At 43.1% G+C, this 57,671-nt stretch carries 48 protein-coding genes and 2 rRNA genes (1 of these 50 running past the window's edge); 25 read left to right on the forward strand and 25 right to left on the reverse strand.

Features of this window, described 5'->3' with window-relative positions:
• Together SKC37_RS00005 and rrf are read left to right on the forward strand one after the other, a co-directional pair.
• Positions 1-2,530: ribosomal RNA gene (locus SKC37_RS00005) — 23S ribosomal RNA — on the forward strand; the annotation flags it as partial.
• Between the two features lie 67 nt (positions 2,531-2,597).
• Positions 2,598-2,709, forward strand: a 5S ribosomal RNA gene (rrf, locus tag SKC37_RS00010).
• A gap of 266 nt (positions 2,710-2,975) precedes the next feature.
• Here rrf and SKC37_RS00015 read toward each other — a convergent pair.
• From SKC37_RS00015 to SKC37_RS00030, 4 genes are read right to left on the reverse strand one after another with little or no spacing between them, the layout of a single operon-like run.
• Entirely contained in the window at positions 2,976-3,395 is a 420-nt protein-coding gene (locus tag SKC37_RS00015) for a Fur family transcriptional regulator (protein ID WP_377979477.1), read from the reverse strand.
• The gene (locus SKC37_RS00020; protein ID WP_377979478.1) at positions 3,396-5,204 is read right to left on the reverse strand and encodes an ABC transporter ATP-binding protein; all 1,809 of its coding nucleotides are present in this window, start codon (positions 5,202-5,204) and stop codon (positions 3,396-3,398) included. It lies immediately after the preceding gene.
• 1 nt (position 5,205) lies between these two features.
• Positions 5,206-6,219, reverse strand: a complete 1,014-nt coding sequence (locus SKC37_RS00025; protein WP_377979479.1) for a gliding motility protein GldB-related protein — start codon at positions 6,217-6,219, stop codon at positions 5,206-5,208.
• Positions 6,219-8,843 (reverse strand): valine--tRNA ligase, encoded by a 2,625-nt coding sequence (locus tag SKC37_RS00030; RefSeq protein ID WP_377979481.1) that lies wholly within the window; start codon positions 8,841-8,843, stop codon positions 6,219-6,221. The genes SKC37_RS00025 and SKC37_RS00030 overlap by 1 nt, the downstream gene beginning before the upstream one ends.
• 98 nt (positions 8,844-8,941) lie before the next feature.
• Between SKC37_RS00030 and SKC37_RS00035 the strand changes: the two genes are divergently transcribed.
• The gene (locus tag SKC37_RS00035; protein WP_377980491.1) at positions 8,942-9,379 is read left to right on the forward strand and encodes a sterol desaturase family protein; all 438 of its coding nucleotides are present in this window, start codon (positions 8,942-8,944) and stop codon (positions 9,377-9,379) included.
• Between the two features lie 2 nt (positions 9,380-9,381).
• Here the strand turns inward: SKC37_RS00035 and SKC37_RS00040 are convergent, their stop codons facing one another.
• Genes SKC37_RS00040 through SKC37_RS00050 form a run of 3 tightly spaced genes read right to left on the reverse strand, consistent with a single transcriptional unit; the run spans position 9,382 to position 12,264 of the window.
• On the reverse strand, positions 9,382-10,632 hold the full coding sequence (locus SKC37_RS00040) for a sulfate adenylyltransferase subunit 1 (protein WP_377979484.1): 1,251 nt from the start codon (positions 10,630-10,632) through the stop codon (positions 9,382-9,384).
• A 21-nt stretch (positions 10,633-10,653) separates the two neighbouring features.
• Positions 10,654-11,568 (reverse strand): sulfate adenylyltransferase subunit CysD, encoded by a 915-nt coding sequence (cysD, locus tag SKC37_RS00045; RefSeq protein WP_377979485.1) that lies wholly within the window; start codon positions 11,566-11,568, stop codon positions 10,654-10,656.
• Positions 11,569-11,571: 3 nt separating this feature from the next.
• Positions 11,572-12,264 carry a phosphoadenylyl-sulfate reductase gene (locus tag SKC37_RS00050; RefSeq protein WP_377977473.1) on the reverse strand — a complete coding sequence of 231 codons (693 nt, stop codon included), beginning with the start codon at positions 12,262-12,264 and terminating at the stop codon, positions 11,572-11,574.
• Between the two features lie 86 nt (positions 12,265-12,350).
• Between SKC37_RS00050 and SKC37_RS00055 the strand changes: the two genes are divergently transcribed.
• The 3 genes from SKC37_RS00055 (at position 12,351) to SKC37_RS00065 (ending at position 15,571) form a co-directional block, all read left to right on the forward strand.
• Positions 12,351-13,046 carry an AlbA family DNA-binding domain-containing protein gene (locus tag SKC37_RS00055; protein WP_377979486.1) on the forward strand — a complete coding sequence of 232 codons (696 nt, stop codon included), beginning with the start codon at positions 12,351-12,353 and terminating at the stop codon, positions 13,044-13,046.
• A gap of 166 nt (positions 13,047-13,212) precedes the next feature.
• A complete protein-coding gene (locus SKC37_RS00060; RefSeq protein ID WP_377979487.1) occupies positions 13,213-15,174 on the forward strand; it encodes a KUP/HAK/KT family potassium transporter in 1,962 nt (653 codons plus the stop codon).
• Between the two features lies 1 nt (position 15,175).
• Entirely contained in the window at positions 15,176-15,571 is a 396-nt protein-coding gene (locus tag SKC37_RS00065) for an HIT family protein (protein WP_377979488.1), read from the forward strand.
• Here SKC37_RS00065 and SKC37_RS00070 read toward each other — a convergent pair.
• Positions 15,563-16,588 carry an NAD(P)H-dependent glycerol-3-phosphate dehydrogenase gene (locus tag SKC37_RS00070; protein ID WP_130895896.1) on the reverse strand — a complete coding sequence of 342 codons (1,026 nt, stop codon included), beginning with the start codon at positions 16,586-16,588 and terminating at the stop codon, positions 15,563-15,565. The genes SKC37_RS00065 and SKC37_RS00070 overlap by 9 nt on opposite strands.
• Before the next feature lie 86 nt (positions 16,589-16,674).
• On the opposite strand from SKC37_RS00070, the gene SKC37_RS00075 reads away from it, so the two are divergent.
• The gene (locus SKC37_RS00075; protein WP_377979489.1) at positions 16,675-19,365 is read left to right on the forward strand and encodes a glycoside hydrolase family 2 protein; all 2,691 of its coding nucleotides are present in this window, start codon (positions 16,675-16,677) and stop codon (positions 19,363-19,365) included.
• Here SKC37_RS00075 and SKC37_RS00080 read toward each other — a convergent pair.
• From SKC37_RS00080 to ettA, 3 genes are read right to left on the reverse strand one after another with little or no spacing between them, the layout of a single operon-like run.
• The gene (locus SKC37_RS00080; protein WP_377979490.1) at positions 19,352-21,535 is read right to left on the reverse strand and encodes a glycosyl hydrolase family 28 protein; all 2,184 of its coding nucleotides are present in this window, start codon (positions 21,533-21,535) and stop codon (positions 19,352-19,354) included. The genes SKC37_RS00075 and SKC37_RS00080 overlap by 14 nt on opposite strands.
• A 50-nt stretch (positions 21,536-21,585) precedes the next feature.
• Positions 21,586-22,545, reverse strand: coding sequence for an AAA family ATPase (locus SKC37_RS00085; RefSeq protein WP_130923778.1), 960 nt, complete (start codon positions 22,543-22,545; stop codon positions 21,586-21,588).
• Position 22,546: 1 nt separating this feature from the next.
• Positions 22,547-24,211, reverse strand: a complete 1,665-nt coding sequence (gene ettA, locus SKC37_RS00090) for an energy-dependent translational throttle protein EttA (RefSeq protein WP_377979491.1) — start codon at positions 24,209-24,211, stop codon at positions 22,547-22,549.
• Between the two features lie 121 nt (positions 24,212-24,332).
• Between ettA and SKC37_RS00095 the strand changes: the two genes are divergently transcribed.
• Positions 24,333-25,607: a DUF349 domain-containing protein gene (locus SKC37_RS00095; protein ID WP_377979492.1), complete on the forward strand. Its 1,275-nt coding sequence runs from the start codon at positions 24,333-24,335 to the stop codon at positions 25,605-25,607.
• Here the strand turns inward: SKC37_RS00095 and SKC37_RS00100 are convergent.
• Complete coding sequence (locus SKC37_RS00100) at positions 25,593-26,963, reverse strand: UDP-N-acetylmuramate--L-alanine ligase (RefSeq protein ID WP_377979493.1); 1,371 nt, start codon at positions 26,961-26,963, stop codon at positions 25,593-25,595. The genes SKC37_RS00095 and SKC37_RS00100 overlap by 15 nt on opposite strands.
• Before the next feature lie 103 nt (positions 26,964-27,066).
• On the opposite strand from SKC37_RS00100, the gene SKC37_RS00105 reads away from it, so the two are divergent.
• The gene (locus SKC37_RS00105) at positions 27,067-28,527 is read left to right on the forward strand and encodes a type III PLP-dependent enzyme domain-containing protein (RefSeq protein ID WP_377979494.1); all 1,461 of its coding nucleotides are present in this window, start codon (positions 27,067-27,069) and stop codon (positions 28,525-28,527) included.
• 98 nt (positions 28,528-28,625) lie between these two features.
• Here the strand turns inward: SKC37_RS00105 and glpK are convergent, their stop codons facing one another.
• Together glpK and SKC37_RS00115 are read right to left on the reverse strand one after the other, a co-directional pair.
• Complete coding sequence (glpK, locus tag SKC37_RS00110) at positions 28,626-30,116, reverse strand: glycerol kinase GlpK (RefSeq protein WP_377979495.1); 1,491 nt, start codon at positions 30,114-30,116, stop codon at positions 28,626-28,628.
• A 6-nt stretch (positions 30,117-30,122) separates the two neighbouring features.
• Positions 30,123-30,824 (reverse strand): MIP/aquaporin family protein, encoded by a 702-nt coding sequence (locus tag SKC37_RS00115; protein WP_377979496.1) that lies wholly within the window; start codon positions 30,822-30,824, stop codon positions 30,123-30,125.
• A gap of 87 nt (positions 30,825-30,911) precedes the next feature.
• On the opposite strand from SKC37_RS00115, the gene ruvB reads away from it, so the two are divergent.
• Positions 30,912-31,937: a Holliday junction branch migration DNA helicase RuvB gene (gene ruvB, locus SKC37_RS00120; RefSeq protein WP_377977487.1), complete on the forward strand. Its 1,026-nt coding sequence runs from the start codon at positions 30,912-30,914 to the stop codon at positions 31,935-31,937.
• 9 nt (positions 31,938-31,946) lie between these two features.
• Positions 31,947-34,049, forward strand: a complete 2,103-nt coding sequence (locus SKC37_RS00125) for a prolyl oligopeptidase family serine peptidase (RefSeq protein ID WP_377979497.1) — start codon at positions 31,947-31,949, stop codon at positions 34,047-34,049.
• A 56-nt stretch (positions 34,050-34,105) separates the two neighbouring features.
• Here the strand turns inward: SKC37_RS00125 and SKC37_RS00130 are convergent, their stop codons facing one another.
• A complete protein-coding gene (locus tag SKC37_RS00130) occupies positions 34,106-34,903 on the reverse strand; it encodes a T9SS type A sorting domain-containing protein (RefSeq protein WP_377979499.1) in 798 nt (265 codons plus the stop codon).
• Between the two features lie 122 nt (positions 34,904-35,025).
• Between SKC37_RS00130 and SKC37_RS00135 the strand changes: the two genes are divergently transcribed.
• Together SKC37_RS00135 and SKC37_RS00140 are read left to right on the forward strand one after the other, a co-directional pair.
• Positions 35,026-36,717, forward strand: a complete 1,692-nt coding sequence (locus SKC37_RS00135) for a sensor histidine kinase (protein WP_377979501.1) — start codon at positions 35,026-35,028, stop codon at positions 36,715-36,717.
• Complete coding sequence (locus SKC37_RS00140) at positions 36,701-37,402, forward strand: response regulator transcription factor (RefSeq protein ID WP_377979502.1); 702 nt, start codon at positions 36,701-36,703, stop codon at positions 37,400-37,402. The genes SKC37_RS00135 and SKC37_RS00140 overlap by 17 nt, the downstream gene beginning before the upstream one ends.
• Here SKC37_RS00140 and serS read toward each other — a convergent pair.
• The 4 genes from serS to SKC37_RS00160 form a co-directional block, all read right to left on the reverse strand.
• Positions 37,399-38,670: a serine--tRNA ligase gene (gene serS / locus SKC37_RS00145; protein WP_377979504.1), complete on the reverse strand. Its 1,272-nt coding sequence runs from the start codon at positions 38,668-38,670 to the stop codon at positions 37,399-37,401. The genes SKC37_RS00140 and serS overlap by 4 nt on opposite strands.
• 10 nt (positions 38,671-38,680) lie before the next feature.
• On the reverse strand, positions 38,681-40,000 hold the full coding sequence (locus SKC37_RS00150; protein ID WP_377979505.1) for an aspartate kinase: 1,320 nt from the start codon (positions 39,998-40,000) through the stop codon (positions 38,681-38,683).
• A gap of 11 nt (positions 40,001-40,011) precedes the next feature.
• Complete coding sequence (gene ribH, locus SKC37_RS00155; RefSeq protein ID WP_377979506.1) at positions 40,012-40,488, reverse strand: 6,7-dimethyl-8-ribityllumazine synthase; 477 nt, start codon at positions 40,486-40,488, stop codon at positions 40,012-40,014.
• A 71-nt stretch (positions 40,489-40,559) separates the two neighbouring features.
• A complete protein-coding gene (locus SKC37_RS00160; protein WP_377979508.1) occupies positions 40,560-41,237 on the reverse strand; it encodes a tol-pal system YbgF family protein in 678 nt (225 codons plus the stop codon).
• 134 nt (positions 41,238-41,371) lie between these two features.
• On the opposite strand from SKC37_RS00160, the gene SKC37_RS00165 reads away from it, so the two are divergent.
• Positions 41,372-42,898: a glycerol-3-phosphate dehydrogenase/oxidase gene (locus SKC37_RS00165; protein WP_377979509.1), complete on the forward strand. Its 1,527-nt coding sequence runs from the start codon at positions 41,372-41,374 to the stop codon at positions 42,896-42,898.
• 2 nt (positions 42,899-42,900) lie between these two features.
• Here the strand turns inward: SKC37_RS00165 and SKC37_RS00170 are convergent, their stop codons facing one another.
• Entirely contained in the window at positions 42,901-43,122 is a 222-nt protein-coding gene (locus tag SKC37_RS00170) for a DUF2795 domain-containing protein (protein ID WP_130895915.1), read from the reverse strand.
• A gap of 153 nt (positions 43,123-43,275) precedes the next feature.
• On the opposite strand from SKC37_RS00170, the gene SKC37_RS00175 reads away from it, so the two are divergent.
• Positions 43,276-44,040 (forward strand): copper homeostasis protein CutC, encoded by a 765-nt coding sequence (locus tag SKC37_RS00175; RefSeq protein ID WP_377979510.1) that lies wholly within the window; start codon positions 43,276-43,278, stop codon positions 44,038-44,040.
• On the opposite strand, the gene ftsZ is transcribed toward SKC37_RS00175, so the two are convergent.
• From ftsZ to SKC37_RS00195, 4 genes are read right to left on the reverse strand one after another with little or no spacing between them, the layout of a single operon-like run.
• The gene (gene ftsZ / locus SKC37_RS00180) at positions 44,026-45,303 is read right to left on the reverse strand and encodes a cell division protein FtsZ (protein ID WP_377979512.1); all 1,278 of its coding nucleotides are present in this window, start codon (positions 45,301-45,303) and stop codon (positions 44,026-44,028) included. The genes SKC37_RS00175 and ftsZ overlap by 15 nt on opposite strands.
• A 53-nt stretch (positions 45,304-45,356) precedes the next feature.
• On the reverse strand, positions 45,357-46,838 hold the full coding sequence (locus SKC37_RS00185; RefSeq protein WP_377979514.1) for a M20/M25/M40 family metallo-hydrolase: 1,482 nt from the start codon (positions 46,836-46,838) through the stop codon (positions 45,357-45,359).
• A 53-nt stretch (positions 46,839-46,891) separates the two neighbouring features.
• Positions 46,892-48,418 (reverse strand): YifB family Mg chelatase-like AAA ATPase, encoded by a 1,527-nt coding sequence (locus SKC37_RS00190; protein WP_377979516.1) that lies wholly within the window; start codon positions 48,416-48,418, stop codon positions 46,892-46,894.
• 41 nt (positions 48,419-48,459) lie between these two features.
• On the reverse strand, positions 48,460-49,365 hold the full coding sequence (locus tag SKC37_RS00195; RefSeq protein ID WP_377979518.1) for a S66 peptidase family protein: 906 nt from the start codon (positions 49,363-49,365) through the stop codon (positions 48,460-48,462).
• A 194-nt stretch (positions 49,366-49,559) separates the two neighbouring features.
• Here SKC37_RS00195 and SKC37_RS00200 point away from each other — a divergent pair, with 194 nt between their 5' ends.
• From SKC37_RS00200 to SKC37_RS00210, 3 genes are read left to right on the forward strand one after another with little or no spacing between them, the layout of a single operon-like run.
• Complete coding sequence (locus tag SKC37_RS00200; RefSeq protein ID WP_377979520.1) at positions 49,560-50,162, forward strand: glycosyltransferase; 603 nt, start codon at positions 49,560-49,562, stop codon at positions 50,160-50,162.
• Between the two features lie 26 nt (positions 50,163-50,188).
• Positions 50,189-50,959 carry a polysaccharide deacetylase family protein gene (locus tag SKC37_RS00205; RefSeq protein ID WP_377979522.1) on the forward strand — a complete coding sequence of 257 codons (771 nt, stop codon included), beginning with the start codon at positions 50,189-50,191 and terminating at the stop codon, positions 50,957-50,959.
• On the forward strand, positions 50,952-52,091 hold the full coding sequence (locus tag SKC37_RS00210) for a glycosyltransferase family 87 protein (protein ID WP_377979523.1): 1,140 nt from the start codon (positions 50,952-50,954) through the stop codon (positions 52,089-52,091). The genes SKC37_RS00205 and SKC37_RS00210 overlap by 8 nt, the downstream gene beginning before the upstream one ends.
• Here SKC37_RS00210 and SKC37_RS00215 read toward each other — a convergent pair.
• A complete protein-coding gene (locus SKC37_RS00215; RefSeq protein ID WP_377979524.1) occupies positions 52,066-52,398 on the reverse strand; it encodes a DciA family protein in 333 nt (110 codons plus the stop codon). The two genes, SKC37_RS00210 and SKC37_RS00215, sit on opposite strands and share 26 nt — an antisense overlap.
• 346 nt (positions 52,399-52,744) lie before the next feature.
• On the opposite strand from SKC37_RS00215, the gene SKC37_RS00220 reads away from it, so the two are divergent.
• The 7 genes from SKC37_RS00220 to SKC37_RS00250 form a co-directional block, all read left to right on the forward strand.
• Positions 52,745-53,581: a MotA/TolQ/ExbB proton channel family protein gene (locus SKC37_RS00220; RefSeq protein WP_377979526.1), complete on the forward strand. Its 837-nt coding sequence runs from the start codon at positions 52,745-52,747 to the stop codon at positions 53,579-53,581.
• Positions 53,582-53,649: 68 nt separating this feature from the next.
• Positions 53,650-54,249, forward strand: a complete 600-nt coding sequence (locus SKC37_RS00225) for an ExbD/TolR family protein (RefSeq protein WP_377977505.1) — start codon at positions 53,650-53,652, stop codon at positions 54,247-54,249.
• A gap of 26 nt (positions 54,250-54,275) precedes the next feature.
• A complete protein-coding gene (locus SKC37_RS00230; protein WP_377979528.1) occupies positions 54,276-54,791 on the forward strand; it encodes an ExbD/TolR family protein in 516 nt (171 codons plus the stop codon).
• A 34-nt stretch (positions 54,792-54,825) separates the two neighbouring features.
• Positions 54,826-55,644: an energy transducer TonB gene (locus tag SKC37_RS00235; RefSeq protein ID WP_377979530.1), complete on the forward strand. Its 819-nt coding sequence runs from the start codon at positions 54,826-54,828 to the stop codon at positions 55,642-55,644.
• 68 nt (positions 55,645-55,712) lie between these two features.
• The gene (locus SKC37_RS00240; protein WP_377979532.1) at positions 55,713-55,955 is read left to right on the forward strand and encodes a hypothetical protein; all 243 of its coding nucleotides are present in this window, start codon (positions 55,713-55,715) and stop codon (positions 55,953-55,955) included.
• Positions 55,930-56,832: a PstS family phosphate ABC transporter substrate-binding protein gene (locus SKC37_RS00245; RefSeq protein WP_377979534.1), complete on the forward strand. Its 903-nt coding sequence runs from the start codon at positions 55,930-55,932 to the stop codon at positions 56,830-56,832. The genes SKC37_RS00240 and SKC37_RS00245 overlap by 26 nt, the downstream gene beginning before the upstream one ends.
• Positions 56,833-56,990: 158 nt before the next feature.
• A protein-coding gene (locus tag SKC37_RS00250; protein WP_377979536.1) for a tetratricopeptide repeat protein crosses the window boundary here: on the forward strand, positions 56,991-57,671 show its 5' end (the start). The gene runs 1,005 nt beyond the window's last position; 681 of the gene's 1,686 nt are visible here — the first part of the coding sequence; its start codon is at positions 56,991-56,993; its stop codon lies beyond the right edge, outside the window.

Below are 57,671 nucleotides of genomic sequence, written 5' to 3' on the forward strand. Positions count from 1 at the left end.
CATCGATTATATAAATCAACGAGAACTGTTTGGGAAAGCAGGCCATAGAAGGTGAGAGCCCTGTATTGGTAAGTTTATGTAATTGTAGTGGTATCCTGAGTAGGGGGGGACTGGAGAAATCCCCTTTGAATCTGCCGGCACCATCCGGTAAGGCTAAATACTACCAAGAGACCGATAGTGAACGAGTACTGTGAAGGAAAGGTGAAAAGTACCCTGAGTAAGGGGGTGAAAAGACCCTGAAACCATACGCTTACAAGCGGTCGGAGCCCTTTCGTGGGGTGACGGCGTGCCTTTTGCATAATGAGCCTACGAGTTACTTTCACTGGCGAGGTTAATCACGTTGACGTGAGCAGCCGGAGCGAAAGCGAGTCTGAATAGGGCGCTTAGTCAGTGGGAGTAGACGCGAAACTTTGTGATCTACCCATGAGCAGGTTGAAGCTCCGATAACACGGAGTGGAGGACCGAACCAGTTTACGTTGAAAAGTATTTGGATGACTTGTGGGTAGGGGTGAAAGGCCAATCAAACTGAGAAATAGCTCGTACTCCCCGAAATGTTTTTAGGAACAGCCTCGGGGTTAAGTTTTAAGCAGGTAAAGCTACCGATAGGACTAGGGGGAGTCAAATCCTACCAAATCCTGACGAACTCTGAATGGCTTAAAATATACCCGGGAGTGAGGGTTGGGGTGCTAAGGTCCCAATCCGAGAGGGAAAGAACCCAGACCAACAGCTAAGGTCCCAAAATCTTTACTAAGTTGAACTAAGGAAGTCTGATTGCAGTGACAGCCAGGATGTTAGCTTGGAAGCAGCTATTCATTTAAAGAGTGCGTAACAGCTCACTGGTCGAGCGAGGCGGGCATCGATAATAAACGGGCATCAAGTAAAGTACCGAAGCTTTGGATTATATTTATATACTGGTAGGGGAGCATTCTGATCTGCGGTGAAGGTGAAGCGACGAGCTTTGCTGGAGCGTTCAGAAAAGCAAATGTAGGCATGAGTAACGATAATGAGGGCGAGAAACCCTCACGCCGAAAGACTAAGGTTTCCTCAGCTATGCTAATCAACTGAGGGTTAGTCGGGGGCTAAGGGTCTAGCGAAGGCGACAACCTAATGCACAACAGGTTAATATTCCTGTACTTACTTATAGGGCAAATAGATGACGGAGATTACAGGTTACCAGATACTGACGGAATAGTGTCTTTGAGAGGCGGCAGCAATGCCAAAACGAGTGTAGTGAGTAAACTTCCAAGAAAAGTCTAGGCGTGTATAACTTATAAGTAACCCGTACCGTAAACCGACACAGGTGGTCGAGAAGAATATTCTAAGGCGCTCGAGTGAATCACGGCTAAGGAACTCGGCAAATTAACCCTGTAACTTCGGGATAAAGGGAGCCACGAGCAATCGTGGCCGCAGAGAAATGGCCCAGGCGACTGTTTAACAAAAACACATGGCTTTGCTAAATCGAAAGATGACGTATAAGGCCTGACACCTGCCCGGTGCTGGAAGGTTAAGGGGGGATGTTAGTGGCAACACGAAGCATTGAACTGAAGCCCCAGTAAACGGCGGCCGTAACTATAACGGTCCTAAGGTAGCGAAATTCCTTGTCGGGTAAGTTCCGACCTGCACGAATGGTGTAACGATCTGGGCACTGTCTCAGCCGTGAGCTCGGTGAAATTGTAGTAACGGTGAAGATGCCGTTTACCCGCAACGGGACGGAAAGACCCCATGAACCTTTACTATAGCTTAGCATTGAGTTTTGGTACTGGATGTGTAGGATAGGTGGGAGGCTGTGAGCCGGTGTCGCTAGGCATCGGGGAGCCAACGTTGAAATACCACCCTTCTTGTACTGGAATTCTAATCCCCAAAGGGGAGACATTGCTTGGTGGGTAGTTTGACTGGGGTGGTCGCCTCCAAAAGAGTAACGGAGGCTTTCAAAGGTTCCCTCAGCACGCTTGGTAACCGTGCGTAGAGTGCAATAGCAAAAGGGAGCTTGACTGTGAGACCGACAAGTCGATCAGGTACGAAAGTAGGATATAGTGATCCGGTGGTTTAGTATGGAACAGCCATCGCTCAAAGGATAAAAGGTACTCTGGGGATAACAGGCTGATCTCCCCCAAGAGCTCACATCGACGGGGAGGTTTGGCACCTCGATGTCGGCTCGTCACATCCTGGGGCTGGAGAAGGTCCCAAGGGTTCGGCTGTTCGCCGATTAAAGTGGCACGCGAGCTGGGTTCAGAACGTCGTGAGACAGTTCGGTCCCTATCTGTTGTGGGCGTAGGAATATTGACAGGTTCTGACTTTAGTACGAGAGGACCGAGTTGGACTGACCGCTGGTATATCAGTTGTTCTGCCAAGGGCATAGCTGAGTAGCCACGTCGGGACCAGATAAGCGCTGAAAGCATCTAAGTGCGAAACTGACCTGAAGATGAGTATTCCATGAAGGGTCCGTGTAGACGACACGGTCGATAGGCTACAGATGTAAAGACAGTAATGTCAAAGTCGAGTAGTACTAATTACCCGAAAGCTTACCTTTTATTAATTTACACACTGCTGTTTATTTTATCTCACAATATGGCTAAAGGCTAAAACCTTGCAAAAAGTATGGAGCCGATAGGACGGGTGTTCACCTCTTCCCATCTCGAACAGAGAAGTTAAGCCCCGCACCGCTGATGATACTGGGATCAAACCCGGGAAAGTAAGTAAGCTCCAAGTTATTACAAAAGACCTGCACGTAAGTGTGGGTCTTTTTTTATGCCCAAAAATGAGTCCGAAGTGAATGAGTCCGAAGGAAATAAGGAATAGAGTAGAGAGCAAAGAGTAGAGATAAGGCATAAAAAAGAGGCTGCCGCCTCGTTTTTATCCATTCATGAAATATAACCTTCGGACTAATTCCCTCCGGACTTTAGACTATCGCCTCCGGACTCCCTCCCTCCGGACTAGTGACCACCACTTTCCATCTCTTCGCTCTACTCTATCATCTATGCTCCACACACTGAGCACACCCCCTGAATCAACAAATTACTCTCTTGCTTTGTGAAGCCTGCTGGTAATTGAATACTTGGAATATGAACCGTTTCTAAACAGGTTGTTTGGCCACATAGATTGCACTTGAAATGTACGTGGTCGTGTTGATGAGTATGATCTCCTTGGTGGCAGAGTTCCTTACATAAAGCGTATTTTACGCCACCATTGTCATCTAAAACTTTGTGGAGTAGACCTTGCGTTAAAAAGGTCTTTAAGGTGCGGTATACAGTTACGCGATCGTATTGATCACTTAGTCTTTGTTCGATATCACCTTGGCTTAAGGCGTAATCAACTTTCTGGAATGTTGCTAGTACATCCGTTCTGCAGGGTGTGGAACGAAGCTCAAAGTCTTTTAGTGAGTATTTTGAATTCATTTAACCCAAATGTTCAGTTTGCAATTTGACCATATTTTGGTAAATCCCTGATTTTTTCTTCATCAATACTTCGTGTGAACCTGATTCAACGATCTTACCCTCTTCCATTACTATGATTAAATCTGCTGAACGAATGGTTGATAAACGGTGTGCGATGATTAAACTCGTTCGGTTTTTCATCAATTCTTCGAGAGCTGATTGTACCCATTTTTCTGATTCTGAATCGAGGGCACTGGTAGCTTCGTCTAGTAATAAGAACTTAGGGTTTTTTAGGATGGCGCGTGCGATGGCGATTCGTTGTCTTTGGCCACCTGATAATTTCACGCCGCGTTCGCCTACCATGGTATCCCATTTTTCTGGGAAGGATTCGACGAATTCTTTGGCGTAAGCTAATTCGGCAGCGGATTCAATTTCTGCTTGCGTTGCTCCTGGTTTTCCATAGGCGATATTCTCTCTGATGGTTCCTCCGAAAAGTAATACTTCTTGTGGGACAAGAGCCACCATTTTACGCCATTCGGTAATGTCAATGTCTGCGATGGAGCGATCTCCTAGCGAGATAGAGCCTGCATTGGGCTCGTAAAAACGCATAAATAATTGCGCTAAAGTTGATTTACCAGTACCGGAGGTACCTACGATAGCTACTTTTTGTCCGGGTTCAATGGTAAAGTTAATTCCTTTGATAATTTGTACGGATGGACGCGATGGATAGGAGAATTCAAGGTCTTGTACCTTGATTTGACCAAATGAGACTGCAGAAGCGGAGGAATCTCGGGTCAAATCAATCTCGGATGGATCGCCCAAGATTTCTAGGATACGATCTGAGGCACCAATGGTCTTTTGTAATTGGGCGTAGATGTCACCTAAGCCTCCTACGGAACCACCAATGAAAGCCGTGTAAAAAATAAAGGTTAATAAATCTGCCAGTATTAAATCGCCATTCGCAACTAAGGAAGCGCCATACCAAACCACGCCTACAATGCCACCAAACAATGCGAAAATGATAAAGCTGACGAATCCTCCGCGAAGGGTGGCAGCTTTCAAGGCTTCGCCTAGAACTTTGTTTAAGGAGGAGGTGTAACGATCCACTTCGTATTTCTCATTTGTAAATGCTTTAACTGCTTGGATAGACGTTAATGTTTCTTCTACAATGATGTTCGTGTTGGCGAGCTCGTCCTGTGCTTTTTTGGAGATCTTCCGAATGAATTTACCGAAAACGATGGCTGAAATAACTAATACCGGGAAAGTAGCTAACATAAATAAGGTCAGCTTCCAGGAGATATAAGTAATAAGGGCAACGCCGCCTACTAGGGTGAAAACCTGGCGAAAGAACTCTGCCAAAGTAATGGATAACACATCCTGTAGTTGTGTGATATCAGACGTGATGCGGCTCATCAATTCCCCTACGCGTCTTTTCTCAAAGTGGAAAATGGGCAGGGTAATGATTTTGGCGTATAATGTCTGGCGGACATCACGCATTGCTTTTTCTGATACTTGTGCAAACGTATAGATGCGGAAGAAAGAGAGCATAGCCTGCACTATCAGAACCCCGAAGAAAAAGAGGGTTACTTCATTGATCTTGTAGGTTGATTTACCCTCGATGACTTTGGTCATTTCCCCGATCAAAAGGGGAAAGCTGAGGGTTGTCAGGTTAGATAACAACAAGAAAGCCATCCCCACGATGAAGGTCCATTTGTAGGGAATGACGAATTGAAAAATTTTGATGGCCTTAGAAAGACCTTGTTTGCTGACTTTAACGGCATCTTTTGGATCTACTCCTCCGCCTATATCACCGTGTTGTTTTTTTGCCATCTTATTTTTTATCTGCTTCGCCGCGGTAGCCTGAATCGAGGAATAATCGATTCGCTTCTGGGTCCGTCAATATCTTTGCTAATGTTGTTTTAGGCTTTTGTTTCCAAAAGGAATCCACGATGCGCCAGCCTAGCCACCGTCCGATACTACCCGGACAAGCTGGACCAATTTCAGTAGTTTTGGGCCGATCGTCCAGGTATTTTGCCTTAACGTTTTTATCGCTACTGAATAACAATTTGCGATCTATGAAATGTTCCCAGACGTCCTTTTGAAAAGCATTCGTTTCCGCTATTTCTTGTTGGGTATAGCCAAAAATTAGACTATCAGGAACAGCGGGCAAAATGGTTTTCGTAAAAACGTAGCCTTTGCCATACCAAATCATATCACTTAATAAACTCGCATCATTCTCTGTTTGTTTGATCAAAAAGGCAGAATATTGCAGGATAATTTGAGCGACCATGGCTTTAGGTTCTAAGCGACGCATCTGATACTCATAAATATTCGGGGCTTTGTAAAGACCACGAGATCCCATAAAATAGTCAAGGCCGATAATAATTAAGGAGTCAGAAACAACTAGGTTTTGTGCGGTATATTCTCCGCCACCAATACCCCCAAACCCAGAGAATATGGTTCTGATTTTCGGTGTTTTTACGCCTGGAAATTCTTGTTGAATTTTGGTAAATGCCTCTTTTAATTCTTTTTCTATGGCATCCCCTCCAAAAAAATCGGGTTCTTGACTTTGATTATAGAATTTACGCAGGTCTGGATTCGCATAAAGTCGAAATAAGTCTTGTGCTAAATAGGGAGTGTTTTCGGGAGTTGCACTAAAATAACCTACACTAATTTCAGGGTGTTTTGCTAGTAAGGCACCCATTTCAACCTCTGATTTAGTTGCAGCCATCTCCCTTTCAATTCGCTGGAAATCCCATTGAATTTCAGGCATTTTCTTTTCTGCCTTTTCTTGCGAACAAGACCAAAGTAGCAAACCGAATGTAAGTGCGTAGAGAATTTTCATTATCCTAAACGAGCTAGCAATTCTTGTAGAGACTGAATTTTGGTTTCTGCATCCGCTAATTTTTGCCTTTCCCGCTCCACTAAATCCGCTTTCGCATTCGCTACGAATTTCTCGTTGGCTAATTTTGCTTCGACTGATTTTTTGAAACCTAACAGGTATGCCAATTCTTTTTCTGATTCTGCTTTCACGACTGCTGGATCTTCGTCATTCGCTAAAGGAACAAAGAATTGATCCGCTTTCACTACAAAGGTTTGAGCATCTGCTACGGCATCAGCTACAAACGTGATGGATTCTAAATTAGCCAATTTGATCATAATTGCCTCTAGCGGAGCATAGGCAGCTTTATTTTCTGCTTTAATATGTAGTGTTAACGCTAACTTAGGCGATAGCTGCTTCGAATTACGAATCTCGCGTACTTTAGTTACCACTTCAAAAATTACATCGAATTGAGCGATTAATGCCGAATTTACAGGGCCTGCTAGCGGGAATTCCGCTTTGCAGATGGACTCTCCCGCCTTCCGTTCATCGATCACCTGCCAAATCTCTTCCGTTATAAACGGCATGTACGGATGCATTAAACGCATTAACGAATCGAATAAACTTAGCGCCGCTTGTAGCGTGTCTACATGTATTGGGTTTTGGTAGGCTGGTTTAATGATCTCTAAATATTTACCGCAGAAATCATCCCAAACTAACTCATATATGCTTAATAGAGCATCCGAAATACGGAATTTGCTGAAGTGATCTTGAACGTCAATAATGGTTTGGTTTAATTTTGATTCAAACCAAGCCGTTGCTAATAAGTGTTCAGGTAATGAGGCGCCTGGAACCACTTCTAAACCGCGTAGCAATCTAAAGGCATTCCAAATCTTGTTCGAGAAGTTACGCCCTTGTTCACACAATTTGTCATCAAACAATAAGTCATTCCCAGCCGGAGCGGAGAACAATAAACCAGAACGAACACCATCCGCGCCGAAACGCTCAATCAGTTCCAAAGGATCAGGCGAGTTGCCTAATGATTTGGACATCTTACGACCTTGCTTATCGCGCACAATACCCGTTAAATAGACATTCTTGAATGGCAATTCATCTCTCCATTCGTAACCCGCCATGATCATACGCGCTACCCAGAAGAATAAAATATCTGGTCCAGTCACTAAGTCATTCGTAGGATAATAGTAGTTAATCTCTTCATTATCTGGGTTTTCGATACCATCAAAAACCGAGATAGGCCATAGCCAAGACGAGAACCAAGTATCCAAAACATCCGGATCCTGTGTCAAATCATCTTCCACTAAGGCATACAATTGGTATGTATCTCTTGCGATGCGCAGGGCTTCTTTTTTATCTTTCGCCACGATCACCGTGCCATCTTCTAAATAGAACGCCGGGATTTGCTGACCCCACCACAATTGACGAGAAATACACCAATCGCGTACATTTTCCATCCAAGAACGGTACGTATTTTTAAACTTCGCCGGGTGTAATTGAATGGTATCGTTCATGACGTTGTCCAAAGCGGGCTTTGCCATCTCCTCCATTTTCATGAACCATTGCAAGGATAGTTTGGGCTCGATAACCGCGCCTGTTCTCTCCGATGTTCCAACAGTCGATTTGTATTCTTCTGTTTTGGCCAAATACCCTTCTTCGGTTAATTGTTTCACGATGCGTTTGCGCGCCTCGAAACGGTCAACACCCACAAATAGGACAGCCTTTTCATTCAAGGTTCCATCGTCGTTTAATAGATCGATGACAGGCAACTTGTGTTTTAAACCTAACTCGTAGTCATTCAAATCGTGAGCAGGTGTCACTTTTAAACAACCCGTTCCAAACTCCGCAGTAACGTATTCGTCAGCAATAATCGGAATTTCGCGATCAATTAATGGGATACGAACCTTTTTGCCTTGCAAATGCAGGTAGCGCTCATCTGTCGGATTCACGCAAATGGCTGCATCCGCCATGATGGTTTCGGGGCGAGTCGTTGCAATGGTGACAAATCCAGATCCATCGCTAAGTGGATAATTGATATAATGCAATTTGGCCTGAACGTCTTTGTAGATAACTTCTTCGTCTGATAAAGCTGTTTTTCCTTGCGGATCCCAGTTCACCATCCGCACGCCGCGGTAGATCAAACCTTTGTTATATAAGCGCACAAACGTGTCAATAACCGCTTGGTATAATGAGGGTTCCATCGTGAAACGGGTACGATCCCAATCACAAGAAGCCCCTAACTTTTTCAATTGATCGAGGATGATTCCGCCGTATTTATCTTTCCATTCAAAGGCATATTTCAGGAATTCTTCGCGAGTAATGTCAGCCTTAGAGATGCCTTTTTCCTTTAACATGGCTACTACTTTTGCCTCCGTTGCAATGGATGCATGGTCCGTTCCCGGCACCCAACACGCCTCTTTGCCTTCCATACGCGCCTTGCGAATCAAGACATCTTGAATCGTATTGTTCAACATATGGCCCATATGAAGCACCCCAGTGACGTTAGGAGGAGGAATCACGATGGTGTATGCCTCTTTGTTCGGATTAGGTTTCGAAGCGAAAAGCTTGTTTTCTAACCAGTAGGCATACCATTTTTGTTCAATTTCCTGCGGGGCGTAATTCTTATCTATCATATGTGTTCTCTAAGCCTACAAAGATAATTGATTTAGGCCAAAGGTCGAGGGTGGATTTTAAAACAATTCGCCGTAATTTTGGTTGAAATAGCGTTATGATGTTAATGGGAATTTTACTTTGGTTAGGAACCTTTCTAGGAATGGAAGGGGTTGCTTGGTTCACGCACAAGTACATTATGCACGGCATTATGTGGAACTGGCACGAGTCGCATCACGTACACCACAAAGATAAATTAGAGAAAAACGATCTGTTTTCGGTTGTTTTCGGGATCTCCTCCACGTTAACCATTATCGTAGGTGCTGAAATTCCAGCCTATTGGCCACTATTTTACATCGGATTAGGGATTGCGACCTATGGAATCTTCTATTTCATTTTCCACGATATCATTGTTCACCGCCGCATTAAAATCAAGTACAAAGCGGGTTCTGCGTATATGAAGCGCATTATGAAAGCGCATTATGTGCACCATGAGGTGCATACAAAAAAAGGCGCAGAGGCTTTTGGCTTCCTCTACGCCCCTAAAAAATACCAATAAACTTATTTTACGAATCCTACTCCGACGGTTGAATTCGAGAATTCATCGATCAGGATAAAGGCTCCATTTGCTGGATTAGCTGCATATTGATCTGCGCTAATCGGTTGTGCCGTGCGCAACGCAATCGTTCCTATCTCATTTAACTTCAGCGTATCTACACCCTGAGTAGAAGTTTGAGTCGCTACGTCAAGGCGCTCCGTAATTTGAGAGATTTTGGCCTTCGTAATATTGATTCCGTGTTGCAATAAGTAGGTTTTACCCGGGCTTAAGGCCGTATGATCTAACCAGCATACTTGTGCTGAAAAATCTTTCAATGCCGGAGCATTTTCCTCTGAAGCTAACACAAGCGTGTTTCCACGCGATATATCCACATCCGTCGTCAACGTAATGGTCACGGAATCCCCTGCGATCGCTTGATCTAATTTTGATTCAAATTTTTCAATCGTCGCAATCGTGCTCTCCTGACCCGTAGGCAAAACGCGAATGGCATCACCCACTTTGAAAGTACCTGAGCTGATTTTCCCGGCATAGCCACGGAAATCGTGATAAGCTTCTGTCATCGGTCTTACGACAAATTGAACTGGGAAACGAGCCGGTGCATGCGCCAAAGTAGAAGCGTATTCAAAGGCTTCTAATTCACCTAACAGTGTATTGCCCTTGAACCAAGGCATTTCGCTGGCCTTTTGCGTGATGTTTTGGCCATACAAAGAGGAAATAGGCAAGAAGCTGATTTCCTGTCCGTCGAAAGTGGTCTGTGCGACTAATTCCGCCAAGCTGTCTTTTATCGCATTGAACGTGGACTCTTGGTATTGTACTAAGTCCATCTTGTTCACACAAATGATCACTTTCGGGATTCGCAGCATCGCGGCGATTGACAAGTGACGCGCTGTTTGTTCCACTACCCCTTGGCGGGCATCCACTAAAATCAAGGAAACCTTCGCGTTCGATGCTCCTGTGACCATGTTGCGGGTGTATTCCACGTGTCCTGGTGTATCCGCAATGATATATTTGCGGGTAGGTGTGGAGAAATAAATATTCGCCACATCGATGGTAATACCTTGCTCGCGTTCAGCGATGAGGCCATCGGTTAATAAGGAAAGGTCAAGAAAGTCTAGCCCTTTGCGTTTTGAAGCGCTTTCTAAGGCTTCTATTTTATCTTTGGTAATCGAATTTGTCTCGTATAACAGGCGACCGATTAAGGTACTTTTTCCATCATCAACGGAACCTGCAGTAGCTATGCGTAAAATATCCATGTGTTCTTGTCTCTGATTGAATTAAAAATACCCTTGTTGTTTTCTCTTTTCCATCGCCGCTTCTGAACGTTTGTCGTCAATGCGAGCGCCTCGTTCCGAAATTTCGGCAGAAAGAATCTCTTCTATAATCACATCGATATCCGTTGCATCAGAAGCCACAGCTGCGGTGCAGGTCATATCGCCCACCGTTCTGAAACGAACAGTCGCCTCGAATGGAATTTCACCTGCTTCTTTGTTCAAATACTCTGAATCTGCCCAAAGCATTCCATCTCGCTCGATTACTTGTCGTTGGTGCGAATAGTAAATACTAGGGATCTCCATCTTCTCTTCTTTGATGTAGTTCCAAACATCGAGCTCCGTCCAGTTCGAAATAGGAAACACGCGCACGTTTTCTCCCACTGCGATGCGGCCGTTGAGCATATCGAATAATTCGGGTCTTTGACGCTTCGCATCCCATTGTCCAAAATCATCGCGCACCGAAAAAATACGTTCTTTCGCTCTCGCTTTTTCCTCATCTCGTCTTGCACCACCGATACAAGCATCGAATTTGAACTCTTCAATCGTATCTAAAAGCGTAACCGTTTGAAGTACATTACGCGAGGCATATTTTCCAGACTCTTCCGTCGCTTTTCCTTGGTTGATGGAATCTTGCACATATCGCACGATTAATTCAGCCCCCGTTTCTTTGGCTAACCAATCGCGGAATTCAATCGTCTCCGGGAAGTTATGCCCTGTGTCGATATGGACTAAAGGGAAAGGGATTTTACCTGGGAAGAAAGCCTTTTGGGCTAAACGAACCAAGGTAATGGAATCCTTTCCTCCTGAGAAAAGTAAAGCTGGACGCTCAAATTGCGCCGCTACTTCCCGCAGGATGTAGATGGATTCATCCTCTAGTTGGCGAGGGAAATGACCGATTTTATCTTGTATTGTCTGCATAACTTAGGCGTGTAAACCACATTCTTTTTGAGAATTCTCCCACCACCAACGACCCGCACGTGGATGTTCTCCCTCCGAAATAGCTCGTGTACACGGAGCACATCCGATGGAAATGAACCCTTTCTTGTGCAAGGGGTTTTGGGGAATTTTATGTTCTTGTAAGTAATTTTCTAGTTGGCTAAAGCTCCAATCAATTAAGGGGTTAATCTTCCATAATTGACGGTTTTCATCCCATTCGATGATGGGCATATCTGCTCTATTATCTGATTGTTCGGCCCTTAAACCGGTAATCCACACTTTCGCTCCCTGCAAGGCACGATTTAATGGCTCCATTTTTCGAACAAAACAGCATTCTTTTCGGTTCTCTACTGAAGTATAGAAAGAGTTGAATCCTTTTTCTGCCACTAAAGTTTCCACAGCAGAGGTGTTTGGAAAAAAGGTTTGTAGAGAAATACCGTATTTTTTAATTGTCAAATCCATTAACTCGTAGGATTCTTGGAATTGACGGCCGGTATCTAGTGTGAAAATCTCGATGGCCGATTTTGTACTAGCAATGGCCTGAGTAATTGCCTGATCTTCTTGGCCAAAAGAGGTGGAGAAAACGAGGCGTTCACCTGCAAAATAGGAGGCAATGAACTGAATTCGTTCAGGCAATGATCTGGATAGTAATTCCTTTTCGAGCGTTTTGAGATGCATTTTGTCCTATTTTTTACAAAGGTACACATTGTCTATTGAATAACTATACTAATAAATAAAAAAAATAATTCCTACATTAGTGCATTATGCGGATCGGATCAGAGATTTTATTGGATAGTCCCTATCATGAGGAGGAGGAAAACTTATTAGACCTTCGTAATCTGCGAAATCTCGTACGCCACGGTGAAGGTATTCGGCTGGAGTTTAAGATGAAGGTTAAGTTTCCAGAAAAGATTATCAAGGAACTGGTGGCTTTCGCGAATACCGAGGGAGGTCATTTATTCGTCGGCGTCAGCGATGCCGGGGTGATTGAGGGAGTCAAGTTTGCAGAAGAAGAACAATTTTTGCTGGAGCGAGCGATTGAGAAATATTGTTTTCCTGTTTTCACTTATCGAGCATATCGAATTCGCTTGGATAATGGACGAGAGGTTTTGGTGTATCAAGTCTATGAGAGCGTGGACAAACCCCATTTTGTTCAACTAGCTACCGACCCACATCCCATCTGCTATGTACGAGTAAAAGACCGCACCATTCAGGCGAGCAAAGAAATGAAGCAGATTTTACGTCGCCAAAACGATGACGGCATCAGTTTCGCCTACGGGGACATCGAGCGCTTCCTACTCGATTATGTACGGCATCATGGCCAGATAACCCTAGCTGAGTTAGCCCAACAAGCCCAAATTCCTATGTGGCTGGCTTCCAGAAAATTAGTCCTTTTAGTTCTCACCAGGGTGTTAAAAATCGAGCCCGGAGAATCAGTGGATACGTATCGTCTAAATTAATTTCAAAGGGTATTCATTATCAGGAAATTAAATCTATATTTGCATCCGTTTCTTGAAATATTTCAAGAAAACGGATAGAAATAGTACAATTTATAGCATTAATTGTATTTAATTTTTAAGATAAACAAAGCCGCTTGATAAGACTTTTACTCCCTAGAGATTAATAATGGAACACAAACACAAAAGTAAAGCCACCGCTGCCGGTCTATTGGTAGCTATGGGGATCATTTACGGGGACATTGGAACTTCTCCATTGTATGTAATGCAATCTATCATCGGAGATAATCCGATTAATTCATTAACCGTTTTAGGCGGATTGTCTTGTATTTTTTGGACGTTGACATTACAGACAACGTTGAAATATGTGATTTTAATTTTACGAGCAGATAATAAGGGTGAAGGCGGGATCTTTGCCCTTTTTGCGTTAGTAAGACGCCATGCCAAGTGGTTAACTTTACCAGCCATTATTGGGGGGGCCACCTTATTAGCGGATGGTATTATTACACCACCCATCTCGGTTTCTTCCGCGATTGAAGGATTAAAAATGCTTCATCATAAGGATGGAACACCTTTTGTAACGGATACGGTGCCTATCGTTATTGTCATTTTGACGGTTCTATTCATCTTCCAAATCTTTGGAACCAAGGTCGTAGGAAAACTTTTTGGGCCGATTATGTTATTGTGGTTCTCCATGTTAGGATTAACTGGTTTGATCTGGATTGGACAAGATTGGTCTATTTTTAGAGCGCTATCTCCTATGTATGCGTGGGAATTATTGACTACGCATCAAGCGGGATCTGCTGGTTTCTGGACCTTGGGAGCGGTATTTTTGTGTACAACGGGCGCAGAAGCCTTGTATTCTGACTTAGGTCACTGCGGAAAGGAGAATATTCGCATTAGCTGGGTTTTTGTGAAGATTGCCTTGATTTTACAGTATTTCGGTCAAGGAGCTTGGTTGTTAGCCCACGAGGGAGCTTTATTAGGTGCGCGCAAACCTATTTTTGAATTATTACCTCGTGAATTCTTATTTACGGGTATTATGATTGCAACGGCTGCGGCGGTGATCGCTTCGCAAGCCTTGATTTCAGGATCCTTTACTTTGATTTCGGAAGCGATTCGCTTAAACTTTTGGCCTCGTGTTCGATTAGTTTATCCATCGGATCAAAAAGGGCAATTATATGTTCCTTCCATCAATATTTTATTATGGTTAGGTTGCGTGGGTGTTGTATTGTGGTTTAAGGAATCCGCTAATATGGAAGCTGCTTATGGACTAGCTATTACGATGACGATGTTGATGACAACTTCATTGATGGCCTATTACTTGCATATCAAGAAAATAGATATGTGGTGGATTCTTTTATTCCTAGCCGTGTACGTATCACTAGAAGGCTCATTCTTAGTAGCTAATCTACAGAAGTTCTGGCATGGGGGTTATGTTTCGTTATTCATTGCTGGGGTTATTATTTTAATCATGTGGATATGGTTTAGAGCAACCCGCATCAAGAAAAAATTAACGGAATACGAGAAATTATCGGATTACATCGAGCCGCTAAAAGAATTGAGTAAAGATGAGACGATCCCTAAATATGCGACGCACTTAGTTTTTATGTCGAATGCAGGACGTGTTTCAGATATTGAATCTAAGATTATTTATTCGATCTTTCAACGCCGGCCGAAGCGCGCAGATATCTATTGGTTTGTTCACGTAGACACCTTAGATGATCCCTATACAATGGATTATAAAGTGACGGTGATCGAACCGGATGACATCATCAAGGTGAATTTTAAGCTAGGTTTTAAAGTAGAACAACGCATAAACCTATATTTCCGTAAGGTGGTAGAAGAGATGGTTTCTCGCGGTGAAGTAGATATTACGTCGCGTTACAAATCCTTGAATGAGCAAAACGTGATCGGTGATTTCCGGTTTGTTGTTTTGGAGAAATTCTTGTCATTTGATAACGAGCTGCCACTGCTAGATCGATTGGTCATGAAAGCTTATTTCTTTGTGAAGCAGTTTACGCATTCAGAGGACAAGTACTTTGGATTGGATTCGGATGCGGTAAAATTGGAGAAAGTGCCCATGATTATTAAGCCGATCACTAAATGTAATTTGAAACGAATCGACTAAGATGAGCACGATATTTACCAAAATTGTCAACAAAGAGATTCCTTGTCACTTAATCAAGGAAGACGATCGTTTTTTGGCTTTCTTAGATGTGATGCCCTTAGTGGAAGGCCATGTATTGGTTATTCCTAAACAAGAGGTTGATTACATTTTTGATTTAGAGCCTGAATTGCTGGGGGACTTAATGAAATTCGCTCAATCGATTGCTCCTGCTATCAAAAAAGCGATTCCTTGCAAGCGAGTAGGAGTGGCGGTCATCGGTTTAGAAGTGCCGCACGCACATGTGCATTTAGTGCCCATGAACCGGATGTTAGACATTAATTTCTCGCAGGAGAAGATGAAGCCGACGGCTGAATCATTGGCGAAAACAGCCGAATTAATTCGCTCTTTCTTACTTTAAAAAGCCTTTCAGCTTGTTCATCTCAAGCATCGGATTCGCTTTCTCGTAAACAATGTTATATACCGCCTCAATGATAGGCAATTTGATATTGTGCTGGCGTGAGATGCTGTAAATACTGCGAACGGCATAATAGCCTTCTGCAATCATATTCATTTCAATTTGTGCTGACTTCACAGAATACCCGCGACCGATCATATTTCCAAAGGTCCGGTTACGCGAAAACTGGGAATAAGCTGTCACCAACAAATCACCCAGATAACCAGAGCTATTCAAATCCCGGTTTTTCTCCGGATAAACGACATCTAAGAAGATCTTGATCTCTTGCATCGCATTACTCACGAGTACGGCCTGGAAGTTATCCCCAAAACCCAACCCTCGCGTAATTCCACAGGCCATCGCCACGATATTCTTAATAACGGCACAGTATTCCACGCCATACAAATCCTGGATCGCATGGGCTTGTAAAAAACGACTATTCAAGAGATTCGAGAACGATTGTGCTAAACTTAAATCGGGTGACGCAATGGTCAAATAAGATTGTTTCTCTAAAGCCACCTCTTCCGCGTGGCAAGGACCAGCAATGACGCAGGTTTGTCCTAAAGGCAAATTAAATGCGCGTTCCATCCAGTCGGTCACCAAAAGGTTTTCGTCAGGAATCATTCCCTTGATAGCGGAAACCACTTTTTTGCCCTCGAAATGTTTTTTATTGAGGTCTTTTAATGTACTCGGAATGAAAGCAGCAGGTACTGCTAGAATAATATACTCAACGCCAGCTAATGCGTCCACCATTTTGCTGTAAGTTTTTACTTTGCGTGGATTGATAGCCACGTCCGTCAAATAACTCGGATTGTGATTGTATTTGCGGATGAATTCAACGTCCGATTTACGGCGGATCCACCACTTAATTTTCACATTGTTTTCAGAAAGGATTTTCACCAAAGCCGTGGCCCAGCTACCTCCACCTAACACAGCTACCTGGGTAGGGATTTTTTTCTTTAATTCCGCTAATTCACTCATTCTGTAAAATTACGCTTATTTGATAAATATCCCGGATTTTTTGCCAAATTTGTACGTCCACCCACCGGGTGTCCAAATCTAAACCTATGAAAAAAATTATCTTATTCCTGCTCGCAGGATTATCTTTCTGTGCGCTTGCGCAAAAAAAACAACCCCTTTCAGAACATCCACGCCCAGACTTACAACGGGATCAATGGCTGAATTTAAATGGCTACTGGGACTTCACATTTGATTCTTCGCAATCAGCTCCTAGTCGCTTTGCAAAGAAAATTCTCGTGCCATTTCCGTGGGGATCGCCCCTTTCAGAGGTGAAAGATGAAGCTGATGTGGCTTGGTATCACAAGGAAATTAAAATTCCAGCTACTTGGACAGGTAAACGTATTTTCATCAACATAGGAGCATCGGATTGGGAGTCAACCATCTTTTTAGATGGAGTTCAAATAGGGAAACACCAAGGTGGCTACACGCCTTTTGATGCGGAATTAGTCGGGGTAAAACCTGGCTCAGTGCACCAAATCGCGGTTCGTGTGGATGATAAGCGTCGGATGTTTACTTTGTATGGAAAGCAAGGATATGGGAATGCGCGGGGTATTTGGCAGACCGTATATTTAGAGGCTAGAGGCGGAAATTTTATCGATCATTATGCAGTTAATCCGGATATTGACTCTAAAAAGGCACAGGTTAAAGTTTATTTAGGAGCGCCTGCTTCGAAAAATCAGGAAATTAAAATAACCTTATCAAATGGACAAACGGCATCGGTTTTGATACCAGCGGGAAAACAGGAGGGCGCCGAAGTCATAGCCATAAAAGCAATGCACTTATGGTCTTTAGAAGATCCGTATTTATATGGGTTGAAAATACAGTCGGGTAACGATGTCGTGAACGGTTATTTCGGGATGCGTAAGATATCGGTGGTGAATTTACCAGGTTCGAAGATTCCCTACATCGGTTTGAATAACAAACCTATTTATGTACAATTAGCCTTAGATCAAAGTTATCATCCAACAGGCTTCTATACTTTTCCGTCGGATCAATTTATGAAGGATGAGATTGTGCGTAGCAAGCGGATTGGGTTGAATGGAATACGCACGCACATTAAGGTGGATGTGCCTCGCAAGTTGTATTGGGCGGATAAATTAGGACTTTTGGTGATGTCTGATTTGCCTAATTCGTGGGGGGAGCCGGACGCAGCCATGCAAAAGGAGTCGGAATACACCCTGCATGAGATGATCAAACGCGATTACAATCACCCGGCAATCTTTTCGTGGATTACGTTCAATGAGACTTGGGGTTTGTTTACGCACAAGGACAATAAATCTATTTACACGCCGGAAACGCAGAAGTGGGTGGCGTCGGTCTATCATTTGGCCAAAACCTTAGACCCCTCCCGCCTCGTCGAAGATAATTCCGTTTGCTGCGGAAGAGGACACACGGAAACCGACATCAATTCTTGGCACGCCTACCAAGCGGGCTATGAATGGGATAAATTAGTAGGCGATTATGCCGCAAAGACCTATTCCGGAAGCAATTGGAACTTCGAAAAAGGATACCAGCAAGGAGCACAACCGATGATTAACTCCGAGTTTGGAAATGTGTGGGGTTACCAAGGCAGTACCGGCGATGTCGATTATACTTTTGATTACCACAAAGCCTTGAATTCGTTTAGAAACCACCCGCAAATGGCCGGATGGTTATACACAGAACACCATGACGTGATTAATGAGTGGAACGGCTACTATAAATTTGACAGAACGGAGAAAGAGACAGGTTTAAACGCCATCGTCCCTGGGATGTCTCTGAACGATTTCCATGGACCTTTTTACTTATCTACTGGACAAGAAATTACGTGGGCAGGGAAGGCCGGACAACAGGTCAAAATCCCTTTACACCTTTCTTCTATGACAAATACGGCTGGGTCGCTTAGCTTAAAAATGTCCTTATCAGGAACGAATGCAGCGGGAGAAAAAGTGAATCGCTGGACTAAAACCTCCGTTTTAACTTATGCTGCCTGGGACGTGAAGGCCTTGGATTCTCTCTCAATTACCTTACCGGCAGATAAATCAATCAATACTTTAGCGTTTGAATTAAGCGATGCAGCAGGAAAAGTGGTGCACCGTAATTTCGTGCATTTGATTGTGGAAGAGGGTGCTTCGCAACCAGCAAAAGGACAATTGATATCGGTGCCCGTGGAGCGTTACAGTTCATCTAGCTGGCCCAAGAAACAATGGACAGGTGTTCTAGGGCATAAATTGAATGGGGCAGGCGCCGGTTATTTCGAATACGAAATACCTTTCCCTACCGCTGGTGCTGAGGGTATCAAACAGGTTCGTTTCTTAGTGGAGGCCTCTTCTAAATCCATCCTAGGAAAAGACCGGGATGATGCAGGGAAAATGGATGGTGACTACATGCTAGGCAAAGGAACTTTTGATCCCGGTGTAAATCCGAATGCTTATCCTCAGACCGATCGATACGCTAGTCCCTCAAAATTGAAAGTGAGTGCAAACGGAATTGTTGCTACTGAAACTACTTTAGCGGATGATCCTGCGGATCATCAAGGAATCTTGTCTTGGCATTACCAGGCGCGAAATAATAAGCTAGACGAAGCTGGAACCTACGGATATTTAGTGCAAGGTGTGATCCCAGCAGCGGCATGGCAACAGGCAGCCAAAACGGGGAAATTGATCTTGAGATTCGAGGCCACAGAAGGAGGGTTGTCTCTTTATGGAGACAAGTCGGGTCGTTATGTGGTCGATCCGAGTATTATTATTGAGCGTTAAGTTTCCAGCGTTTCACATTAATCAACTCCGGTTTCTTGTCTCCAGTTTGCGTAAAATTAGCGTTTGATAATTGAACATCTGTGGCTTCGATGACACGGTAGCTTTGCTTCGCTTCGATGTCTAGGTTTGAAAGATAAATGTGGTGGATCGGCATTTCCGGTAAACCACGAACTAATAAACCCGTTTCTGCTCCTTTTGCTACGACGCGGTCCACGAAGATGTTTTTGAATTGAGGAGTGCCGGCATCGACTGGTTTGCTTTCGATTTTAGGTGTTTCGTCGCCATTCCCAAAAGTTGCCACCGGATCTTTTCCTTGGTAATACATATCGAACAAGATGGCCTCGCCTGAGATGTTTTTCATACTGATATCTTGGATGTAGACATTCTCCACCACGCCACCACGACCTCTGGCCGTTTTGAAACGCAAGCCTACATCAGTGCCTAGGAATTGGCAATTGGAAACAAATAAATCGTGCACACCTCCGGACATTTCGCTGCCTACCACGACGCCACCATGACCGTGAAATACCACACAATTTTCGATAGCGATATGAGCACTTGGGCGACCTCTTTTTCTGCCCTCGGCATCTTTACCCGATTTCAAACAAATGCCGTCGTCACCTACGTCAAATTTAGAATTACGAACTGATACATATTCGCACGATTCGATGTCGATGCCATCTCCGTTTTGGGCGAACCATGGATTTTTAACCGTAATATTTTCAACTGTTAAGTGTTTGCAAAGTAGAGGATGGACGTTCCAGGCTGGGGAGTTTTGGAAGGTAACTCCTTCTAATAAAATCTGTTCGCATTCACGTAGAGAAATCATATTAGGGCGAAGGAATTCTTTGATTTCTTCGGCTTTAGCCTCAGTAAAACCGGCGGCGATGACGCCAGGTTGATCCATTTTAGATCCCTTTAATGCGCGCTCCGTCGGATACCACGTGTCTTTTTTGTCATCTAATACGCCACCTGAACGAACTAGTTTATCCCATTCGCCTGGGGTTAACTTTCCTTTCTTCACTGGTCTCCAAGCCTCGCCGTTTCCGTCGATGATTCCAGAACCCGTAATGGCTATGTTTCGTTCGCCTATCGCCGTAATAGGGGATTGCGCTCTGATTGCATCTACCCCTTCCCAGTTTGTTCTCACTAATGGATATTGGGCTGCATCCGCGCTGAACTGCAATACCGCGCCAGCGTCTAAATGGAAGTTGATATTGGAGCGCAATGTAATTGCACCCGTCACGAAGAAACCCGCCGGAACGCGTACCACACCACCGCCTTGCTTCGCCGCGATGTCGATAGCCTGTTGTATGGCTGATGTATTCAATTTGCTTGCTGAAGAAACGGCACCGTATGAAACGATATTAAACGTATCTTTTTTAAACGCAGTCGTCGCTACGTTCGGTAATTCGAACACATATTTCTGAGAAAATGAAGATTTTTGTAAGAAGCTGCGTAGGTGCTCGTTCGAAGCTAAAATGCCTTCAGCAACCAGGGAAGCAATTTTCTTAGCTCCAAAAGGAGAGAAGTGCGTATCATCCGCCACCCCTTTGCTGAATTTCTTAAAAATTCCCGCTGGGTAATGAAGAAACATCTTCTTCGCTCCCTCAGGTCCTTCTGCTGCAATGTATTTCTTACTTTCCTTCTCGATATCGATTAAAAGTACTTTTTCCGCTTTAGCCACCTCGCGAACCACGGCTGGATAATCCGCGTGTTGGTCTACGAAAACACCTGTAGAATCAAATTTTCTGCGTTGAGTGGGAGTTAGTAGGATAGGAATTCCGCCTTTTGAACGCGTTTCGCGCACATAACGAACTAAGTTTTCGCGAAAATCGGTTTGTGCTGGGGCGTAACGGCTGGTATCGGAAACTTTGGCATCATTATGGCCAAACTGGATCAACACATAATCCCCTTTTTTGATCTGGTTAAATACCTTCGCCCAACGGCCTTCACGACGGAAGCTTTTCGTACTTCTTCCATTATAGGCGTGGTTTTGAACCTCTACTGCCTCATTGAAAAATGAAGCAAATGGCATTCCCCAACCTGTCTCCGGAAAATCAGCAGATACTTTATCCGCCATCGTCGAATCGCCAATGAGGAAAACGCGCATCGGCTCCGAGGCGGTGAAACTGAATAGGAATGCACAAAGGATAAGTAGGTATTTCATAAGATCTAATTTGCTATTAAAGCACAAAAGAGCCCATTTTTACCCAAAAATTATCGATTAATTGCGACGCTACTTAAGATAGACTGGATAATTTGAAGTGTGGTGATGTTATCTGCTTCCGCCACATAATTCAAGATAATGCGGTGATTCAGGATATCTGGGGCCATTTCTTTGATGTCCTCCGGCAACACATAATCACGTCCTTCTAAATAGGCCATCACTTTCGCAGCTAGATTCAGTTGGATACTCGCACGTGGAGATGCACCGAATTGGATATATCCCGCTTCTTGCGTTAAGCCATATTCGGCTGGATTTCTTGTCGCGAATACAAGTTCAATGATGTATTTCTCTAGAGTCTCTGAGATCGTGATTTCGTTAATTTCCTTACGGATTTTGGCGATATCTTCCGCGTTTAGGACGGTCTTAGGCTCGTAATTGAAGTCCATATTCGACTTCTGGCGCATCACTGCTAATTCCTGGTCTTTGTCTAGGTAATTTAGGAATACCTTGAGCATAAAACGGTCTACCTGTGCCTCCGGAAGTGGGAAAGTGCCCTCTTGTTCCACTGGGTTTTGAGTAGCTAATACTAAGAATGGTTTGTCCAAAGGATAAGTCGTATCTCCGATTGTTACCTGCTTTTCTGCCATCGCTTCTAATAAAGCTGATTGCACTTTCGCAGGTGCACGGTTGATCTCGTCTGCCAGGATGATTTGGGCGAAAATAGGTCCTTTCTTTACTTCAAATTCAGATTTCTTCGGGTTGTAAATCATCGTCCCCACTAAATCTGCTGGTAACAAATCTGGAGTGAATTGGATACGGTGGAAATGTAAGTCGAGAATTTTAGCTAAGGTGTTAATCGTTAACGTCTTCGCTAATCCAGGCACCCCTTCTAACAAGACGTGACCGCCTGTAAAAAGACCCACTAATAAGCGATTAATCAGGCGTTCCTGGCCAATGACCACTTTGCCCATTTCGTCAATGACGGCCTGAATTTTTTCTCTCGAGTTCATATTACTGCAATTTCTTGTATCGAATACGTTTAGGCGTGGTATCCCCTAAGCGTTTCTTACGTGATTCTTCGTATTCTGAATAATTTCCTTCAAACCAAGTCACCTGTGAATCTCCTTCAAAGGCTAAAATATGCGTAGCAATACGGTCTAAGAACCAACGGTCGTGGGAGATGACTACTGCACAACCCGCGAAGTTTTCTAAGCCTTCTTCTAAAGCACGAAGCGTATTGACGTCCAAATCATTGGTCGGCTCATCGAGTAATAGCACGTTAGCGCCTTCCTTCAACATCATCGCTAAGTGAACGCGGTTACGCTCACCACCGGATAACATGCTGATTTTCTTCTCTTGATCCGCACCGTTAAAGTTGAATTTGCTGACATAGGCACGCGCATTCGCCTGTTTTCCACCTAACATTACCCAATCATTGCCGTCAGAAATGGTTTCAAACACCGATTTCTCCGCGATTAATTGGTTGTGCTCTTGATCGACATAAGCTAATTTCACCGTTTCCCCCACTTCAAAAGTGCCGGAATCAGGCTGTAATTTATCGGTAATCAGATTAAATAAGGTCGTTTTACCCGCACCATTTGGTCCGATAATTCCGACGATACCTGCTGGAGGAAGCGAGAAACTCAGGTTTTCGTACAATAATTTGTCTCCAAACGATTTCGACACACCCTGAACTTCGATTACTTTATTTCCAAGACGAGGACCTGCTGGAATGAATAATTCTAACTTGTCTTCTTTCTGTCTGTTCTCTTCTGAAAGGAGTTTTTCGTACGCTCCAATACGCGCCTTGGACTTAGCCTGACGAGCTTTTGGTGCCATACGTACCCATTCTAACTCACGCTGTAAGGTCTTTTGACGACGTGATTCCGTCTTCTCTTCTTGCGCTAAACGGTTTTGCTTTTGCTCTAACCAAGAAGAATAGTTTCCTTTCCAAGGAATACCTTCGCCACGATCTAGTTCTAAAATCCAGCCTGCCACGTTATCTAAGAAGTATCTATCGTGGGTTACGGCAATCACGGTACCTTTGTATTGACGTAAATGTTGCTCTAACCAGTCTACGGATTCCGCATCCAAGTGGTTAGTCGGCTCATCTAATAAAAGGACATCCGGTTCTTGTAATAATAAGCGACAAAGCGCCACACGGCGTTTTTCACCCCCTGAAAGGGTGCTCACTAAGGCGTCAGACGGTGGACAACGCAAGGCATCCATCGCTTTTTCTAAACGCGTATCTAATTCCCAGGCATTGAAGTGATCCAGTTTCTCTTGGACCTCGCCCTGACGCGCTAATAATTTATCAAAATCAGCATCTGGGTCTCCAAACGCCTCATTAATCTCATCGAATTCCTTTAACAGGTTCTTGATTTCTACCACCGCTTCTTCCACGACTTCGATCACCGTTTTGTTCGGGTCTAATTGCGGCTCTTGCTCTAATAAACCTACCGTATAGCCAGGTGAAAACACCACATCACCGGTGTAGGATTTGTCGATTCCAGCGATGATGCGCAATAAAGTGGACTTTCCGGAGCCATTAAGACCCAAGACACCAATTTTTGCCCCGTAGAAAAAGGACAAATAAATATTTTTTATGATGGTCTTTTGTGGAGGGATGACTTTCGACACACGCTCCATCGAAAAGATGATAGTTTCGTTACTCATTAAATTTTATTTTTATACAACCCACAAATATCGCAATTTTTTAAATAAATTAGAGGTGTATTAAGATTTACGATTAACATTTGAGCCAAAGCACCTGCTTGAAGCTCTTTCTTTAAAACATATGAGCCAGCCCACATCAAACGAGTTTGGATTTTGCCGCGATGGCAAAGTTTTCATCAATGCCTATTTAAGCTATCCTGAGCGCGAAATCGGTTTCGTGCGTAATTCTGAAGAGGAAGCATTAGCCTATTTTGTGAAACGTTTTGACCTTGCGGTAAGCAAGGTGAAAGGTTTGTCTGAAGAAATTGACGCAGCACAAAACAAGGGTTCATTTCTCACTAAAGTGTTGCAGATGCAAACCTACCTCATCGAATTCGATGGGCTAGGTGATTTCAAACCTTTGTTAGTGGAATTAGAGAAGCATGAGGCTTATTTGAAAGAATTAATTCAGGCAAATCAGGTCAAAAATCTCGAAATCAAACGTGCCTTAATTCAGGACGCTAAAGAAATTTCAGACGAAGAGGACGTAGTGGAATCGACAGATAAGTTGATGGAGGTGAAGATGAAGTGGGTGAAGACGGGTCCAGTCGACAAACAATACCAAGATCAACTAACAGCAGAATTTCAAGAGGTAATGGATGCTTTCTTCTTGAAGCGTCGTGCCTATTTTGAAGATAAGAACCGTCAGATAGATGAGAAAATTTTAATTCTCCAAGGCTATATTGATAACGTACACCAATTGCGCAAGGCAGAGGATATCGATGATTCTGTCGTGAAGGTGAAAGAGATTCAAAAGGAGTGGAAGAATGTGATTGGTTTGCCTCCTAAGAAGCAGTCGATGCTTTGGAAGAACTTTAAGAAGGCGAACGATATGTTCTTTGAGAAGTACAACCGTATTAAAGGGATTGATTACAAGCCGCGTGTTGACCCGCGCGTGTTAGAATTAACGACGATGACGGGGGAATTGGAATTGAAATTAAGAGATCAAATAAATATTGTTGCGACCGCGGATTTAGCTAAAGCTTATTTAGTGAAGTGGAAAGAGATTTCGTCCCAAATCAAAAATATGGATCGCTCGCTCGCAGAACGTTTCCGCACGATTTGTGATAAGATCTTTGAGATGAATTATTTATTGCGGGTGATTTCGTATCGCCATGCGAACTTAAATGAGAAGCCACGGATTGAGCAGTTGAAGATCATGATTAACCAAATGGATTATATGGCGAAGAAAGAGCGAGGCGAACTGGAATCGTTCATTGCTGAATCGGAGGCAACTCGCATGATGGAGGATAAAATAACCTTGAGTAAAATCAATACCCAGAAACGCAAAATCTCCATGAAGGAGATTTTACTAACGGGCTTTAAAGAAGAATTAGATCAATTATTGAATTCGTAAACCGAGTTCAGTTGCGAATCCAGGAAAATCGAGACCATCGAAGGTGCCAGACGACATCATCAGCAGGTTTTGGTTTTCCTGATTTTGTTTTAACAGCATTTGCTTCAGCTCTTCTTGTTCACGTACCACGACTAAGTTTGGGTGATTAAAATAAGACTGAACTGTTTCAGCCTCAATTCTATCCATTTGTTTGATAGCACGCGCGTGTTCGCTTAGGTAAATAATTGCCAAATCCGCTTCCGCTAGAGTTCCTTTGTATTCCGGAAGAAAAGCGGGATTCAAGCTGCTAAACGTATGTAATTCGAGTGCGGCTACTAATTTGCGCTGTGGAAATTGGGCTTTCAGTGCTTGCGTGGTCGCTTTCACTTTCGATGGAGCATGTGCAAAATCTTTGTACAGCAATTGTGTATCTGATTCTCCTACCCACTCTAAACGTTTCGCCGCTCCTTTGAAAGATTGAATAGCCGTGTAGAATTCAGTTTCATTTACGCCTACTTGTGAACAGATATGCAAAGCGCCTTGCAAATTTTTCAAGGTATGTTCTCCAAAAACCTGTAGGCCATATTCCTTTCCATCGTTTCTTTTCAAGAAAGTTTGGCCGTTTCTAATGATAGAATCGTGTGCCTTATATCCCTCAGAGTGGCAATGCTCTGGACAGGCTTCGGCGATGGCCTCTAGTGTTTTATCCGTTTTGTCAAAGAATAAATGGCCCGCTTTCGGCATTTCTTTTACTAAATTTTCGAAGGCTTGCGTATACGAATCGAAAGTTGGGTAGACATTGATATGATCCCAAGCGATGCCGGAAATCAAAGCGATGTGCGGTTGATACAAGAGGAATTTAGCTCTTCGATCGATAGGCGAGGCTAAGTATTCGTCACCCTCGATGATCATAATAGGGGCATCTGTGATGGATGCCATCAAGTCAAAGCCCTCGATGCGTGCTCCCACTAAGTAGTCGAATTTCTTATTTAGTGTCTTTAAAACGTGCAATATCATCGAGGTAATACTCGTTTTGCCGTGGCTACCGGCGATGACAATGCGCTGTTTGTTTTTGCTTTGTTCGTAGATGAAGGAAGGATAGGATTCGATTTTTAATCCTAATTCCTGCGCTTTTAAAAGTTCAGGGTTGTCCGCACGTGCGTGCATCCCTAAAACAATGGTGTCTATGTCAGTGTTTATTTTCTCTGGGAACCAGCCAAACTGGGTAGGTAAGATGCCGTGTTTCTCTAAGAGGCTTTTGGAAGGTTCGTAGATTTCATCGTCTGAGCCTGTTATTTCGTGTCCTTGAGATAAAAGAGCTAGGGCTAAGTTGTGCATTGCTGCACCACCGATGGCGATAAAATGAATTTTGGACATAATAACTTAATAGGAATTTGTCTTGCAAAGTACATACTTTTATTGCAGTTTTGCACGTTTTTCCACAAACTCGAGGTGAACTCGGGTACATTTAAACAGAAGGATGAAAAATTACATCGATCTAATTGACCAAACCATCGAGTTTCCTACTCGGGAGTTCAATATCAATGAGAACAATGAATTGTTGTTTAACAATGTGCCTTTAATGGAAATCATTAAGCAATACGGAACGCCTTTAAAGGTTTCGTATTTGCCTAAAATTTCAGAACACATCGAGAATGCGAAACTTCTCTTTAGAAATGCGATCAAAAAGTACAATTACAAAGGAAACTATACCTATTGCTATTGTACGAAATCGTCACATTTCTCTTTCATTTTAGAGGAAGTTTTGAAGCAAAATGTACACTTAGAAACCTCTAGCGCCTTTGATATTCCCATCATTCGTGACATGTACAACCAAGGGAAAATCTCTAAATCGACTTACATTCTGTGCAATGGCTACAAGCAGCCGTTGTACACCCAATATATTTCGGAGTTAATCAACGAAGGATTCAATTGTATCCCCGTTTTAGATAACCTGAAAGAAATCGATTTCTACGAGAAATCGGTGACTGCTGAAAAAGTGAACATCGCTATTCGTATTGCGACAGATGAAGAACCAGATTTCGCTTTCTATACCTCTCGTTTAGGAGTTCGTTATTCTGATGTAAATACGCTTTACAACGAAAAAATCAAGCCTAATCCACGTTTTAACTTGAAGATGTTACACTTCTTCATCAACACGGGGATTAAAGATTCAGCCTATTACTGGTCTGAATTAAGCCGTTTCGTTTACAAATACTGCGAAATGAAAAAGATCTGTCCTGAATTGGATTCGATCGATTTAGGTGGAGGATTACCTATCCAAACCTCTTTGCAATTCAATTATGATTACCAAGCGATGGTTGATGAAATCGTGGAGTCGATCTCTTGGATTTGCAATAAAAACAACGTGCCTGTTCCTAATATCTTTACAGAGTTTGGATCCTACACTGTAGGAGAAAGTGGTGCTGTTTTATACGAGATTATTGACCAAAAGCTACAGAATGACAAGGAGCTTTGGTATATGATTGATGGATCATTCATTACGCAATTGCCTGACTCATGGGGTATGAACCAGAAATATATCATGTTGCCAGTGAACAACTGGGGCATGCCGTATCAAAAGGTTAACCTTGGCGGTTTGACTTGTGATTCCATGGACTTCTATAATACAGAAGCGCATAGCTCCGATTTATACTTGCCTATTTTTGAAGAGGAATCAGAGCGTCAATACGTCGGTTTCTTCCACACGGGTGCTTACCAAGAATCATTAGGAGGTTATGGCGGAATTCAACACTGCTTGATTCCAGCGCCTAAGCACGTGATTATCGATCGTTTAGAAGACGGAACGATTACGACTCGCTTGTTTTCAGAGGAGCAAAAGAGCGAACCAATGTTAGATATTTTGGGTTACCAACAAACGCCCGCGCCAGTTGCCTCGAAGAAAGACGCACCTGCTAAAGCAAAATTAGCTTCTGTTTAAGATGAAAAAAGGAATCTTGATTCTGGCCTTAGCTTGCGCAATAATCTCTTGTTCGAGACAAGCCGCTTGCCCAGCTTATGGAATGACCCGCGCAAATACTACTCCTCCCAGTCAAAGGTTTTAGTCACCGCTTTCTTCCATTGCTTTCGGTAATGCGCTCGCTTATCGGAATCCATCGCTGGTTTCCAGGTATGCGCAATGCCCCAATTCTTTCGTAGATCATCTAAGTTAGCCCAATAACCCACGGCAAGTCCAGCCGCATACGCTGCGCCTAGGGCTGTGGTTTCGATAATCTTTGGACAGATAACCTCTTCTCCGATAATGTCAGATTGAAACTGCATCAACAATTGATTCACGACCATTCCGCCATCTACCCGAAGAGAGGCGATAGGTATGCCTGCATCTTTTTCCATTGCTTCCAGCACTTCCCAGGTTTGGAAAGCCGTTGCCTCTAGGGCTGCACGGGCAATATGTGATTTGTTGATGAATCGTGTTAAGCCTACTAAAGCACCACGCGCATCTTGTTTCCAATAGGGCGCATACAAGCCAGAGAAAGCAGGTACGAAATAACATCCACCGTTATCATCCACTAACTTAGCTAATTTTTCGATATCTGGACTGTGTTTAATGATACCTAAATTATCGCGCAACCATTGTACCAGAGCCCCCGTAATGGCCACTGATCCCTCTAAGGCATAATGAACAGGTTCATTGCCTAATTGATACGCAACCGTAGTTAATAGGCCAAATTGGGATGGAATCGCTTTCGTTCCGGTATTCATTAATAAGAAACAGCCAGTCCCGTAGGTGTTTTTTCCTTGGCCTGGGTCGAAACATGTTTGGCCTACTAAAGCCGCTTGTTGATCGCCTAAAATTCCCGCTAACGGAACGCCGCCAAGTACTCCTTTGGCTTTCGCATAAACTAGAGAACTGGATTTAATCTCCGGAAGCATTGCTTTAGGGATGCTTAATACGTTCAGAATCTGCTCATCCCAGGCACAGGTTTGCAAGTCCATTAATTGGGTACGACTCGCGTTGGTTACATCTGTGATGTGAATCCCGCCATCAACTCCGCCCGTTAAATGCCAAGCGATGAACGTATCCATGGTACCGAAGAGCGCATCGCCTTTCTCCGCATCCGCTCTCAATCCATCAATATTATTTAATAACCAGCGTAGTTTTAATCCACTGAAATAGGTAGCCAATGGAAGACCCGTTTTCGCTCTAAAACGATCCATTCCGCCGTCCTTGGCTAATTCCGCTAGTTCAGAACCTACGCGTGTGTCTTGCCAAACAATCGCATTATAGTATGCCTTGCCCGTTTTTTTATTCCAAACGACCGTCGTTTCGCGTTGGTTTGTGATGCCTACCGCCGCTAAATCTTTCGCAGAAAGGTTCGCTTTCCCGAGCGCCAGACCGATCACCTCTTGGGTATTTTTCCAAATCTCGTGAGAATCGTGCTCCACCCAGCCCGCTTGGGGATAGATTTGTTGGTGCTCTTTTTGGCCTACCGAAATAATCTCTCCGGCCTTATTAAATATAATAAAACGAGAACTCGTGGTTCCCTGATCGATCGATCCTACGTACATAATGTATTAATTGAGGGTCAAAATAAAGGCACCTAATACAGCTCCCGCCGCTGGTCCTAACACCGGAATCCAAGCATAGTCCCAGCCGGAATCCCCTTTATTGGGAATCGGTAAAATAGCGTGCATAATACGCGGTCCTAAATCACGTGCTGGATTAATGGCATAACCGGTCGTTCCACCTAAACCAAGGCCGATCGCCCACACTAAAATGCCGACCATAAACGGCCCTAAACCCGTTTCAATCGTAGAGAAAGTGCCTAAAGCGACTACCGCTAGGGCAGAAGCGAAAGCTTCAGATATAAAATTGAATGGGGTATTTTTGATGGCTGGATCGGTGCAAAACGAAGCGCGAATGGCCCCTTTATCTTCTGTCACATCGTAATGTGGCTTGTAATGTAACCAAACCAATAGTTGACCTAACATCGCTCCTAACAGCTGCGCTCCAATGAACGTAGGAAATAAACTCCAATCCCCGGATTTTACACAACCTGCAATGGTTACGATGGGGTTTAAGTGAGCCCCAGAGCTTCCGAAATAAGTCGAAACAAAGATCGCAACCGTAACCGCAAAGGCCCAAGCCGCCGCGATAGCTAACAAGCCAGTGCCATTGCCTTTGGTATCTTTTAATAACATATTGGCGACAACGCCATTTCCGAGGTATAATAGGGTAGCTGTTCCGGCGAGTTCGCCGATGAAAATAGATGACATAGGTTGAGGTTGTTCTTTTGGTTTTCCAAAACTATAAAATCTTCTCAATAAAAAAATTATCTTTGATTTCAATTTGACAATTCAACGATGCGTGAAGATTATTTAACCGGGGATGCAGAATCGCTGAACCCACAGGAAAAGGAGTTTGACAAAGCCTTACGCCCCTTAAGTTTTGAGGATTTTTCAGGCCAAGGTAAGATTGTTGATAACCTACAAATCTTTGTGGGAGCTGCGAAAGCGCGCGAGGAAGCATTGGATCACGTTTTATTGCACGGGCCTCCGGGTCTAGGAAAGACCACCTTGTCGCACATTATCGCGAATGAGTTAGGTTCAAGTTTGAAGATTTCGTCTGGTCCAGTTTTGGACAAACCCTCTGATTTAGCCGGTTTGCTGACGAATTTGCAACCTTACGACGTTTTATTTATTGATGAAATTCACCGCTTGAATCCCATCGTGGAGGAATATCTGTATTCCGCAATGGAGGATTACAAGATCGATATTATGTTGGATTCGGGTCCTAATGCACGCAGCATCCAGATTGGTTTGAATCCTTTTACTTTAATTGGAGCGACAACACGAGCGGGTCTTTTGACCTCACCCTTGCGTGCGCGTTTTGGGATTAATGCGCGGTTAGAATATTATGACGCCGCTTTATTGACCAAAATCGTGAAGCGTTCTGCCTCCATTTTGGACATGCCCATTGATGAATCAGGGGCCTATGAAATTGCTAGACGCAGCCGTGGTACACCGCGTATTGCGAATAATTTACTTCGCCGCACGCGTGATTTCGCCCAAATGAAAGGCAACGGTTCCATCGACGTGAAGATTGCTGAGATTGCCTTGAATGCCTTAGACGTAGATCAAAATGGCCTAGACGAGATGGATAACCGCATCCTCTTGACCATCATCGAGAAATTCAAGGGAGGTCCTGTGGGCTTAACTACGATTGCCACTGCCTGCGGCGAGGAGGCAGAAACCATAGAAGAAGTTTACGAACCTTTTTTAATACAAGAGGGATTCTTAAAGCGTACCTCTAGAGGGCGTGAAGCAACGGAGAAAGCGTATCGCCACGTGGGGATTGCGCCTAGAGCTGAAACAGGATCGCTATTTTAATCTATACCTATGTCAACAAGAAAAATGTTCATCGCAGGAATGATGTTAGTTTCTGCTAGTGCTTTGGCCCAAATGAAATACCCACAAACAAAGAAAATCGATCACGTCGACTATTACCACGGAACGCAAGTTGCGGATCCATACCGCTGGTTAGAGGACGATAATAGTGAAGAAACAAAAGCGTGGGTGAAAGCGCAAAACGAAGTTAGCTTTGGTTATTTAAACCAAATCCCGCTACGCGAAGAATTCAAAAAGCGCATTGAGGCACTTAGTAATTACGAGAAAATATCTGCCCCTTCTCGCAAAGGAGAATGGTATTATTTCTACAAGAACTCCGGTTTACAGAACCAATCGGTATTATATCGCCAAAAAGGTCTGAACGGAAAACCTGAGTTAGTCATCGACCCGAACACCTTATCGAAGGAAGGAACCACTCGTTTGACCGTATTTTCTTTAGATAAAAAGGGAAAATACGCTTGCGTAGGATTAAGCTTAAGCGGTAGTGACTGGCAAACGTACTACGTTCGTGATATGGAAACGGGTAATAATTTGGCAGACGAATTGAGCTGGGTGAAAGTGAGTGGCGTGGCCTGGAAAGGCAATGGCTTTTTCTATTCACGTTATCCAGAACCGGGTAAAGGAAAAGAATTAAGTACGAAAAACGAGAACCACCAAGTCTGGTTTCACACGGTAGGAACTCCGCAATCGAAAGATAAATTGATCTATGAGGACCCTAAAAATCCACAACGATTCCACACAGTCAGCACTTCGGATGATGAGCGCTTTGCGTTCTTGACGATTTCGGATCGCGGGAAAGGCTTAGATGGAAATGCCTTGTGGATCATGGATGCGGCTAAAAAAGAAACGAAATTCAAGCCAGTCGTAGCTGAGCCGGGTAAATACGATTTCAGTATGGTGGATAATGATGGAGACATCTTGATCTTAGAAACGAACGAGGGAGCACCGAATAAGAAAATTGTCCGCGTGGATCCGGCGCATCCTGAAAAAGTAAATTGGAAAACCATCGTTGCTGAAAAGCCGGAGCCCTTACAAGGAGTTAATACGGTGGGGAAACATTTGTTCTTGAATTATTCAAAAGATGTGACATCCCGCGTAATTAGCTACGATTACAATGGAAAGGAATTGGGATCTGTTCGTTTGCCTGGCCTAGGAAATGCGGGTGGATTTGGCGGGGAGAAAGAAGATAAATTCACTTTCTATACCTATTCTTCTTTCAATTTTCCACCCACGATATACCGCTATGATTTAGCGACGAATACGTCGACCGTTTTCCAAAAACCAACCTTGGCCTTTGATCCAACTGATTATACCGTCGTTCAGAAGTTCTATCCATCGAAAGACGGCACCCAAGTTCCCATGTTCATTGTGAGCAAAAAGGGCATTGAAATGAACGGTAAAAATCCAACCATCTTGTACGGTTACGGCGGATTTAACATCAGTTCTACTCCCGCTTTTTCGGCTAGCCTTATTCCTTGGTTAGAAAAAGGCGGCATTTATGTGGTGGCGAATTTGCGTGGCGGTAGTGAGTATGGGGAGAAATGGCACGAAGCAGGAATGAAGTTGAAAAAGCAAAATGTGTTCGATGATTTCATTGCGGGAGCAGAATATTTGATTCGCGAAAAATACACTTCGCCAACCTATCTTGCGGCTTCTGGTCGTTCGAATGGCGGATTATTAGTAGGTGCTGCTATTAACCAACGTCCAGATTTGTTCGCGGCAGCTTTGCCGGGTGTGGGCGTAATGGATATGTTACGTTTCCAGAAATTCACTATCGGTTGGAACTGGGTCGCGGATTACGGTAGCAGCGATAACGCAGAGGAATTCAAGGCATTGTACGCTTATTCGCCTTTGCACAACATTAAGGCGATGAACTATCCGGCAACAATGGTCTTCACTTCGGATCATGATGATCGTGTGGTGCCTGCTCACTCTTTCAAATATGCGGCCACGCTGCAGGAGAAGAATACTGCTGCTAAACCAATGATTATTCGAATTGATACGAATAGCGGACACGGTTCTTCGAATACAGCGAAGTTGATTGAACTGACGGCTGACTCGTATGCCTTTGTTCTCTTTAACATGGGGAAATAATAAAAAAAGCCTGGAAATAAATCTCCAGGCTTTTTCATTCTCAAACCTTAAGCGGACTATTTTACTTCTACTCTTCTAACAGCGCCGTCATTTCCTTGTGTTACGCGCAAGAAATAGACGCCTACAGCGGCTTTCTTTAAGTCAATTTGACCTAAGTACTCCCCTTGGAAATCTTTCACTGTTTCGGTTGCAATTTCCTTTCCGTTCACATCAGATACAGCGATCGTTACATTCCCTTTTGTAGGAGTTGTGAAATGAACATTTAGCTTGCCATTGAAAGGTTGATTTTGCTCTCCAGAAAGACCGTGGATGGTTTTAGAACCATTACCTTCTCCTAAAGCTTTCAGCATTTTTAAGCCTTTCATTGGACCACCCATCGGGCCATCCAATTCAATATTGAATTCTTTTTCTACCCCATCAGGACCGCCTTCTCCGCGAAAGATCATCACATTAGCATCTCCTCCGTGAGCTCCGTGAGCACCTGGAGCACCTGGAGCCATGCCTGGTCCACCGCGGCGAATGATCACCCGCTTGTCTGCACCTCCCTCTGCACCACCTTCGATTTTCTCGATGATGACATTACCTGGTTGATCTGACATGCGGGAGTGGGATTTGTTTACGTCTACGCGAACAATTTTTTTCTTCCCACCAGAGGTAGTTACGTTGATATCTAGCGAATCGCTTAATTTTTTAAGCTCGGCATCTGCCTGATCTAGGTCGCTGAATTTTTTCTCGATGATGCGTTCTTTACCGTTTTCGTTGATTACGATTTTTACGGTCGCTTCTTTTTTCTCTTGTGCGAAAGCAGTTGTAGAAATACAAGCGGCTAAGGCAGTGATGAATAGGTATTTCATGAATTTTGGTTTTTGATCCGGTGCAAACTTACAAAAAGCTTCCATTTACTAGATGTTAAAGACTGTTAATGTGATGAGCGGCTGCTTAATATCCATTACATTTGCATGGAATTATTTTCACTATGTCAAAACGAAAAATACGTTTACTGATTGCCTTGATGTCGTTTGCCCTGTTAGGATTAATAGGGTTTCAGGCCTATTGGTTACGTTTTATGTTAGAGACTAAGCGAGAGAATTTCGCCAAAGACGTTCGCAACAGTCTGGAACAAGTGGTTAGGAAATTAGAAAAACAAGAAATCGTTGTTTTGGCAGAACGGCAAAAAAAATTCGAAAGCTTGGCAACTTTATCCAAGCCCAAAACAAAACCCGCCCCGGTATACGTTGAAAGTGCTCCTGCGATTCAAGAGGAGCATCCTGTTTTGTCCCCGCCCCGCCAAGATGTCATTTTTGTGCGAAAATCATTCATGTTACCCAATGGACAATTAGCTGAGGTGACGGAAGAATATACAGTAGATGAAGATCCAGAGGAGGCAAGGCAGCGAATGCGCGCGGAGGCTGAGATGAATCGGATATTGAAAAGAGAGCAGCAGAGAGCAATTCGAAAAATGCGCAAGCGCTCAAACCAGCAAATTCAAAATTTGGGAGATCGCAATGCCTTGTCACAAGCGCAATTAGCCAAAGAAAAGTCCGAACGTCAAGATTTGGAAAAAGTACTTCAGAAGACGCAATTAGCTAAAGAAGTTTTCTCAGATTTCTTATTCAAAGATAGGCCTATATTGCAACGTATTCAGCCCGGGTATTTAGATAGTTTAATTCGTAAAGAATTAGTCGATAAAGGGGTAAATTTATCGTATTCGTTCGGAATCCAGACTTCGCCTGCAAAATGGGTGTATACCTCATCTCCAGAAATTAAGTCTCAAAAAGCGGTCTTTACGGCGGCACTTTTCCCTAATGATCTTCACCCCTCCCAGGATTTATTGCGAATCTATTTTCCAGAAAGCTCGTCTTATATCTGGCAAACCATGGGTTTAAGTTTAGCTGGTTCCGGCTTGTTATTGATGGTCATGATTGGCTGTTTCTACTTCGCTGTTTTAACTATTTTACGCCAAAAGAAACTTGCCTTAGTGAAGAATGACTTCATCAATAACATGACTCACGAATTTAAAACGCCGATTACCTCGATTTCATTGGCGACTCAGTTGTTGCAGGAAGAATTGAAGCCTGGGAAAAATGAGTCGATGCTGCGTTATTTGGGAATTATCAAAGAGGAGAATACCCGTTTAGGACAACAAGTGGAACGCGTATTACAAACAGCCCAAATGGAACGGGAGGAAATCACGCTTAAACGTAAGGCCGTCGATCTAGCTGCGCTGATACAACACGTAGCAGAGATCAATGGGCCTTTATTCGATTCTGTCAGCGGGACTTTGTCCTTACAATTGAATGATCTACCCACCACCATTTCAGTGGACGAAGTACATATTTCGAATGTCTTGAATAACCTAATTGATAATGCGGTGAAGTACAGCCCCGCAAATCCGAGGGTGGATATTAAGGCAGAGTCTCAGGATGCCGGGATATTGATCTCGGTGAAAGATCAAGGAATGGGAATGCCGAAAGAAGCGCTGAATAATATTTTCGATGCTTTTTACCGTGTGCCTACCGGCAACGTACACAACGTGAAAGGGTTTGGATTAGGTCTTAGTTATGTAAAAAAAATCGTGGAAGCTCACGGTGGTAAAGTTCAAGTAAAAAGTAAATTAGGGGACGGTAGTACCTTTGAAATCTATTTGCCATATGTCAAAAACGCCTGAAATATTAGTCGCAGAGGATGATCCAAACTTAGGATTATTGTTAACCGAATTCTTGAAGAAGAAAGGCTATTCCGTGTCCTGGGCGCAGAATGGTGATGAAGCATTGGATCTATTTGTAAAAGGGGCTTTTGATTTATGCCTATTAGATGTGATGATGCCTAAGAAAGATGGTTTCTCTTTGGCCAAAGACATCAGAGCAAACCACCAGCAAGTGCCCATCATTTTCCTAACAGCAAAGTCAATGGAGGAAGACACCTTGCAAGGCTTTAAAGTAGGGGCAGATGATTATTTAACCAAGCCATTTTCCATGGAGGTTTTGGTCGCTAGAATGGAGGCTATTCTGCGCAGAAGCCATTCCGACAAGTCAGTACCTAGTTTAGCGGAGGAAATTGCCTTAGGTAATTATACGTACATCCCTGGAAAAATGCGATTAAGTATTGGCGATACAGAATTGAAGTTTACGCCTAAAGAGAACGAATTAATGAAACTCTTGTGCGAAAATCTAGGTCGTCCGGTGAGCAGAAGTTATGCTTTGAAACTGATTTGGGGAGATGATACTTATTTCAATGCCAGAAGCATGGACGTATATATGACCAAACTGCGCAAGATGCTAAAAGAAGACCCTCGCGTCCAGCTATTGAATCTGCACGGCGAGGGTTTCCGATTGAGTGTTGAGGGGCTTTAGTTAATGTGCGTAAAGCCCGTATAAGGAACTAAAACTTCCGGAATCTTGATTCCGTCAGGTCCTTGGTTGTTTTCTAAGATAGACGCCACAATACGAGGTAGGGCCAAAGCCGATCCATTCAACGTATGGCATAAGATCGATTTTCCATCGATTTTCGTTCTCAACTTCAAGCGATTCGATTGGAAGGTTTCGAAGTTACTGACAGAACTTACCTCTAGCCAACGGTTTTGAGCGCCTGACCAAGCCTCCATGTCATAGGTTAAGGCGGAAGCAAATCCCATATCTCCACCGCATAAACGTAAGACGCGGTAGTGCAATCCTAGCTTTTGAAGTAATCCTTGAACGTGTAGAGACATTTCCTCTAGTGCCGCATACGAGTTTTCTGGTTTATGGATTTGAACGATTTCGATCTTATCAAATTGATGTAAGCGGTTCAAGCCTCGCACGTGTGCACCCCAAGATCCGGCTTCACGACGGAAGCAAGGTGTGTGGCCCACGTTTTTGATTGGCAATTCTTTTTCATTCACGATGACATCCCGGTATAAATTCGTGATAGGCACCTCTGCCGTAGGAATTAAGAATAAACCCTCTTCTTTCGTGACATACATTTGGCCCTCTTTATCGGGCAACTGTCCTGTCCCGAAACCAGAGTCTTCATTGATCAAGATGGGCGGTTGAATCTCATAATAACCCGCTTTGATCGCCTCATCTAAGAAGAAATTGATTAAAGCACGTTGTAGACGAGCCCCTTTCCCTTTGTAAACTGGAAAGCCCGCCCCCGTAATCTTATTGCCTAAATCGAAGTCGATGATATCGTATTTCTTGATCAAATCCCAGTGAGGCTGTGCGTCCGCTGGGAGCTCTGGTAGAGAACCCCAAGTTAAAACCACCTCATTGTCATCCGCTGTTTTACCTTGCGGTACGGAACTGTGCGGAAGATTTGGTAAAGTGACCAATAAATCAGTTAACTCTTTTTCTGCTGCTTTGGCAGCCTCTTCCATCTCCTTAATCGATGCTTTCAAGGCAGAAGTCTCTGCACGCTTGCCCTCTGCTAATTCTTTTTGACCGGATTGCATTAAAGCCCCGATTTCTTTCGCCGCAGCATTTGATTTCTCTAATGCGGATTCAGCTTGCTGCAAAAGTGCCTTGCGTTGATCGTCTTGTGCGATCAATTTTGAGACGATTTCAGCAGCATTTGCAACATGCTTCTTTTGTAAACCGGCGATCGTGGTTTCTTGATTCGCGCGAATAAAGGGTAAAGTTAACATAGCTCGGTTTTTAGAAAAGTCCTTCGTTTAATGCGTTTAATGCGTCATTTTTGTGGGAAGCATCCACTAATAAAGAGATGTTGTGCTCCGAAGCGCCATACGAAATCATTCGAATAGGAATCTTCTTAATCGCCTCTAATACCTTAATGGCAATACCTTCTTTATCTGCCCAGAAGTTACCCACGATACAAACAATTACCTGGTTCATATCTGGATCTTCCAATTCAGCGAATTCACGTAATTCACTCATGATCGCATCTAGGTGCGTCGTTTGGTCGATGGTCACACTCACAGAAACCTCTGAAGTCGTGATCATATCGACTGGCGTTTTATATTTTTCAAACACTTCAAATACGCGTTTTAAGAAGCCATAGGCATTCAGCATACGCGTCGAGTGAATGTAAATCGCGGTAATATTATCCTTTGCGGCAATCGCTTTGATCTCCACATCGGTTGATTTTTCGGAAATTAGTGTTCCAAAAGCACTTGGCTCCATCGTATTTTTCAACCGAACCGGAACGCCTTTCAATTTAGCTGGCGTAATCGTGCTTGGGTGTAGAATCTTAGCTCCAAAATACGCTAATTCTGCTGCCTCAGCGAATGATAACTCACGAATAGGGAACGTATTCTTAACAATACGTGGATCATTATTGTGCATCCCGTCGATGTCTGTCCAAATCTGTACTTCCTCCGCTTGAATCGCACCGCCAATCAAAGAGGCCGTATAATCCGATCCACCACGTTTCAAGTTATCCACTTCCCCAGCTGGGTTCCGGCAGATAAAGCCTTGCGTCACGAAGATTTGCTTATCCTTCACCGGAGCTAATACGGTGGCTAATTTTTGTTCGATTATTTTCAATACAGGCTCGTTGTCTTCATCGATCACCATGAAATCCAAGGCAGGCAATAAGGCTGAGCTGATGCCTTCTTCTTGCAAGAATGCTTCGAAAATTTGGGTAGAAAGCAATTCGCCTAAGGCCACCATTTCCTTTTCCTGCTTCACCGTATAAGGCGAAGTAGCGATTAGGCTATCAATAAATGCAAACTCCTTAGCTACGATTGCCTGGCCTTGACCAAGTCCCGCAGGAGTACTGTATAACTCAGTTAAGAATTGATCGTAATGCGCGCGTAGTTCGCTTGCTTTCAACTTTGCTTCTGACGGATTACCCGCGTTGAGCGATTCTGAAATCGATAGCAGGGTATTCGTACTGCCAGAAAGAGCAGAAAGTACCACGATTTTCGGTTGGCCATCTTCCGTAATTAGTTGACGGATAGACTTCATTCTCTCGGGTTTTCCTACGGAGGTACCTCCAAATTTCCAAACTTGCATATATTCTCGTATTATATTCCTAACATTTTGATGGCTGTAATGGCTGCCTCATCGCCTTTATTTCCGTGTTTGCCGCCTGCGCGATCCATTGCTTGTTCTTGCGTATTAGGCGTTAAAACACCAAAAATCACCGGCTTGTCATATTTCAAACTCACATGCGTGATCCCATCCGCCACCGCCTGGCAAATGAAATCAAAGTGTCTAGTCTCGCCTTGAATCACACAGCCTAAACAAATGACGGCATCAATGTTCGTCTGCTGCGCCATCTTCTGAGCACCTAGGCTCAATTCGAAGCTACCTGGCACTTTGGCACTTATAATATTTTCTTCTTTGGCCCCATACGTTAATAGCGTATCGTAGGCCCCTGAATACAAGGCGTGGGTCACGTCGGTATTCCATTCAGATACGACGATGGCAAAGGTTTTGCCCGAAACATCCGGTAGATTATCCGTCGTAAAATCGCTTAAGTTTTTTAACGCTGAAGACATAAAAGGGGGTTAAAAAAACAAGGGATAAAAGCTCAAGCCCTTATCCCTCATCCTATAATCTGTTCTAAAAATTATTCAGAGATAGAGCTTTCTAAGATCGCTTTGTATTTCTTCGCAGGGATCGATTCAGCCGATTGACCGTATTTCTCTACGATGATAGAATACGTATCCACTGCTTCTTTCACTTGTTTATTTGCTTCGTAAGCATTCGCTAATTTCAACAAATACGTAGGAGTGAAGAATTTGTTTGGCTTGTGCTCCGCTGCTTTCTTATAGTAATCAATCGCATCTGCAAATGATTTCTTTTCTGAATAGGCATCCCCGATTAACGAGTAAGCACGTGCTTGAACTAATAAATCCGAGCTAGAGAAGTTTTTCAATTTCTCAATCGATTGATCGAATTTACCTTGCTTTAACAAGGTAATACCTAAATATAGATCCGCTAAGTTTTGTGTATTTCCACCAAACTCATCCGATACTTTAGCTAAATCTTTCGCTGCAGCCGCTAAAGAATCTGATTCAAAGGCATAAACTGCTTTGAATAATTTCTTCTCTCCCTCTGCATCTTGCGTTGCAGAATACCATTGGTACCCAAAATAAGCCGCTACAAGTACTACGACTACGCCTAAAATCGTTGCAACGCTTGTTTTATTCTTGTCTACAAGTTCAGTCACTTTAGAAACTTCTTGTTGAAGTGCTTCTGGACTTTCAATAATCTCAATCGATTCTTCTTTTTCTTTCTTTGCCATAAGGGTCATTAATTCGTTTGGCAGATTGTTATAGGTGCCAAAGGACTGCAAAATTATAAAATCTCTTTCATTTTTATCCACATTAATGGAATCTTTTGCATTTTATTTTTCAAATTGGGAATAAATAAAGCTATATGTCCTTTAATCGCCCTGACCAGCTCCTAAAACTCCAAGAGTCTTTTGATATTTGTATCATTGGAGGAGGCGCGACGGGTGCCGGAGTAGCGTTAGACGCAACCTTGCGCGGCTACAAAGTGCTCTTGATCGAAAAGGGCGATTTTGCCAGCCAAACATCCTCTAAATCGACTAAACTAGTCCACGGTGGCGTTCGTTACCTAGAACAAGCGGTTCGGAATTTAGATTGGCATCAATTCAAAATGGTTTACAAAGCATTACACGAGCGAAAGACTTTGCTTAAGAATGCCCCACACTTAGCTCATCCCCTGGGTCTGTTAACCCCTTGTTATACCCGCTGGGAGCGCTGGTACTACCGGGTTGGTATGTGGTTATACGATAAAATTTCGGGAAGTACGAACTTGAAACCAAGTCGTGGTTTGAGCAAAAATGAAATCCAAGCTGAGTTTCCGTCTATTGAATCACATCATTTGAGAGGTGGCGTTTTATATTATGACGGACAATTAAATGATGCCCGTTATGCCTTAGCGATTTTAAAAGAAGCAGAACGATTGGGTGCTTGTATTCTGAATTACGCCCGGTTGGATTCATTTGAATTGGGCCATAAGAGCTTGAAAATAAAGAAAGTTATTTTCTCAGATTTGTGTTCTGGGGTTTCTTATACCATTCCTATTAAAGCCGTGGTGAATGCTACGGGGCCCTTTACGGACTCCGTTCGGGTACTCGCAAATCCGCGTTTAAAACCTCGAATGAAAGTGAGTCGTGGTGCTCATATTGTGTTGCCGGCTGAGTTTTGGACAGGAGAAACGGCCTTATTGATTCCCAAAACGGATGATGGTCGGGTTATTTTTGTGATTCCTTGGCGTGGTTCAGTCCTCGTAGGGACGACTGATGATCCAGATACCTTATCGGAGAATCCAATTATTTTGGAGGCTGAAAGGGAATACCTGATTTCGTATTTTAATCGGTATTCGGCAAAGAAAGCAAGTTTGGGAGATATCAGTGCTACTTTTGTAGGCCAAAGACCGCTCTTACAAGTACAGCTGGATTCAGCGATGAATACGGATACAAAATCCTTAGTGCGCGATCATGAAGTCGAAGTGGATGGACGTTCCAAATTAGTGAGTATTATGGGCGGGAAGTGGACTACTTACCGCGTTATGGCTTCAGATACGCTAAATGAACTTGAAAAAGAAGTCCTCCGCGTTCCGGTGAGCCCTTGTTTGACGGAAGATCATTCGCTCGAACCGGCGAATGCTGTTTCCTTGCCTTCCGGAGTGCCTGAGGATATAGCTGCTCATTTAACGGAACTATACGGCCCCGCGGCAGGCGAAGTGTATGCAAATGGAGCAGAACGTTTACTAGTGGGTGCTCCTTACCTTGTCGGGGAATTGGATTATCTGAAAAAAGAAGAAATGGCGGTCACTTGGGATGATGTGTTGGCGCGTCGTTGGGGTATTTCACTTAGAAATGAGGCTCTTGCAGAAAAACTACAGGCCATAAAAAAAGAGGCTTTCGCCTCTTAATTCTAATATTCGTCCTCGTTAAAGAAGAAGTCGTCTTTTGTCGGATAATCCGGCCAAATTTCTTCAATACTTTCGAATGGTTGACCATCGTCCTCTAATTCTTGTAGGTTTTCCACTACTTCTAAAGGTGAACCCGTACGGATTGCGAAGTCAATTAATTCGTCTTTTGACGCTGGCCATGGCGCGTCTTCTAAATAGGAGGCAAGTTCTAGTGTCCAATACATAATTTATAGCTAATTTTTATTTCAAAAATACACGGAGGTTTTTCTTATACGTAAACCTTTCCTAAGTGCAAAAGTAAAATAAAAATGTATTTATGAAAGATTTATTTTTTAAATTTTCATTAATTATCAAAACCTTGATTTAAACCACCTTTTATGCGTTCATCTACTCCCGTTTCAGTCGAAGTCTGTGCTTATTCTTTGTTTTCTTGTCTAGCAGCTGATCGAGCTGGTGCACACCGGGTAGAACTTTGTGCTTCCCCTTGGGAGGGAGGAACGACACCCAGCGCAGGTCTGGTGGAACAAGCGTTAAAGCAGACCACTTTAGAGATTCATGTGATGGTCAGACCGAGGGGAGGGGATTTCGTTTACGATGAAACAGAGAAGCAAACGATGTTAGCGGAAGCTAGCTCTTTGATTTCACAAGGTGTTCATGGGCTTGTGGTAGGTGCGCTGAATCCGGATGGAAGTTTGGATACCGAATTCTTGCAGGCATTTAGAAAAATAGCCGGAAATCGAGAGTTGACATGCCATCGGGCGATCGATGTGTCTCGAGATCCAATACAGGTGATGGAGGAATTAATTGCCCTCGGTTTTAATCGAATATTAACTTCTGGAGGGAAAAATAAAGCGTTGGATGGTATCGAAAATCTATCGGAAATGGTAGCAGCCTCTAAAGGCCGGATCCAAATTATGGCTGGCAGTGGCGTGAATCCCGTCAATTGCTTGGATTTTGTTCAAATAGGTGTGGATGCTATTCACCTGAGTGCGCGAACTACCCGTAATTCTGAAATGGAATATAGGCGACCAGGGATTTCTATGGGAGGGGTTGAGGAGATTTCGGAATTCGAGGTAGCCTACTCGAGTGAAGAAATCATCCGAGCGGCTATCTCTAAAATCCAGGGGCTATTCAGCGAATAACTCCGTTGTTTGCCATGCTTTTTCAGGCATGGTCGAAATGTCATATAAACCTACTTCTGTACGCTTGAAAGTAGGGATTTTAAATTCAGCCTCAGGCATGCTGCCACTTTTGAATTTTTCAATCATTTGAGCGAAACGTACTTCCTCAGAATCTGAAGAACTACCGTTTTTTGATTCTAATTCTCCATCTAATTCGATGCTGTCGCCCGGGTTTAAGAAAACAGGGGTTGATTTCTTCACCACTTTACGCATTCCTCCATCCATACCGCTAGAATCCTGCTCATAACCTGCCGCAATGACTGTTAAGTATAAATCATCTCCCAAATCTTCATCCGTAGAGAAACCAAACTTAACCATATCAGCTTGCGCATCGATGCGTTCATTTAGGTATTCAATGATCGCATCTTTTTCCCAGATCAATAAATCTTTTGTGCTACTCGTAGAAACAGTTACTAAGATTCGCTTAGCCCCTTTGATCTCTTGAGAATTAAGTAATGGCGAATTTAATGCTTCTACTATCGCTGCTTTAGCCCTCTCTTCTCCTTTTCCTAAAGCAGAACTCATCATCGCTTGCCCCGCTTTTCTTAACACCTTTTTCACGTCCATAAAGTCCGTGTTGATGTCACCTGGTTTGGCGATCACATCTACTACTGATTTCACCGCTTTTGCAAGCACATCGTCTGCTTTCGCAAAGGCATGTTTAACCGCTAAATCCTTGTAGTGTTCAGAAATTTTATCGTTCATCACTACTAAAACCGTATCGCAATACGCTTTTAGCTCTTCAATGCCTTCTCTTGCATATTGGATCTTCTCTTTACCCTCCCAATTATACGGGAATGAAACAACCGCCACCGTTAACAAATCGCGGTCTCGCGCGATTTCTGCCACCACTGGAGCTGCACCAGTACCCGTTCCTCCACCCATTCCGGCAGTGATGAATACCATTTGTGTTTCGTTAGAAAGAACGGCTTTGATCTTCTCTTGGCTCTCTTGAGCAGCTTGCTTACCTACTTCTGGGTCTGTACCAGCCCCTAAACCTTGTTCTCCTAATTTAATTTTCGTTTTTACCGTATTAGAGGCTAGGGCCTGAGAATCTGTATTGCAGATAATCAAGTCAGCACCTTTAATTTTTAGGTTATCCATGTGCTTTACCGCATTGGATCCTCCCCCCCCAATACCGATCACTTTAATGATGGATTTGAAAGAGGTTTCTGGTACTACTTCGATTTGATGGTCAAAAAAGGATGGGTTCGGGCTACTCATGGTATAATGTCAAATTTTCTTAAACGTAAAAATAATAGAAATCTGCTAATTTTTTAGTCATTCCCCCAACGCCATTCGTTCCCTAATTCAAGTTCATGGCGGAGGTTATGTTTAATGAAGAATTGTTTCGTCGAATAAAAGTCTAATTTCTTAGCAGGAATTCGTTCTGCGTTCCCTAAGGCATACAAAAGCATGGCGGTATATTTTACCGTATTTTCCATTTCTTTTTTATTCACTAAGCTAAAATCGTCACAGTTTGCATGGTAACAATCTAGTACACTGCGCGTTAATTTTCCCAAAGGATCTGCTGCTGGAATACCCTCCATTAAAAAAGTCTGGTTGTCAGAGTGTAAACCGGGCTCGTTAGCGATTTGATTGCCAAAATCTGCGTCAATAGCCTTGATTTGATCACCAATTGACTTCAATAAGGGGAGCATTTCGTCTCGACCTCCGCCGTTAAAACCATTCACATTATTCGTCATATCTAAGTTGATCATATAGACTACCTCATCTAAAGCTCCTACTTTTTTCGCCCGTTCAACATAAGCTTTAGAGCCTAACAATCCCTCTTCCTCGCCCATGAAAGCGACAAATTCGATAGTCCGTTTGCTGCTTAATCCAAGTGCTTTAAACGTTCTAGCTACATCTAAAACGGAGAAAGAACCAATGCCATTATCAATCGCTCCTGTCGCAAGATCCCAGGAATCCAAGTGGCCACCAATGATAATTTTCTCGTTTCTTAATTTCGAACTCGTCCCTTTTAAAGTTGCCACTACGTTACGCGCCTTAATTGGCTTACTTACATTATGCATTTCAATCAAACTCAACAAACCTGGTTGATCTTTCATCCAATTTCTGATTTCAGTCCCATTCTCTAGCGAAATACATACAGCCGGAATGGAAATCAAATTTCCGGTTACTGAGGCCGTACCTGTTAATAGCACTTGACCTTTTACAGTGTTAACAAAAATCACCCCGATAGCGCCGTGTTGGATAGCCAAAGCGGTCTTTTCAGATCGGTGTAGGTTTTTCGTTCCGGATGGAGCATCAAGCAGTCCAATATTCGCTAATACTACTTTGCCTTTTATGTCTTTTCCCACGTAGTCTGTATCTAAGCCATTGCCTAAATCAACGATAGTTCCTTGTATGTTCGCATCTACGGGAGTCATTGCCAAAGAAACTACAGGAACCTCTCTGAAATCATCTGATTTAGGAGGTGCTATGGACAAGGTGACCGTATCTCGTGCCCAAGCCTCTACTTGAAATCCTTGAAACTTCGTATCCTTAAATCCGGATTCTTTTAACAAACGAAAGGCATATTCTTCTGCCTTTTTTCCTTTTTCACTTCCGGTTAATCGATGACCAATTGTCTTGCAAGCATCTCCCAAAGAGCTGTATGCTTTAGAATGTAATTCAACTTCTTCTTTGATTTTTTTGAAAACATCTTTCCAATCCTCTTCACCTTGTGCAGGCGTAAAAGAACTAGTAAAAAGAGTCACTGACAAGGCAAGGATTCCAAGGGAAAATTTTCTCATGTACGATTTTAAATTATCACTTTAAATGTAGGCTTTTTCGCCGAAAAACGCAATTACCCGGACCAATTTTCCCTATCTAAATTTCGATAGGTGATGGCTTCCGCTAGATGTTTGGCTTCAATGCAGGATGATTTTGCTAAGTCGGCTATCGTTCTCGCCATTTTTAAAATTCGGTCATGCGCTCTTGCGGACAATTGTAATTTTTCAATGGCCCGTTGTAGGAGTAAGGTGGAGTCTGTATTAAGGAAGCAAATCTGTTGTACTTGTTCTGCGTTCATTTCCGAGTTCGTTCGTATTTTCGGCTGCTGTAGAAAACGATCCTTTTGAATGGCTCTAGCGAATATGACCCGTTCGCGAATCTCAGCACTTGATTCACTTACCTGCGAATTAAACATCTCCGGGTATTTTAATGGAAAGACTTCTAGGTGCATATCGATGCGATCTAATAAGGGACCGGAAATTCGATGGAGGTAACGGTCTACTTGAAATGGTTTACACGTGCAGGGTTTATCAGGGTGCCTGAAATAGCCGCAGGGGCAGGGGTTCATTGCGGAGATTAATAGAAAATTGGCCGGGAATTCCACGGTGCCGTAAGCGCGGGAGATAGGCACTTTTCGTTCTTCCAATGGTTGTCGTAAAAGTTCTAATACGTGGCGTTGAAATTCTGGGAGTTCATCTAGAAATAAGACCCCTTGATGTGCCAACGAAATTTCGCCAGGTTGAGGATTTGTTCGCCCTCCTATTAAAGCTGGCGCTGTGATGCTGTGGTGCAAGGCACGAAAAGGTCTTTCCGTTATGAGCGGCAGCTCTGTGCTCAGCTTGCCTCCAATGGAATGAATTTGAGTTGTTTCGATGATTTCACTTTGACTCATTGGCGGCATGATGGAGGGAATTCGTTTGGCCATCATCGTTTTTCCGGCACCCGGAGGCCCGACTAAAAGTAAATTGTGTCCGCCAGCTACGGCAATTTCGATCGCCCGTTTGGCCTTTTCTTGACCTTTTATTTGAGAAAAATCGTCTTCGTAGTGGATGGTTGGTTGTGCCGTGCTGGGCGCTTTCACAGCCGCTTGAGTTCTTCCATGTAAAAAGCGAATCGTGTCCCGTAAATTAGCCATTCCATATATGGATATACCATCAATTAAGGCGGCTTCGGTCGCATTTTCTCGAGGAAGAATCAGGGATTTGATACCTTGTTTTTTGGCCTCGATGGCCATAGAAAGGGCGCCTTTGATGGGGCGAATTTCTCCGGTTAATGATAGCTCTCCCATAATTAGATAGTCAGAAAGTCCGATCATTTTTGTCTGTTCAGACGCTTGTAGTAATCCCAAGGCAATGGGGAGGTCATAGCCGGACCCCTCTTTGCGGATGTCCGCAGGGGCGAGGTTGATGACGACTTTTCGGCGAGGAAAGAAATAGCCAATTTGCTTGATGGCGGATTCGACGCGTTGAATGGATTCCTTAATGGTGGAATCGGGTAAGCCCACTAGGTAACATTTGGATCCTTGTCCTACATGGGTTTCAATGGTGATAATGGAGGCGTGAATGCCTACGAGGGCACTGCCAAAAGTCTTTGCTAACATAGTGGTCGTTTAAGACACAATGTTAGGGGGAAAGAATCGTATTAAATATCAGTTAACTGAGTACCTTGAGAATTTACCAAGAACCTGGTTTTTACACCAAAAACCAATGGCTGGTTGTTAGGAATATGGCCCGCTGGAAAATCGAAAGCTATAGGGAATGAAGTGCCTGAAGTATGTTCGGCTACTAACTCAAAAGCTGTTTTTCCAATCGTCAAACTCGCTTCGTTGCAATCTGTAAATCCACCCACGATCAGGCCGGCTAGGTTTTTAAATAAACCAGCTCTTTTTAATTGCAAAAGCATACGATCCACGTGGTACAAGCGTTCGCCTATTTCTTCTAAAAATAGGATTTTACCATCAGTCGACCCGAAAGTAGGGGAGCCCACTAAATGGCATAAAAGGGATAAATTTCCGCCAATGATCTCCGCGGAGGCTTCGCCCAAGCGGTTCAAGGGGTGCGTCGGAGCTGATACCGAAACCACGCCCTCAAAGAGCGCACTATGCAAGTTTTGCAAGGCAGACTCACCGCCTTTTTGGCAAAAATTATGAGGCATAGGGCCGTGAATACTGGCAAAACCTAAGCGATCAACCTCACATAAGAGGGCGGTAATGTCAGAGAAACCAACGATCCATTTGGGACTCGATTTAAAGCCCGAAAAATTCAATGAATCTAATAAACGGGACGACCCATATCCACCCCGAATCGGGAAAATGGCCTTAATCGAGGGATCGTCCAGCATTTGCTGTAAATCGGATAAACGTTCCGTATCTGTGCCGCCTAAGCCAAAATGACGAGACAAGTAATTTGGCGCATTTCGCACCCTAAGTCCCCAGCTTTCTAGCACCTCCACACCCTGTTTCCAGTTTTCCGTGGGAGGAAAAGAGGCAGGAGATAGAATAGCGACTTCGTCGCCTGGCTGTAAATACGGGGGAATGATCCGAGTCATGGCGTAAATATCTGCTTTTTTTTAGGATCCTCAAGGGCTAAATTTCGTAATATTGTAAAAAATCTTTTCCTATCGCACCAGCAGATTTAAATCTTGTTCACCCTATTTACAACCCGCATCCGGGCTGGGCGGAGGAATTAGTGCACTATTATACCTTATTTAAAGAGGCAATTCCGGCAGCAACGAGCATTCATATGTATTTAGTGAATGATGGGAGTAAATCAGGGATTCGTCCGGAGGATATACACTTGTTGTCCGAAAAAATTACTGGTTTTACCTACATCGATTCTCCTGTCAATCAGGGGAAAGGCGGCGCTTTACGGGATGCGGTCCGCCAAACCACAGGTAAATGGGTCATCTATACCGATGCCGATTATCCTTACATAATGACTAATGCAGTGGAGATGTTTCGACTGCTTTCCACGGATGCCGCGGATGTGGTCGTGGGGGTGCGTGACGAACAATATTATGATCAATTGCCTCTGGGGCGTAAAATATTTTCCCTTTCGTTGAAGGTGATGAACTATTTGTTTTTTCCTCAGCTGAAGGTCAAAGACACGCAGTCAGGACTCAAAGGGTTCAACCAAAAAGGCAAGGAAGTCTTCTTAAAGACCCGGATTCCAGCTTTTCTGTTTGATATGGAGTTTTTAGTTTTAGCCTCCAAAAGATCTGACATACGCATTCAGTGGATCTATGTTCAGGCGCGTGAGGGAATTGTGTTTTCGACGATGCGCGCCAAAACGATTTTGACCGAGTTAGCGAATTTTGCCTCCATCTTATTTAGCGGCGACCGATGAAAATGCGACCGATGAAAACGCGAAAAATGAACCCAATTCTAATCACGATAGATGTGGAAGAATGTGATATTCCTTTGGAATACGGTTTCACGATTCCGTTAGAGGAACAGTTGGCTATTTCTAAAGAGGGGCTAAGTCATTTCATGCAGATCGTAGAGGAGGCCAATGTACCTGTCACTCTATTCTGTACGGGCGTTTACGCTGAAAACAATACTAATTGGATCAAGTCTTTGAAGCCAAGTCACGAATTAGCCTCTCATGGCTATTTTCACGGACATTTTGACGCCTCGACGGACCTAAAAAGCTCTAAAGATTTACTAGAAAAATTAAGTGGAAAACCCATCACTGGTTTCCGGATGGCCCGAATGCAGTATGTGGAGGAATCTGAGATTTTGAAAGCGGGTTATTCCTACCATTCGTCTCTAAATCCTACCTGGATTCCGGGTCGCTATGATCACCGTGACAAACCGACTAAACCATTCTTTGATAAAGGTCTATGGAATGTTCCCGCGTCGGTGAGTCCTTGGTTGCGGATTCCGCTGTTTTGGCTGGCATTTAAGAACTTCCCGCTTTGGATCTATACTTTTTTAGCGAAGCGAACTTTACGTAAGCAGGGGTTCTTGAATATCTATTTCCATCCCTGGGAATTCGCTGATTTGAGCAAATATCCGCTCCCATCTCACGTAAAAAGGGGGCATAATGGGCCTTTACGGGATAAATTGCGTTCTTTTTTGCAGCAGATGAAAAGGGAGGGAGAATTTACCACAATGGCGAAAATGCTAGAGAATAATGAATAAGAAATCCACCTTACTGATTATTTGGGCGCTGGCAGGTTTAGTGACTGGCTGGAAACAATTCTCCTTGAGTGCTGTTCATTCGCACATTAATAATTTTCAAATTTTCAAAGCGAGTTTCGGTCATTTCATCCATCGGATGCCTTTGTATTTGGAATACCCTAAGGAGTATTTCGACTTATATCTATATGGTCCCATTTTCGCCATTCTGATGGCACCCTTTTCGATCCTACCAGATGGCCCGAGTGTTGTTTTATGGAATGTGTTGAATTCGGTAGTGTTATTTGTGACGCTTTGGCACTTGCCTATCGTTGAAAACAAACGGGTTGCGATTACGTGGATTGTGTTGAATTCGTCCATTACGGCCTTATTAAATACGCAGTTTCATGCCCTTTGTTTGGCCTTGATTATTTGGTCTTATATCTGCGTGGAGAAGAAAAATTACTTCTGGGCGACACTTTGGATCGTTTTAGGAATCTATATTAAGTTGTATGGGGTGGTAGGTTTAGCTTTTTTCTTTTTTGCCAAAGATCGTATTCGTTTCGCGGCTTATTTCGTTTTCTGGCTTCTTGTGATTGGTTTTATTCCTTTGGCCTTAGGTGGATTTGACTATGGAATCCAAACCTACCGTGACTGGATGGGCATCTTGGCACACAAAAACGAATTAAACGAGAACATTAAAAATATTCGTACAGATGTCTGTGTGATGGGAATGGTTCGTCGTTGGACAGGAGATCCGAATATTTCCAATCTATGGTTCCTGATTCCATCGATGCTTTTAAACATGTATTTGTTCTTCCAACCAAAGAAGTGGATAGACCCAGACTTTAGACTGCGCATGTTGGCCTTTGTTCTTCTTTATATAATGTTAGCAAGTACTGGCACGGAATCCCCTACGTTAGTGATGGCTTTTCCGGCGGTTGGGATCTGGTTTGTATTAGGAGAAAAAACCAAAGAGCGCTGGGCAATGTTGATCTTTACGTTGTTGATTTCGAGCTTTTCTCCCACGGATTTATTTCCGGCCTATATAAGGAATGAAATCATCAATCCTTTAGCCTTAATGATATTGCCTCTATTCGGAGTGTGGCTGTGGTTGGCTTGGGACTTGTTTACAGAAAAACGACCTCTGCAATAATGTCTTGTTGAGCCGTTTTATTCAATAATTCAATCATTTTCTGCTTTGCCATCAGCAATTCTTTTTTTAAAGGAGCGGAATCGATGCTTAAAAAGAGTTTTTTATCCTTAATAAAGACCTTGGTTGTTCGCGCAGCGATCGGTTTTCCCATTATTTCTTCCCAATGGGCTACAATATACGTTTCATCGTATTTGTTTTGCAGCTTGTATACGCGTAAAAGAGATTCGATCGCTTCTTTCAAGCTCACATGGTCCTTGCTTCTAGTGGAAGCACGGGGGCCTTTGGGATTGAATGGGGAGTCGATCATAGTGTTTATTTTGACTTTCAAAAGTAAGCCATTAATTAGTTTTAATCAGGAAATTCTAAACAAAATTTAATTTTTTTTCAATTTTTTTATAATTCATTAATCCCAAAATAGTACCCTAAAATTATCAGATATCAGTAGAAAATATCGGATTAATACAATAGTCTTTCGTCTGTGCTCTGATAGGAAGCCTACAATGATTATTTAAAGGATGAAAATTATATTAGAATTCTATTACTTTTGCCTTTAACGAAAAGAAAGCGAAAGTCTAAACTATGAAAACTACGATCGCCGCATTTTCTACAAGTTTTATTAAAAAATAATTCTTTAACCCCAAATTACCAAACTAATGAGTACACAACAACCAAAGCCAGCTGCTAAGCCAGCTGCAACCGAAAAAAAATCTGGCGGTATTTCTGCAGGTTTAATTCTAATTGTCCTTTTTGCAATTGCAATTGCAATTTACACTTTTGTGATGGGTGATGGCTCTCACTTTGAAGGTGGAACAAATGAAGGACACCCACTTCCAGGTGACTACTTTGGTGTAGTTTACAAAGGTGGTGTTATCGTGCCAGTTTTGATGACTTGTTTCTTAACTGCATTAACATTCTCCATCGAGCGTATGTTCACAATCGGTAAAGCTAAAGGAACTGGAGATGTGAATACATTCGTACGTTCAGTACAATCAGCTTTAGACAAAGACGATGTGGAAGGTGCTTTGAAAGCTTGTGATAAGCAAAAAGGATCTGTAGGTAATGTTACTTTAGCTGCAATCAAAAAATACAAAGCGTTAACTACGGAAAAGTCTTTAGATAAAGAGCAAAAATTAGCTGCATTGAGCAAAGAAGTGGAAGAAGCTACTTCATTAGAATTGCCAATGTTAGAGAAGAACTTAACAATCATCGCAACTTTAGCATCCGTATCAACTTTGATCGGTCTATTAGGAACGGTAATTGGTATGATCAAGGCCTTCGCGTCATTAGGTAATTCAGGTGGATCAACTGATTCATCCGCTTTAGCAAATGGTATCTCTGAAGCCCTAATCAATACGGCTTTAGGTATCGGTACTTCAGCGATCTGTATCATTGCATACAACGTATTTACAGCGAAAATTGATGAGTTAACTTACAGCATCGACGAAATCGGCTTAAGTGTTAACCAAAACTACGCTACACATCACAATTAATATTTGAACTGATTTAGGGGCCTAGCCCTTTCATTCAATTTTATTCACCGTTCAAAAAAATAATTGTTATGCCAAAAGTTAAAGCTAAACGACATAGTGTCTCACTCGACATGACAGCGATGTGTGACGTGGCTTTCCTTCTTTTGACGTTCTTCATGTTAACCGCGAAGTTCCGTCCAGAAGAGGCAGTTACGATCACTCCTCCATCTTCTATTTCAGAGAAACCTTTGAATACGAAAGATGGTATGCTGATGGTTAGTGTTTCACCAGAAGGTGGCGTTTATTTGGCAACTGATGATCAAATGGCTCGTGAGTTTATGTTAGAGCGTATGGCTAATCGCTATGGTATCGCTGTAACGGCTGAGATGAAGAAGAATTTTATGTCTTCTGAAATCGTAGGCTATCCTCTAGGAGCAATGCGTCAGGTGTTAAATATGAAACCTTCAGAAGCGAAAGCACTAAGCAAGGGAATTCCAATTGATTCAGCCAACAACGAATTATCGTATTGGGTGGGTTATGCGAAATTGTCTAATCCAGAGTTGAAAGTTGCTATCAAAGGAGATAAAGAATCTAACTACAAAGTTTTTGCTGATATCATCGGTACTTTGCAGGCTCAGAATATCAATATCTTCCAATTAGTAACTGGACCGGAAAATAAACCGAAATAAGTTTTCATTTTTAATTACGAAAAGAAATGGCAGAAATAGATAGCTCCGGTGGCGGGAAGAAAGGCGGAAAGAAGCGTAGTAAGAAAATGTCGACCAAAATCGACATGACACCCATGGTGGACTTAGGCTTCCTTTTGATTACTTTCTTTATGTTAACAACGACGTTAGCAAAGCCCGTTACCATGCAATTAAACATGCCTGATAAAACGGATACAAAGGAAACATCACCTGTAAAATTATCGGAAACCTTAACGGTATGTCCAGATGAGAACAAGGTGTATTACTACCAAGGTATCCCTACTGAAGCAGGTACAGTAATGCAAGTTACTAACTATTCGGATACAGGAATTCGCAAGGTTATCGCGGATCTGAAAGCGAAAGTGGGTAATAATTTTACTATCGTGATCAAGCCAACCAAAAAAGCGAAATATCGCAATATGATTGACATGCTTGATGAATGTGCGATTACTAATAACAAGCGTTATGCTTTATTAGAAATCGATCCGGATACGGAGGCATTGATTAAACGATCAGGAAAATAAGCTTATTAAATTAATTTTAAATTAAACGAATATTATGTCACAAGTAATAAGCCAAGATGCTACTTTGGACGATATTATCTTCAAAGACAAGAACCGTGAATTCGGTGCCTTTGTTCTGCGCAAGACATATCCTAAAGTAATGAAGCGGTCCGTATTACTAGGCTCTGCACTCTTTGTCGGTGCTCTTTTGTTAGCAGCTTTCTGGAAACAGTTAACTGCAGCTGCGGAAGATAAGACTGAGGTGACTGCTGAAGTAATGAAACTGGACAAGCCTGCTCCACCTAAAAAGGTTGAGTTGCCTCCACCGCCGCCACCGCCACCACCCAAGGAAATTCCTAAGGTGACAACGACGAAATTCTTACCTCCTGAAATCAAGCATGATGAGGAAGTAACGAAACCAGAACCTCCACCTGAAGAGGTGAAAGGTAACACAGCGTCTGAATCTGTGAAAGGTGAAACGGATACATATGAGCCACCAGTAGATCCAGATGCGAAAGGAGCTGAGCCTGTTGAGCCTCCTAAGCCAGCTGAAGATGAAATCTTCACGGCCGTAGAGCAGCAAGCTGAATTCCCTGGAGGTCCGGGTGCATGGGGACGTTTCTTACAGAAAACGTTGAAATACCCATCTGCTGCTCAGCGTGCAAACGTAGGTGGTAGAGTATTCGTATCTTTCGTTGTTAACACGGATGGCTCAGTTCAAGACGTACAAGTATTGAAAGGAGTTGGTTTCGGATGTGATGAGGAAGCTATTCGCGTAATCAAGGCTATGCCAAGATGGAACCCAGGTAAGCAATCTGGACGTGCGGTTAGATCTCGTTTTACTCAACCGATTACATTCGTATTATCTGAATAAGATATAAACGCTTAATCATAGACAGACCTGCTGAATGTATTTTTAGCAGGTCTGTTTTTTTAAAGAAAATGAAAAAACCTGTTGCTATTTGGATTAATGTTGGATTTCGATTAATCGTTGCCTTTGCCTATTTTTTGTTAGGGCTGTATGTGGCTTTTTATTCGGAGTTTGATTTGGGTACTAATTTTGGAGTACCTACGATTGTTTTATTTGGATTACTATTTATGGCCTATGGCTTGTTCCGTATTTGGAGGGCCTACGCTTATTTCAATTCGACAGATGAGGATGATGAAGAATACCAGAAATATTAGTTTAGTCCTTTTAGGGCTTTGTTTTTTTCAGTGCTCCACCGGTAAAAAGGAGGGGCCTACAGATACTGCTACAGTAGGGGAAATTACATTAGGAGTGGATGAGTCTTTTGAACCCTTAATGAAGGCGGAGAAGACAGCTTTTGAAGAACAATATCATTACGCGAAAATCAAGTACAAGTTCAGCCCAGAAAATGAAGCTATTGCTGATATGCTAAATGACAAGATTCGGGGGGTAGTGGTGACGCGTGATTTAACAGAAAAGGAAAAGGAAATTTTTACGCGCAAGTCCGTTACTTACCGTAGTTTTAATATAGCCGCAGATGGCATCGCTCTATTGTCAAATAAATCCAATGGAGATACCCTCATTACTTTAACCGATTTGAGGGATTTAATCGTGGGCACTTCATCAAAATATACACTTGTTGTCGATAAAGCGAATTCGAGTAATTTGAAATTTTTATTAGACAAATTAAAGATTTCAAGTGCGGAGAAGTTGCATGTTGTGGCGGCTGGTTCTAACCCAGAAGTGATCAATCAGGTAAAAAAGGATCCTAGGGCAATTGGTATAGTCGGTTCTAACTGGATTAGCGATGGAGACAATCCTACTTCTTTGGGTTTTATTCGTTCGGTACATGTCATGTCTGTGGCGGAGACAAAGGACAAGCCCTATTCTCAGCCTTTTGGCTATAATTTAGCTTTGAAAAAGTACCCGCTACGCCGTGAAATCAAATATATCTTGAAAGAAGCGCACCAAGGATTAGGAACAGGATTCTTGAATTATGTGTCTGGGGATTTGGGGCAATTGATTGTTTTGAAGGCTGGCTTAATTCCATTGACCCGTCCTATCACGATTCGTACGTATCAAATCAGTCAATAGTGTATTTTTATTCGGTTTAAAGTAGGGAAAATAGAAGATTGTTTTTATTTTTGTTGTTCTTACGAATTATAAGTTAAGTGTATAAAATTGGACATTTCGGTGTTCGAGGCCTAGGAAAAATATTGAAAGCTATTAATTAAAAAAACAAAATGAAGAAAATGAAATCGTGGATATTGGCAGTCAGTTTATTGATCACCAATATGGCAATGGGACAAACTATCGCAGACGGATTACACTTAATCGATCGCGATCAACCTAGCAGAGCAAAGCAAGTTTTTGAAGGCTTAGTGGCAGCTTCTCCTACCGGTGAAAACTACTATTATTTAGGTTACTATCATTTATCACGTAGAGATTGGTCCGCAGCAGAAGATGCCTTTAAAAAAGGTTTAGCTGCAGATCCGAAGAACTATTTAAATCAAGTTGGATTAGCTACGATTAAAGTAGGCCAAAACAAGGTGAATGATGCGAAAGTAGATTTTGACCGTATTTTGTCTGAAACCAAATACAAAAACGGTGATGTGATTCACCGAATCGCTGAAGCTTATGAGATGTTCTACAAATTAGGACGTGATCCAGAATTCAATGCCAACAATAACGATCCTGCTGAGGCGATTCGTTTGATCGATTTGATGTTAGAGAAAACAAAAAAAGGTCCTAACGCGGAGCAAATGATCGTTCGTGGAGATGCATTCTTAATCAAGAATGACGGTGGTAACGCGGTTTCTTCATACGAGCAAGCTTTAATGCAAGATCCTAGAAATGTAAAGGCTAAAGTGAAGATTGGTACTGTTTTCTTACGTGGTAAAAACTACCGCGAGACACAATCTCGTTACAAAGAA

It is taken from the genome of Aquirufa esocilacus (assembly GCF_042715595.1).
Classification (GTDB): Bacteria; Bacteroidota; Bacteroidia; order Cytophagales; family Spirosomataceae; genus Aquirufa; species Aquirufa esocilacus.

What these genes read in the sequence shown, in the direction of transcription:
- SKC37_RS00025 (WP_377979479.1), bottom strand. Translation starts at nt 6,219, where the DNA reads ATGAAAATTCTCTACGCACTTACATTCGGTTTGCTACTTTGGTCTTGT.
- SKC37_RS00055 (WP_377979486.1), top strand. Translation starts at nt 12,351, where the DNA reads ATGCGGATCGGATCAGAGATTTTATTGGATAGTCCCTATCATGAGGAG.
- SKC37_RS00040 (WP_377979484.1), bottom strand. Translation starts at nt 10,632, where the DNA reads ATGGATATTTTACGCATAGCTACTGCAGGTTCCGTTGATGATGGAAAA.
- SKC37_RS00150 (WP_377979505.1), bottom strand. Translation starts at nt 40,000, where the DNA reads ATGCAAGTTTGGAAATTTGGAGGTACCTCCGTAGGAAAACCCGAGAGA.
- SKC37_RS00085 (WP_130923778.1), bottom strand. Translation starts at nt 22,545, where the DNA reads ATGAACTCGAGAGAAAAAATTCAGGCCGTCATTGACGAAATGGGCAAA.
- serS (WP_377979504.1), bottom strand. Translation starts at nt 38,670, where the DNA reads ATGTTAACTTTACCCTTTATTCGCGCGAATCAAGAAACCACGATCGCC.
- SKC37_RS00190 (WP_377979516.1), bottom strand. Translation starts at nt 48,418, where the DNA reads ATGTTAGCAAAGACTTTTGGCAGTGCCCTCGTAGGCATTCACGCCTCC.
- SKC37_RS00195 (WP_377979518.1), bottom strand. Translation starts at nt 49,365, where the DNA reads ATGACTCGGATCATTCCCCCGTATTTACAGCCAGGCGACGAAGTCGCT.
- SKC37_RS00205 (WP_377979522.1), top strand. Translation starts at nt 50,189, where the DNA reads ATGAACCCAATTCTAATCACGATAGATGTGGAAGAATGTGATATTCCT.
- SKC37_RS00100 (WP_377979493.1), bottom strand. Translation starts at nt 26,963, where the DNA reads ATGTCCAAAATTCATTTTATCGCCATCGGTGGTGCAGCAATGCACAAC.
- SKC37_RS00030 (WP_377979481.1), bottom strand. Translation starts at nt 8,843, where the DNA reads ATGATAGATAAGAATTACGCCCCGCAGGAAATTGAACAAAAATGGTAT.
- glpK (WP_377979495.1), bottom strand. Translation starts at nt 30,116, where the DNA reads ATGTACGTAGGATCGATCGATCAGGGAACCACGAGTTCTCGTTTTATT.
- SKC37_RS00125 (WP_377979497.1), top strand. Translation starts at nt 31,947, where the DNA reads ATGTCAACAAGAAAAATGTTCATCGCAGGAATGATGTTAGTTTCTGCT.
- SKC37_RS00170 (WP_130895915.1), bottom strand. Translation starts at nt 43,122, where the DNA reads ATGTATTGGACACTAGAACTTGCCTCCTATTTAGAAGACGCGCCATGG.
- SKC37_RS00020 (WP_377979478.1), bottom strand. Translation starts at nt 5,204, where the DNA reads ATGGCAAAAAAACAACACGGTGATATAGGCGGAGGAGTAGATCCAAAA.
- SKC37_RS00210 (WP_377979523.1), top strand. Translation starts at nt 50,952, where the DNA reads ATGAATAAGAAATCCACCTTACTGATTATTTGGGCGCTGGCAGGTTTA.
- SKC37_RS00095 (WP_377979492.1), top strand. Translation starts at nt 24,333, where the DNA reads ATGAGCCAGCCCACATCAAACGAGTTTGGATTTTGCCGCGATGGCAAA.
- SKC37_RS00035 (WP_377980491.1), top strand. Translation starts at nt 8,942, where the DNA reads ATGTTAATGGGAATTTTACTTTGGTTAGGAACCTTTCTAGGAATGGAA.
- cysD (WP_377979485.1), bottom strand. Translation starts at nt 11,568, where the DNA reads ATGCAGACAATACAAGATAAAATCGGTCATTTCCCTCGCCAACTAGAG.
- SKC37_RS00015 (WP_377979477.1), bottom strand. Translation starts at nt 3,395, where the DNA reads ATGAATTCAAAATACTCACTAAAAGACTTTGAGCTTCGTTCCACACCC.
- ribH (WP_377979506.1), bottom strand. Translation starts at nt 40,488, where the DNA reads ATGTCTTCAGCGTTAAAAAACTTAAGCGATTTTACGACGGATAATCTA.
- ftsZ (WP_377979512.1), bottom strand. Translation starts at nt 45,303, where the DNA reads ATGAGTAGCCCGAACCCATCCTTTTTTGACCATCAAATCGAAGTAGTA.
- SKC37_RS00060 (WP_377979487.1), top strand. Translation starts at nt 13,213, where the DNA reads ATGGAACACAAACACAAAAGTAAAGCCACCGCTGCCGGTCTATTGGTA.
- SKC37_RS00140 (WP_377979502.1), top strand. Translation starts at nt 36,701, where the DNA reads ATGTCAAAAACGCCTGAAATATTAGTCGCAGAGGATGATCCAAACTTA.
- SKC37_RS00185 (WP_377979514.1), bottom strand. Translation starts at nt 46,838, where the DNA reads ATGAGAAAATTTTCCCTTGGAATCCTTGCCTTGTCAGTGACTCTTTTT.
- SKC37_RS00135 (WP_377979501.1), top strand. Translation starts at nt 35,026, where the DNA reads ATGTCAAAACGAAAAATACGTTTACTGATTGCCTTGATGTCGTTTGCC.
- SKC37_RS00115 (WP_377979496.1), bottom strand. Translation starts at nt 30,824, where the DNA reads ATGTCATCTATTTTCATCGGCGAACTCGCCGGAACAGCTACCCTATTA.
- SKC37_RS00105 (WP_377979494.1), top strand. Translation starts at nt 27,067, where the DNA reads ATGAAAAATTACATCGATCTAATTGACCAAACCATCGAGTTTCCTACT.
- ruvB (WP_377977487.1), top strand. Translation starts at nt 30,912, where the DNA reads ATGCGTGAAGATTATTTAACCGGGGATGCAGAATCGCTGAACCCACAG.
- SKC37_RS00080 (WP_377979490.1), bottom strand. Translation starts at nt 21,535, where the DNA reads ATGAAATACCTACTTATCCTTTGTGCATTCCTATTCAGTTTCACCGCC.
- SKC37_RS00065 (WP_377979488.1), top strand. Translation starts at nt 15,176, where the DNA reads ATGAGCACGATATTTACCAAAATTGTCAACAAAGAGATTCCTTGTCAC.
- SKC37_RS00160 (WP_377979508.1), bottom strand. Translation starts at nt 41,237, where the DNA reads ATGGCAAAGAAAGAAAAAGAAGAATCGATTGAGATTATTGAAAGTCCA.
- SKC37_RS00165 (WP_377979509.1), top strand. Translation starts at nt 41,372, where the DNA reads ATGTCCTTTAATCGCCCTGACCAGCTCCTAAAACTCCAAGAGTCTTTT.
- SKC37_RS00235 (WP_377979530.1), top strand. Translation starts at nt 54,826, where the DNA reads ATGTCACAAGTAATAAGCCAAGATGCTACTTTGGACGATATTATCTTC.
- SKC37_RS00175 (WP_377979510.1), top strand. Translation starts at nt 43,276, where the DNA reads ATGCGTTCATCTACTCCCGTTTCAGTCGAAGTCTGTGCTTATTCTTTG.
- SKC37_RS00240 (WP_377979532.1), top strand. Translation starts at nt 55,713, where the DNA reads ATGAAAAAACCTGTTGCTATTTGGATTAATGTTGGATTTCGATTAATC.
- SKC37_RS00245 (WP_377979534.1), top strand. Translation starts at nt 55,930, where the DNA reads ATGATGAAGAATACCAGAAATATTAGTTTAGTCCTTTTAGGGCTTTGT.
- SKC37_RS00070 (WP_130895896.1), bottom strand. Translation starts at nt 16,588, where the DNA reads ATGAGTGAATTAGCGGAATTAAAGAAAAAAATCCCTACCCAGGTAGCT.
- SKC37_RS00225 (WP_377977505.1), top strand. Translation starts at nt 53,650, where the DNA reads ATGCCAAAAGTTAAAGCTAAACGACATAGTGTCTCACTCGACATGACA.
- SKC37_RS00200 (WP_377979520.1), top strand. Translation starts at nt 49,560, where the DNA reads ATGTATTTAGTGAATGATGGGAGTAAATCAGGGATTCGTCCGGAGGAT.
- SKC37_RS00215 (WP_377979524.1), bottom strand. Translation starts at nt 52,398, where the DNA reads ATGATCGACTCCCCATTCAATCCCAAAGGCCCCCGTGCTTCCACTAGA.
- SKC37_RS00230 (WP_377979528.1), top strand. Translation starts at nt 54,276, where the DNA reads ATGGCAGAAATAGATAGCTCCGGTGGCGGGAAGAAAGGCGGAAAGAAG.
- ettA (WP_377979491.1), bottom strand. Translation starts at nt 24,211, where the DNA reads ATGAGTAACGAAACTATCATCTTTTCGATGGAGCGTGTGTCGAAAGTC.
- SKC37_RS00220 (WP_377979526.1), top strand. Translation starts at nt 52,745, where the DNA reads ATGAGTACACAACAACCAAAGCCAGCTGCTAAGCCAGCTGCAACCGAA.
- SKC37_RS00075 (WP_377979489.1), top strand. Translation starts at nt 16,675, where the DNA reads ATGAAAAAAATTATCTTATTCCTGCTCGCAGGATTATCTTTCTGTGCG.
- SKC37_RS00130 (WP_377979499.1), bottom strand. Translation starts at nt 34,903, where the DNA reads ATGAAATACCTATTCATCACTGCCTTAGCCGCTTGTATTTCTACAACT.
- SKC37_RS00050 (WP_377977473.1), bottom strand. Translation starts at nt 12,264, where the DNA reads ATGCATCTCAAAACGCTCGAAAAGGAATTACTATCCAGATCATTGCCT.